This is a genomic window from Paenibacillus sp. 3LSP, from assembly GCF_032465655.1.
GTDB classification, from domain to species: Bacteria; Bacillota; Bacilli; order Paenibacillales; family Paenibacillaceae; genus Fontibacillus; species Fontibacillus barengoltzii.
Genome location: NZ_JAWDJI010000207.1, coordinates 1 through 54,855, shown reverse-complemented (window position 1 = coordinate 54,855; position 54,855 = coordinate 1). Strand labels below are relative to the sequence as shown.

Here is a 54,855-nt window from a genome sequence, read left to right as displayed (position 1 = left end):
TTACCAAGGGAGAAGCTCTTTTTCTATATCCGCTTTTTCCAATTCCTACACCCACAGAGATTTTACACTATCCCCGATTGGGGGGTTAGCAGGTATAATGGATGGAAGATGAATCGAGCAAAGGAGGAAGGAATGAATGGGAGAGGCGACGATCAAGTGGGGAATTTTAGCGGCCGGGGGAATTGCCGGATCGTTTGCGGGGGACTTGGCGCATGCGAGCAACGGCGAAGCTTATGCCATCGGTTCGAGAAATTTGGAGAAGGCCAAGGCGTTTGCTGAGAAATTTGGGATTCCTAAAGCGTATGGAAGCTATGAGGAACTGGTCGCCGACCCCGAGGTCGATGCCGTCTATGTCGCTACACCACATCCTTATCATAAGGAACATGTGATGATGGCACTGCGCGCGGGAAAGGCCGTCTTATGCGAGAAGCCGTTTACGGTTAATGCTGCCGAATTGGAAGAACTGGTTGCCTATGCCCGTGAACACAAGCTGTTCTTGATGGAAGCGATGTGGACGCGATTCCTGCCGGTCATCCGCCGGGTGCGGGAATGGCTGGCGGCTGGACGGATCGGCGAAGTTCGCATGGTGAAGGCGGACTTTGGTTTCCGCGCGGGCTGGGATCCGGCCGGAAGGCTGCTGAACCCCGAGCTTGGCGGCGGGGCGCTGCTGGACGCCGGGATCTACCCGGTTTCCTTTGCGTCGATGGTGCTGGGACCGCACCCGCAAACCATCCAAAGCACGGCGCATATCGGGGAAACTGGGGTCGATGAGCACTTCTCCGTATTGTTGACCTATGAAAATGGGGCTGTCGCTTCTTTGAACGGCGCCGTACGGTTGGCGATCGGCAACGATGCTTATATTCATGGAACGAACGGCAAGATTTACATTCCTGGGTTCCTTAATGCGACCACGGCCACGTTGTATGTCGAGGGGGAAGAGCCTGAGACCGTAACCGATGATCGGACTTTTCGAGGTTATGCCTATGAGGCGGAAGCCGTCGGTCAGGCCCTGAACGCCGGGTTGACTGAAAACAGCGACATTTCGCTCGATGAATCGCTGGCCATCCTGCGCTTGATGGATCAGATTCGCGGGCAATGGGGGCTGAAATATCCGTTTGAATGAAATGAAGAAGGAGTAGTTTTACATGACTGATCAGATGAACCAGCTGCTAGAGGAAAACAATATTAAGCATGCGATGATTGGCGAGGTGATGCATCGACTTACGGACATCTTGCCGAGCCTGACCAAGACCCGGCTGGCTGCATTGGCTGCCGTGCATAACATCTCGGGCCGCTCGAAGATGAAGAAGGAGGAGCTGGCTGCTGCCGTTCAAGCAAGCATTGAACATCCCGAATCGCTGGAGGTCGCTTTATTAAATAGCAGACCAAAGGAATGGGAGCTGTTCACCTCGGTGTTGGATGGATCCTATCAACCAAACAACGCAACACCTTTCGGATACTATTATTACTTCCTGGATCGCGGCTTGCTGTTTACGTTTTTCAGCGAGAACCAGTTGCACCTGGTGATTCCCGATGAAGTGAAGGCGGCCTTCCGGAAGCTGGCTCAACCGGCTTTCCGGCAGGCGCTGGAACGAAGCCATCGGATCTACAATTACTTGATGGCGGCGATTAATCTGTATGGAATCATCGAACCCGCGAAGCTGACGGAAATTTATAACAAGCAGAACAGCCAAGCGTCCATTACGGAAGAGGGATTGCTTCAACAGCTGAACCAATTTCTGCTACGGACGGATCAGTATTTTGAGCTTCGTCAGGGCTATATCGCCTCTTTGGACATGGAAGACAAGGAGTTTGAAGATCTTCAGGGGAAAGTGCAAGGCAAACCTTACTATGTACCGGAGGCGCAAGAGCTGCTGAAATATGCGGATCAAGACTATTTTGAAATGACTCCGCAACTGACGGCGTTGCGGGAGTTTGTGACGAAGGAGTTTCATTTGGATGCGGAAAGCGCCGAGTATTTAGTGGACGACATTCAGCTCGGTTGTTCGATGGAAGCCTCCTTGCAGGACCTGATCTATGAATTCGAGCGTCGCGACCTGAGCTTTGCGTCGCAGAAGCAGGCACAGCAAGCGGTAGCGCTCATTGGCGACGTATATGACCACACCCGGATGTGGTCCAATGCTGGACACACGTTGGACGAGCTGCGCCGGATGCAGAATCCTTCCGGAAGCTCACAAGAAACACCTTCCATTCGCGGATATGTCGTGAAGCAAGCCCGATCGAACAAGATCGGCCGTAACGAACCGTGCCCTTGCGGAAGCGGTTTGAAGTACAAGAAATGCTGCGGGAAATAAAATACAAGCTTCAATGCAAGAAGGCTGCCTGAGCACTCAAGCTCAGGCAGCCTTCTTCTCATTTCGGAAGAACCGTCCGTCTTATCCGACATCGACCGATTCTGAAATCGGTGGATCACTGGATTCCACCTGGGAGTACAGCTTGCGGTACTGACCAGGAGTTAAGCCGGTTTCCTTCTTAAACTTGCGGATGAAGTTAGGCGTATCGAGGTAGCCGACCCGCTGAATAATGTCCTTCAGTGGATCGTTGGTGGACGTCAGATCGTTCATCACCGCCATCATCCGTTTTTGCCAGATATATTGGACGAAATTGATCCCCATCTGGTCTTTGAAGGAGCGGCTGAAATGGGATACCGAAATCGAATATTTGCAGGAGATGGCCTCCAGACTTAACGAGTGATCCATATAATTGCTGTCGATGTAAGCGATAATTCGATCCATCAGAGAATGCTCTTCTTTGCGTTCGTTATGCAGCGCCAACTCGCAAATCCGTGAAGCAAGACTAAGGAAATGACGCTCTAATTCTTGCAGAGAATTAAACGCATCAGAGCTTGGAATTTCGTAGGTCCAATCGCGAATCTCCATCTCCATGCCTGTTCGCAGAATCGTATTCAGGATGTCAAAGCTGATGCAACGCTTCATCTCGACGGACAGCTCCGGATTTTGCAATACCTTCATCGACTCGCCGATCGTTTGGGCGGCCACCTCGTAGCTGCCTTGCTTTAAGCTTTGGGACAGCTTCAGCAGCTCGTTCTTTGGTACCCAAGACGTTTCTCCTGCCACATGGGACAGTTTTTCGAAGTAGGTGATGCTGCCGTGCCCGGTAAACATCCGCGATTCAAACGCCGAGCAGGCTTCAATAAACGATTGGTTCAGTTGATCGGGATCGTTGTAATAAGTACCTACACCGATAGCGGGGTCGATCCGGAACTGCTCCAGCAGATTATCGTGGATGCGGTGGACGATCCGGCGGAATTGGTCGGGACCAGACATGGATTCAAGCTTGTCAAAGCCAACGATCAAAGCGATTTGTCTAGGCTTTGGCAGCTCCACGCTGTAAAGGCACGCGCTGTATTCAGGAATTTCCGCCTTCGCCAGCCGCCCGATCATCTCCTGCCAATCGTGGCTGTTCAGACGGCTCTTCGCCGCTTCATCCCGGCCGATCACCATGGCGAAATAATGAGCTTTGTTCAGATTGATCTCCAGCGAGTTTAACAGCTCCGGCATCAGGCTGCGGGCGTTCCCGTATTTGAGAAGCATCAATAGAAAATGATTGCGTGCATACGGCTCCTGCAGATCGGCACGCGAGCTGTATTCCTGCAGCGCTGTACGGATGCGGTCCAGTTCGTTGCCCGCTTTGCGCGGTTTGGCCTCCAGTACGCCGGGCTTCGATTTGGAATCGGCAAACTTGACGAGGTCAAGAATCGGATGAAGCTGACGCCGCGCCAAGATGAGAGCCGCCAAGGTGCCGACGACGGTCAGCACAGCCAGCAGCAGGGCCATTAAGCTGCGCAAGTGCATTACGCTGTCAAGGAATTGCGAGCTTGGCATCAAGGTGACATACTCCCAGCCGTTGGTATCTGATTTGACCGAAACCACGGAATGCGATACCCCGCCTAATTCGATGCTGTGGATCCCTGTTGAAAGCGCAACCAATTGTTGCAGGTCCGATCCCTGAAGCGGCTGATCTTGATTGTTCTTGGATGCCATGACACGACCATGGTTATCAAAAATGTAGGAAGAGCCTTCATAGTTGCCAAGAATCGTATCAATCAGTCGGGTCATTTCCGTTTTTGGGATCAAGTACATTAAGGTCCCGTGCGGGTTCGGGTTGTTAGGTGTAATCGGAACGAGATAAGCCAACACCGACTGTTGGATCGTTCCGTTCTGGTTCAGCATCTCGGTGGAGTGAATGACAGGGAACTTGGTGGAATTCAATTCCTCAACCAGTGCTGGACCGTCCCAGTTCAGAAAATGATAATGATCGTGGAAAACATCCAGACTTGTCATCCCGGCGGTGGAATATATCCTCTCATCGCCATGGAAGTATAGGAACATTTCCCCGATGATTGGGCTGGTCGCCTTGTAATTTTTGAGCGCATTAATCGCCTCTAAGCTGTAATACGGGTCATGTACGCGATAACGGGCCAGTTGATCGTCATAGGCAACCCGCGACGCGATATCGCTGAGCTGCTGGACATGGCTGTCCACGATCGTCTTGGCCTGCGTCAACTGGTTCAGATGGGATTGTTCGATTTCGGAGCGGAGATTGCGGACCGCGCTGTTATAGATGAAGACCGATAACAATGCAAGTGGAACCAGCAGCATGAACAAGTAAGACCAGGTGTATTTTTGAAAAAGCTTAGACTTGAAGTAATTCAGCTTCACGTTACGTCTGCCCCCTCGCCCGCTCTATTTATTTTTTTATATAAAATGTAAAGGAGTTTGCCGGATAACGCAAGGGCAGAAAGTAGAGGGACCCGCTGATGTTAACATGTTTTTTTTGCTTGGTAATACTTGCTCTCTGGCTTTTTTCGGCGTAGATCGAGGAATGGGCCGCAAAAAAATACACATTTCCGCCATTCATTCAGGACAAGTATGTGTTAAGTTAATTTACATGAAAAGATATGAAAATCAATCAATTTGTTAAATTTGCCACGGCGATTTGTGATCGCGAAGTAAAATGACATATTTACGAATGCCCGGCGCCCCGATTACACTTCAGAAAAAAAGGAGGAGTCGCCGATGCAGAAAAGCGCACCAACCGCGATCGACACCAGGCCTATAACCCAAATCGCAACCAAAAGAAAACTCAGGACAAAAATCCTCCGGAATTGGCAATTGTACATTTTTATCGCACCTGCATTATTAAGTATCTTGATCTTTAGCTACGTGCCGATGTACGGGATTCAAATCGCTTTTAAAAACTTTATTCCCGTAAACGGAATTTTGGGCAGTCCATGGGTGGGCTTCGATCACTTTGTCCGTTTCTTTAATTCTTATTATTTCTGGGATCTGCTGTGGAACACGCTGGGGATCAGCTTGTACGGGCTGGCGGTCGGGTTCCCGCTCCCGATTATTCTAGCGTTAGCATTTAACGAAGTGAAGGACGGCTTCTTCAAAAGAACGGTTCAGACCGTAACCTATGCACCACACTTTATCTCGATGGTTGTTATGGCGGGGATGATCATTACGTTCCTGACGCCTTCCACAGGGATGATCGTGAACTTGATTGAAGCGTTTGGCATCAAGCCTCCAGACTTCTTGTCCGATCCTCGTTGGTTCAAAACTGTGTATGTGTTGTCTGACGTATGGCAAGGAACCGGCTGGGGCACGATCATTTACTTAGCCGCATTAACCGGGGTTGATCCGGGGCTTCATGAAGCGGCGATTCTGGATGGGGCATCGCGTATGCAGCGGATTCGGTACATCAATATTCCGGCGATCCTGCCCACCATTACAATCCTGATGATTCTGAACATGGGGAGTCTGCTCGGCGTTGGGTTCGAGAAAATCCTGTTGCTGCAAAACCCGCTGAATATGGAATCCTCCGACGTCATCTCGACGTTCGTCTACCGGTCAGGCTTGCTGGATGCGCAGTACAGCTTCTCCACGGCGGTTGGCTTGTTCAACTCGGTTGTTAACGCGATATTACTTGTCACCGTCAATCAGATCGTTCGGCGCGTCAGTGAAAACAGCCTATGGTAGAAGAAAGGAGTGGAACATGTGGTATCGGCAATTAAGGAAACTCGGCGAGATCGTATTTTTCTAGCATGCAACTATCTGTTTTTGTTCCTGGCGCTGATCATCGTCGCCTATCCGATCATTTATATCATCAGCGCCTCAGTCAGTACCCCGAAATACGTCTCTTCCGGGGAAATGTGGTTATGGCCGATGGGCCTTACCTTTGAAGGATATGAACGGGTGTTCCGGGATCCGCAAATCTGGACCGGCTACGGGAACACCATTCTCTATACCGTTGTAGGTACGCTGGTGAACCTGGCGGTGACCATCCCAGCCGCCTATGCGCTCAGTCGGAAAGATTTTGTTGGGCGGAATCTGTTTATGGGGATTTTTATGGTCACGATGTTCTTCAGCGGTGGTTTGGTACCGACCTATTTGCTCATTAAGGATTTGGGCATGGTCAACACGATGTGGGCTTTAATCCTACCAGGGGCCACCTCCGTTTGGAATTTGATTGTATGCCGGACGTTCTTCCAATCCAATATCCCCAAAGAGCTCCAGGAGGCCGCAGAAATCGATGGATGCAGTAACTTCCGGCTGTTCTTCCAAATTGTGTTGCCTTTGTCGACTTCGATTATTGCGGTAATGGCCCTGTTCTTCGGGGTAGGTCATTGGAACAGCTACTTTTCAGCCATGATTTACTTGAATGATGATGCAAAATATCCGCTTCAGCTTGTACTGCGGCAAATTCTGGTACTGCAGGAGATGTCGGCGCAGACCGGTTCGATTGATGCCGCTACCGCCACCGCCTTGAATAACCGGGCGGAAGTGGCCGCACTGGTTAAATACGCAGTGATTATTGTAGCGACGCTGCCAGTCATTGTCGTATATCCGTTCCTGCAACGCTATTTTGTGCAAGGTGTCATGATCGGTTCCGTTAAGGGATGATCTTGCCATACATTTAAATATTCAAAAGGAGGATTCATTCATGCAGAAGCTGAAAAGACGTGGAGCGCTAGCTTTAAGCTTGCTCCTGCTGGCCTCGTTGCTGGCAGCCTGCGGTTCGTCCGGCAATTCGGGCAACACGGCAAGTAATTCAGGGAATGGGGCGAACTCGGGAACGAACGCTGCCACTTCCGAACAATCGGAAGAAGTGAAGGGCGTTAAGAAAGAGGGATTCCCTATCGTCGATGAGCCGCTTACGCTGACGATGCTGGCTCCGGATGCCGGGATGGCGGATTGGAGCACGATGCCCGTAGTCCAAGAGATGGAAAAGCTGTCGGGGATCAAAGTGGAATTCCAAACGGCTCCTATCGATAGCTTCAGTACGAAGAAAAACCTGGTGTTCGCCAGCGGAGACCTGCCAGATGCGCTGTACGCAGCAGACATTACCCCTGCGGAACAAGTCACCTATGGCAGCCAAGGGATTCTGATTCCTCTGGAGGATCTGATCGACAACTACGCTCCTAACTTGAAGAAGATCCTCGACGAGAACCCAGACATTCGTAAGAACATTACGACGACGGATGGACATATTTATGCCCTGCCGTTCATCGATACCGCAGCAGTATGGTATCGCGGTCCGATGTGGTATAACGGTAAATTCCTGAAGGCGTTAAATGCGGAAGAGCCTAAGACCACGGAAGAGCTCTACACCTATCTGAAACGGGTGAAGGAAGAGGATCCGAACGGGAACGGCAAAGCGGATGAAATCCCGCTCTCGTCCGTAAAACTGGACGACCTGCGGATGTTCTTCTTCGGGTTCTGGGGGATGTATGACACGACCATCTATGCCGATAAGGACGGCAAAGTGCATTATGCGCCGCAAGAAGAAGGTTATAAAGGGTATTTGACCTTTATGAACCGCCTGTGGAAGGAAGAGTTGCTGGATCACGAGACGTTCTCGCAAACCGATGACCAGAAGAAGGCAAAAGGGAAAAATAACCAAATCGCCTTGTTCAGCGATTATCATCCCTATTTCACGCTCGGCGGGGAACCAAGTGATGAGCATCCGCTGATGACGCCGGTAGCGAGTGAAATTGCCGGTACGCCGGTTTACGGCAAGCATCCGGGCATGTCGGCCAACGGGACCTTCGCGATTACGAAGAGCAACCCGAATCCGGCAGCGACGATGCGTTGGATCGATTATCAATACAGCTATGAAGGTGCAACCTTGTGGACGCAAGGTCCGGAAGGACTGTTGTGGCAGTACAAGGATAAAGAGAACAAAGTGAAGGAATGGCTGCCGGTACCGGATGGCAAAGACCGTGAAGAGTATCGCGGAACGATTACACCAAACTACGGTATTATGACACCGGGCGTCAACCTGAGCGAATTGACAAATGGCCTCAAGACAGAATTTGACGAATGGATTGAACAACAAACGCAAGAGAAGCTGGCTCCGATCGGCAAACCGCCGTTCCCGAACGCCTTCCTGACGACCGATGAGCAATCCGAGGTGTCTGCGTTGCTTTCTGACTTGAATACGTATGTAACGCAAATGGAAGCGAAGTTCGTTACGGGCCAAGAATCGCTTGATAACTGGGATAAATACATCAGCCAGCTGAAGAAAATGGGCAGCGATCGCGTTGCCGAAGTATACCAAGCGGCTTATGACCGTTGGAATCAAGCCAGCTAAGCCAATGGCAGATAAGATAGCAAGTTCAAATCAATAAATCGATCGGACCGAGACAAGGAGGCATCCATGAGCGAGAAGGATATCGCGTATCAGGAGCCGTCGGCCGAGCCGCAGAAGGCGCCCTCCGAGGCGCCTTTTGCAGCTGAACCGGCAGTGGAGCAAGGTGTACACAATTACAGCAGTGAACAAAACTGGGTGAAACCAGAAGATCCGCTTCTTCTCGAGCGGCTGGAATGGTTCCAGGATCAGAAGCTGGGCCTGATGATGCACTGGGGGCCGTACTCCCAGCTTGGCCTGGTGGAGTCCTGGGCGCTCAGCGATGAGGACGGAGACTGGTCTCGCAACGACATTGACTGGATTGATGACATGGAACGGTTCAAACAAGAATATTTTGATTTGAATCGTACATTTAATCCGATCCGTTTTCAGCCCGAGTTATGGGCCAAAGCGGCAGCGGATGGCGGGTTCAAGTATTTAACGTTTACGACCAAGCATCATGACGGATTTTGCATGTGGGACACCCATACCACCAACTACCGGATCACCGGGCCGGATTGTCCGTTCCATATGCACCGTTATGCGGATATTTGCCGGGTGTTGTTCGATGCGTTCCGTGCCGAAGGATTGGCGATCTCCGCTTATTTCTCCAAAGCGGACTGGCATACGCCGTATTACTGGGCACCGGGCATGGAACGGGGCAGCAGAATGTGGCGCGGACCTTCGTATGATCCGAAGCAGTACCCTTGGCTGTGGGAGCAGTTCGTTCAGTTTACCCGTGCGCAAATCATGGAGCTGATGACACGGTACGGCCGCATCGATATGTTATGGCTGGATGCCGGGTGGGTGAATGCCCGCCGCGATCAGGACATTCGGCTTGGCGAAGTGGTGGAGAAGGCGCGGCAAATCCAACCTTGGTTGTTGACCGCGGACCGCACGGTGGGCGGGCCATACGAGAACCTGATCACCCCCGAGCAAACTGTGCCGGAGCGGCCGCTCACCGTTCCTTGGGAGAGCTGCATCACGATGGGGCATTCCTTCTCGTTCAGCTTTAACGACAGCTATAAATCTGTCCGCGAACTGGTGCATCTGCTCGTCGAAATCGTCGCCAAAGGCGGCAATCTGGCGCTTAACGTCGGGCCGCAGCCGGACGGAAGGCTGCCGAAGCCGGCGCTGGAACGAATGAAAGGGTTAGGCGAGTGGCTGAAGGTGTACGGCGAAGCCATTTACGGGACACGGATCTGTGAGCCGTATGCTTCCGGGAACATTTACTTCACTCGCAAGGGAGAGACAAGATACGCCTTGATGCTGGTGCAAGAAGGCGCGGAGATCATTCCGGAGGAAGTGCTTCTGCCGCTTTCCGCTTCCGGCATAAACCGAATTGACCTGGTCTGCAGCGCCGAAGCCTTGGACTTCCGCCCATCTGCGGAGGACGGCGTGGCGGTGCGCTTACCCGATGCCGCGCGGCAAGGGGAGACCCCGATCGCGATCGTGCTGCGCATTCGGTGATTCGCGGGGGGCTTTTTGCCTCTCTAGACGCTGCGCGCGCGAGGGAAGGAAGCCGCCTTGCGAGATTTGCGTCGTAACGGACCTGAAACACCTTATTTGCTGGAAAAGATGTAACGGACTGGAGAGCCGTTATCCGCTTGGAATGGGCTGAATTGATGGTCCAAACCGCCAAATAAGGTCGACTGGGTCCGTTAGATGCTGATAACTGGGATTTTCATCGAAATAACGGCGCTGAGGTCCGTTAGCGTAAGGAGGGAGAAAACGATGGTGAATTACAGCGAGGTGCCTGAACCTTCAATCGAATTTGCACCCAAAACCTATATCTGCAAGCGGGCCGCCGGGCCGCTTGTCCTGGACGGACGGATCGACAAGCCGTTCTGGGACGCCGCGGCATGGACGGACGACTTCGTGGATATCGAAGGCGATGTACGGCCCAAGCCAAGCAAACGGACGCGGGCGAAAATGCTGTGGGATGACGAATATTTCTACGTGGCAGCCGAAATGGAAGAGGACGAAATTTGGGCGACGCTGACGGAACGAGATTCGGTGATTTTCCATGACAACGACTTTGAAATCTTTATCGATCCAGATGGCGACAGCCACCTGTATTATGAATTTGAAATCAACGCCCTGAATACAGTATGGGATTTGCTATTGGTCAAGCCTTACCGGGACGGTGGACCGCCGGTGAACGGCTGGGACATTCATGGGCTGCGCACGGCGGTATATATCGATGGGAAGTTAAACGATCCGACGGCACAGAATCGTCGGTGGAGCGTGGAGGTAGCCCTCCCGTGGGCCGCGCTGCGCGAATGTGCGCCGGAGGGGCGTCCGCCGATGCCGGGGGAGTTCTGGCGGGTGAATTTTTCCCGGGTCGAATGGCGAGTCGAGGTGCAAGACGGCCGCTACGTCAAGCAAATCAACCCGGAGACCGGGAAGCCTTACCCCGAGGACAACTGGGTATGGTCTCCGCAGGGCATCATTAACATGCATTATCCCGAGCTGTGGGGGTATGTGGTTTTTGCGGACGAGGGAGCCGATGCGGGTGATGGATCTAAGGCTTTCCCGCTGCCGCAGGACGAATATATCAAATGGGAGCTGCGCCGGTTGTATTATCGCCAGCGAAGCTATTATGCCCGTCATGGCCGTTTTACGACGGAACTTACAGAGCTCGTAAGTGCGGAAGAAAAGGATGTGCTGCGCATTCAGCCGACGGTTGAGGCCGCGAGCAGAAGATTTGAGATTTCCGCGCCAGCATCGGACGGCAAGGGGATCTATTATATCCGGGAAGACGGAAAACTGTGGAAGGAGTGAGCATGGATGAGCGTGGAGACACCGGTGTTTTCGTTAAGTGAACAGGAGCTGGAGCAGATGGAACGCAAGTTTGCGGACATCCGAAAGCTCGCCCAGGGCCGGGAGAAGGAGTTGTTTGGCGTTTTTGACGGCCCGTTAACGGCTGAAGAGACGTGGGCATTAAAATTTCTGTATGTGCATATGCCGCTGAACGATTTGGCCGATTATGACGGCACGTTTTTCTTAACTCATGTTCGTCAGGCGCTGGCTATCCGTAAGCAGGTACCTTGGGGCGACCGGGTGCCGGACTACCTGTTCTTGCATTTCGTGCTTCCGGTCAGAGTGAACACCGAGAACCTCGAGGATTTCCGTGACGTCATTTATGCGGAACTGGGACCGCGGACGGCAGGATTATCGATGGCGGAGGCGATTCTCGAGGCGAATTATTGGTGTCATGAAAAAGCGACCTACATCGGCAGCGACTTGCGCACGTTGTCGCCGATCGGAATGATTCGCAACGCACGCGGGCGCTGTGGCGAGGAATCCACGCTGGCGGTTGCGGCGTTGCGCAGCATCGGCATTCCGGCGCGGCAGTGCTACACGCCGCGTTGGGCGCACTGCGACGATAATCACGCTTGGGTCGAGGCTTGGGCAGACGGCAAATGGCATTATATCGGCGCTTGCGAGCCGGAGGCGCGTCTGGACCAAGGTTGGTTCAGCGGTCCGGCACGACGGGCGATGCTGGTGCATACCCGCGTCCCGGCCACCTATACCGGGCCGGAGGAAATTACCGTCAAGAGCGGCCCGTATGCCGAGCTGAACCTGCTGGCGAATTACGCGCCAACCCGGACCATCGCCGTGGAGGTGCGGGAGACGGACGGCACGCCGGCGGTTGGGGCTAAGGTGCAGTTCCAACTGTACAACTATGCCGAGCTCTTCCCGCTGGCTGAGCTGATCACGGATGAGCATGGCGAAGTTCGGTTCACGACCGGTTACGGGGATCTGATCGTTCGGGCCGTGCGTGACGGGGCTTGGGGGCAGCGGAAGATCCGAATCGCGGACGGTGACCGGTTCGAGGTCGTATTAAGCAAAGCGGTTGGAGAGCAGCCGGTTGACAGCGAGGATTTCGAGCTGGTGCCTCCGCCGGAGTTGGACGGTCCGGAGTCTGAACCGCTCCCTGCGGAAAAGTTACAGCGGCATGAAGAACGCGTGGCTGAAGGGGCTGCCCTGCGCCGGGCCTATGAAGAGACGTTCTTGACAGAGGAAGATGCCAAACGACTCGCTGCCCAGCTGGGGCTGCCGGCCGACCGGGTATGGAAAGTGCTGGAGCCTGCTCGCGGTAACGGCCGGGAAATCGCTGCTTTCTTGGAGGAGCGCGTCCCGGAATATGGCGAATGGCCGTTGCTTCTGCTCGAAAGCCTGCGGGAGAAAGATTTAACCGATACGATGCGCGAGACGCTGACTGACCACTTAACCGGATCGTTGCCGTGGAAGGATTCGTACGATCGGGAGCTGTTCGTGACGTACGTGATGTGCCCGCGCGTGTTGTTTGAGATGATCACCCCTTACCGGACAGCGCTGCAGTCTCAATTTACTGAAGCAGAGATCGAAGCTTATCAAGCGGATCCTTCCCGACTTGTTCAGTTCCTGAATGAAGGCTGGAAGGTGCATATGGGGCCGGGGAACCTGCGCGGTAAAGCAGGACCTCTTGGCACATTCCAGCTGCGGATTGCGGATCAAGGCGCGCTGGACATTCTGTTCGTCTCATTATGCCGGAGCCTTGGCATTCCGGCAAGGCTGCACCCGAACGAGTTGAAGCCACAGTATTATGCGGCGGGTATTTGGGTGGATGCAGCAATCGGAAGCGTACCCGAAGAACAGGCTGCGGACGCTGATGTCCGCACCGGCCAGCTGGTGCTTCGGCGCGAAGCGGATGGCGAAACCGACGCACCAAACGCCTCTTATATGGAGAACTTCACGATCGCCCGGTTGGAAAATGGGTTCTATAAAACGCTACTGTACCCGCACGGCAAATCCGATGTGTACGATACCGCGTTTGACGTTGAGCCGGGCGATTACCGGATTACCTCGGGCGTGCGGCTGAAGGACGGCACTGTGCTGGGACGGCTGACGTACTTCCGGGTGGCGGAGCAAGAGCAGACTGAGGTGACGCTGACCTTCCCAGCCCCATCACGGCATATCCCGGTGTACGGATCGCCGGATCCCAAGACGCCGCTATGGAAAGCCGATGGGACAGAGATAACGCTGGGGGCGCTGTGCCAAGGTCCGCGCGGCGCCATGATCGCTTGGTTGGAGCCGGAGCGGGAGCCATCGAAGCATCTGCTGCGTGAAACAGGAGAACTCGCGGAAACGTTTGACGCTTTGGGAATCCCGGTTGTTTTTGTCCTTGGGCGTGAGGAGGACTCACCGGCTCCTGCCATCCCTGAAGCTGCTGCAGGATTGCCGAATCGCGCGGTGTTTGCCGGCGATCCCAGTCACAGGGCGCTGCGTCGGTTCACGGATGCCGGCATCCGGTTAGGGAGCGGAGGGTTCCCGCACCTATTTGTCCTGGACCCAGAAGGGAACGTCCGTTACGTGCAATCGGGTTATAAGCCGGGAAGCGGCAAGGAAGCACTTCAAATTTTAAGCGATTTGTAACTGTGTATGAGACGATTAACTCAGGTTGGCGCGGGCGGCCGCGCCAGCCAAGGGAGGAGCACCAAATGAGCCGGAACTATGTGGTGGCGGGCTACGTTAGCGATCGCCACCTCCCTGAACTGACGAAGGAAGAACTGAAGAAGCTGACCCATATCAACATCGCCTTTGGCCATGTACGTGAAGACCGGATTCAAACGGGACATCTGCAAAACTTAAAATTATTGCCCGAACTCAAACGGGAGAATCCTGACCTTACGATCCTGCTGTCTGTTGGCGGCTGGAGCGCCGGCGGCTTCTCGGAGGCTGCTTCAACGGAAGCCGGGCGGCAAGCCATGGCCGAGTCGGCGGTTCGCGCCGTTACGGAATATGCGCTTGACGGGGTCGACCTGGATTGGGAGTACCCTTGCTACGCCGAGGCGGGGATTGCCGCCAGCCCGGACGACAAGGCGAATTTTACGTTGCTGCTGCGGACGATGAGGGAGGCGCTCGATCGGCAAGGCGAACGGGATGGCCGCCGCTATTGGCTGACAATTGCTGCCGGAGCAGACCAATATTATATTGACGGTACGGAAATGGCCGAGGTCCAGCGTTACCTCGATTTTGTCCAGCTGATGACGTACGACATGCGCGGCGGTTTCCAGACGTTGACCGGGCATCACACCAACCTGTACACCGGAACCGGGGACCTCTTCCGCATCAGCGTTGACGCCTCGGTGAACCTGTTTGTTCGGGCCGGGGTGCCTAAGGAGAAAATCGTCATCGGCGCAGCGTTTTATTCGCGCATGTGGAAGGACGTACCGAACGTGAACCGCGGGTTGTATCAAATGTCCCCCGGATCGGGCGGGTACGGCCCAGATTTTACGGAATTAGCCGCTGAGTATATCGATCGCAACGGATTTGTCCGTTACTGGGATGAGGAAGCGAAAGCGCCGTATCTGTTCGACGGCCAAACGTTTATCTCCTATGACGATGAAATGTCGATTCGCTATAAATGCGATTACGTCAAAGCACAAGAGCTCGCCGGAGTGATGTTCTGGGAGTATGGCTGCGATCGGACGCACCGGCTGCTTGATGCCCTGTACCAAGGGTTACAATCATCTAAGGGACAATCCTGAACGTTCCCAGCCCGCAAAAAGCCTCATGCTTCGTGAACCTTGAACCAAAAGGATCGCGAGCAGCATGGGGCTTTTTGTGATGACATCAATCGTTCTAACTTTGCCGGGCCCGTCATAGATATAAATAGGGGTGTTTTTACCCGCCACTGCGGTACAACCTTAGGCCTGAGGATTTTCACAGTTTCCTAGATTCTTTACTGCTAGAGGCTCCTGAGGTCTGCCGATCTTCGCCCAGAATATCATCCAGCCGCTGTACTTCTTCGGAGAGAGCCTGCAAGGAAGCCTCGATGTTGCCCAATTTATCGCCAACGGTTTGCAGCACATATTTGATCAGGATGAAGCAAAGTGTGACAGGAAAGCCAACATTCGCAACCAACGACACAATATCTGCAACCTGCATAATGGGTACCTCCTTGAACTTTTTATTGGGCCCTTCACTATATGGGGAAAAAAAGTTCGTCTTAGTACAACCAAATTCTAGAAAAAATGTTATAATCATTACTACTTATATAATTATGGTTGTATAACCCCCTTGAAAATTTCCCTATACATAGAAGATGAAAATGAAAGGGGGAGGTAGTTTTGAAGGAACAACATACCGTGTACGAGCAATATCGGAAAGAAGTTTATCGTATTGCATGGAGGGTTCAATACAGAGCGAGAGTCGTCAGAAAACGGGAATGTTCATTCAATGGAGTCGAGCCGGCCGTAACCTGCTTCACCTCATCTTCTGATAACAAAATTGTTGTGAGACAGCTGATCAATGCGCTTCCTTCTACGACGGGAAAAACGATCATCTCCAAAATCTATTTACAGGACAAAACGGAGGGGGAAGTCGCCCGCGAGTTGAATATGAGTCAGCAAGGGGTGAACAAATGGAAACGAAAGATGATCAAAGAGTTATCCCGGATGATGAAGAGTTCCTGAGTTTGCTTCAAAAAGCAAGGGATAACGATCCCGATGCGACGTTAAAGTTAATCGAGCTGTTTAAAGGCGATATTGTGCATATAAGCAAGTATATTCATATGTCCGAAGAGGATGCCGTTTCCGACATCATTCTCGAGTTCCTGGAGATGATTAAGAGGCGGGAAGAGAAGTAATGAGTATACCTCAAAAAGTCGGTCAGGAAGTTCACTCCTGATCGACTTTTTAATTTTTTTGATATCTGGTTGTGAATGCGGCATCCGAATTTCCCTTATAGATGAGTGTGCTTAGAAGGGCTTTATCAGAGAAAAGCATTGGGAGAAGGAAGCGTTAAACCGATAGAGTCTCAGACTCATGAAACAGTTCCTGAAATGCTTGCCGCGTGTATTCCCGATCTGTCAGCTTGTTTTGCACCGCAGCTTGCCATGTGGCAGAGCTGGTGGTTAAAGAAGAAAACTGATCAACGCCGTACCAGTGCAGCAGTTCTTCACGCGTTACACGGTAGGCGGCTGAACCTTGGTTGAAAATTACAGCCTCCAGGTTATCGATATAAGCAAAAGCTGCCGTGGCGCTGTATAAATACGCGCGATCGCGATCGGCTTCCGCCATCGGCACCGATAAATCCAGATTCACTTGCACAGTGAACTCATCCGGATCAAGGGCAAAAGAACGAATGGGTCCCAGCGGGAGTGACTGAAAAAGTCCGGATACCTTAGCCGCATTTCCCATGTAAGGCGTCGCGAAAGAGGCTGTACGGGTAATGTCATGGGTTAACGGATTGTTTTGCGCTTCGTTGTAGAGCGCCTCCTGCTGATCTTGGCGGGGAAGTGCCACGCCTTCTACCACACCTAAGCATACGAATCCGGCGATGAGCAGAACGAAAATTCCGATGTTCCAACGTTTGATGCTTTGTCTTGTTGTCATGCTTCCCAATCACCTACTTCATGTTTTGTCAGTAACGAAGCGCTGAGCTGGAACGCCAGTGGAATCCAAATCGTGAGAAACGGCTTGGCGTATTGAATGCCCAGTTGTGCAAACTGATACGGACCGCCGATCTTCACTTGATAGCCATACCAGATATTGCTCCCGAACCGGAGGGCGGTAATCGCAAGCAAGGTAATCAAAATGAACTGGCCCCACAGCAGCCACACGATCCGGCTTCGCCGCCGGGCCGCCGCGAGATGTCGAGGAGCTGTTACCTCAAGCGCTCGGCCGCGCCATGCAAAATGCAGCACGAGATATAGGAGGCCAAGAACCAGAACGAAGCCCAGAAGGAAGAAACTTAAGGGTGTGCGTTCGATCAAACGTAATGGTATGGTGAAGATCCACAGAATGATGGCTAAAAACAGCACTTTTTGCATCCATTCCAACCGATAACGGTTGACATAGATCGGCGGGTGTTCGTCAATCAGCCCATCGATGCGGGTGAAGCTGGACGTTGCCGTCCGGACGGCCTGTTCGTAATCCATCCCGCCCGCCATGAGATCGGCGACTTTGGCTTCCAGATTGCTGATGATTTCCTCTTTCATTTCACGATTGCGCTGAGTCGCCGGATAACCGGCAAATAAACGATCCACGTGGTTATGCAACGAATTCATGATGGGAATCCCTCCTGTTTCTCAATCAGAACGTCGATGATTTCGCGGGACAATTTCCATGCTGCCAAATTGGCTTTGTAAACCTCGACTCCCGCAGGGGTGACATGGTAATATTTGCGCCGACCGCCCAAGCTGCGATCTTCGCCCCAATAGGACTCGATCAACCCCTGGGCCTCCAATCGCTTTAGGCTGGTGTAGAGCGACGGTTCTTTTAATTCGTAACGTCCTTGGCTGATGGAGGAAATGGATTTCATGATCTCATACCCGTAGTTATCTCCCTCCAGCAGCACCCGGAGAATAATGGTATCGATATGGCCGCGGATCAAATCCCGGCTGATGGCGCTGTCGTTCACTATGGTTCACCTCTTTCGGAACAATGTAATACATATTACCATGTGTGTCAAGGTAGTTGGTGTCAGGTTATTTGGTCACGCGATTGCGGCGTAATAGGCAGCTTTATGGATGGTAATCATCAATCTGCTTCGACGTTGCTTAAACATGACATACAGCCGGGAGAACAGATGACCTTTGGCTCGTATCCCCATTTCGCCGATGGAACAGTTCAGCCGATCGTGTGGCGGGTTCTCCAAAATACGGGCGATGAGTTGTTCTTGTTGAGTGAAGAGATATTGGACTGCAAGCGATATCACGGGAAAAGCAAGGACGTCACGTGGCGGGATGCCGTCGACATCACCTGGCGTGATTGCGATTTGCGGCAGTGGTTAAATGAGGAGTTTTTCACTATGGCCTTTAGCCCGGAGGAGCAAGCATTGATCAAGCGGACTTGTTGTACAGATAACGGGGAAGGCTGCCCGGACACGGAGGACAATGTGTTTCTGTTAGTGTTCCGGAGGTCAAGGCTTTCACCGCAAGCCTTGGCAAGGCCTGGCTGACTACCGTAGGGACGGATTATGCGAAAATGAAGAAGCCTGACGGCTGCAGCCTTTACGTCTATGACAAAGGTGAGCAAGCCAATTATGTGCTGCGAAACGGCCAGAAGCTGGGCTGTTCCTGGTGGTGGCTGCGCACGCAGGGGAATCAACCTTCGCGCGCCCATTTTATCGGCCCGGGAGCCAGCATCCGCAGCTATGCCAACGTCAGTCTGGCACGGGATGGGGTGCGGCCTGCGATTAAGCTGAGTATGTTAAAGTAAACTGGCGTTGGTTTGATCACTGGCGGCTGGCAAAAGGACTTAACGGAACGTACAGCCCTTATTTGGCATGACTGCAGTTGTTTGGAACTTCTAACGGAATCAGATGACGTTATATGGCTCGAATCGGCTAGTACGGGGGGATTTTATGTCCAATAACGGCCTCGCGTTCCGTTAGAACGGGAAATGGTGCGGGAAATGAACTTTAGCGTCATCTGGTTCCGTTAGAACACACACGAGGGAGATCCGACAGCCCTAGGAATGGAATCCCGAATACACTGCAATTGACCCATCCGTTGGGAAAACGCTCATTGGGGAGTGCTAGTGCTAACAGCACCAGCCGGACTCAACGGGATAATGGCGAGAGAAGGGCGGACGTACAGTTGGTGGATTCAACGGGATAATGGTGAGAGAAGGAGCGGACGTACAGTTGGTGGATTCAACGGGATAATGGTGAGAGAAGGAGCGGACGTACGGATGGTGGATTCAACGGGATAATGGTGAGAAGGGAGCGACGTACGGGCTGGTGACTCAACGGGATAATGGTGAAAAAGGGGCAGTACAGGCTTTGGTCCCCCTAGGCTTGTAAGCGCTTCAAAAAACTCTTGTCATCCCCAAAGTCCCTTGTTATAATCGCATTGAAAAGCTTTTCAAACCGAGGATGCCAACGATGAACAAAAACAAAAGCAAACCAACGATCCGTGATGTTGCTAAAAAGGCGGGGGTCTCCATCAGTACGGTTTCGCGCGTCATGAACGCGCCGGCTACAGTGGTGGAGAGCAAGCGAAAGCGCGTGCTGGCGGCGATCCAGGAATTGAATTACCAGCCGAACGCTTTTGCCCGCGGACTGATTTACAAGAAGTCTTTTACCTTAGGATTGTTAATTCCCGATATTGAGAACATGTATTACGCGGGAATGATCCGGGGAATGCAGGATGCCTGCAACAAACTGGGGTACAGCCTGATGATCTGCAACACGGACCGTGATAAGGAGCGGATGTTGTCGTATATCGATACGTTTCATGAGAAGCAGGTGGATGGGATCGTATTTGCGAGCGACAAAATGTTTCCGGAGTACTACGAGAAACTGCTCGGTTGCCGCATCCCTTGTGTCATGGTGTCATCCCATTCGGACGAATACGATATTCCGTGCGTCGAAGTTGACGATGAGGCTGCAGCTTATGACGCAGCCGTTTACCTTATCGAGCTTGGTCATCGCCAAATCGGTATGATTGGCTTTAATCACGACAATTCCATTTCTGGCCCGCCGCGATTCGCCGGGTTTGTTCGGGCCATGAGGGAATACGGACTGACATCGAATATTGAACACGTGAAATTTGCCAGTCACTATTTTGAGCATGCGTATCAGGCGGCACACGAGTTGTTTACTGAGCATCCTGATTTGACCGCGGTGTTCTGCGTAGCCGACGAATTTGCCATGGGGACGATTTCGTATCTTCGAGACCGACACATTCTCGTCCCGGGGCAGGTGTCCGTCATTGGCTTTGACAATCACCGAATGGCAAGCATGTATATTCCTAAGCTGACCACGATATCCCAACCTATCTATGATCTTGGCCACCGTGCCGCAGAGAAGCTGCATGAACTGCTAACTACCGGGAGTGTGGCGGTGCCCAGAGAGATTCTCCAACACAAGCTGATCGTCAGAGAATCCTCGCGGGAAAGAGCCACGATTTAACCAAGTAATTACACACACAACGCAACAAACACACAACGTTACAACATACTCACAACGCAATACAACTCACACATCGCAACACAACACACGTAATAGAAACTACTCACACATTCCAACACCATCACCATGAACAATAGTTGAACAGAATTATGAAAAGCTTTTCAAAAAAACGGAACATTCCTGCTGGGCAGGTCATACATTTATACCAAAATGAAAACGGATACATGCCTATTTTTATCGTTGATTGTTGTTGAAAGGCTTGATTAAGGGGGTGATTCGCCGAAAGCGAATAAGGGTCAGTCAGACCTAAGATGGTTGTTCCTAAATCATATCGAAGGGGATGAAAGGGTCAATGAAAAAAAGATCAAAATGGAGTTCTTTATTGCTCGTGAGCGGGTTATCGTTCACACTTCTCCTCAGCGCCTGCGGCGGAGGGAACAATGCGGCAAACAATGAACCGACAGCTCCGGCGAATACGGGGACCACGGAACAGAATACAAATGATACTGCCGCAACCAATGACACATCTTCCACTGGCTCTCCACTCGAGCTGGCGTTGAAAGGTGAATATAAAGGGACGAAAGTGACGATGTTTGGCCCGTTCGTAGATGCTGACCAAGTGAAGTTCGAGACCAGCATCAAAGAGTTTGAAGAGAAAACAGGGATCGATATTCAATACGAGGGCTCCAAAGAGTTCGAAGCGACCATTAACGTCCGTGTAGACGGCGGCAACGCCCCTGACATCGCGGACTTCCCGCAACCGGGTCTGCTGGCTGCCGTGGCCAAGACCGGTAAGGTCATCGATCTGAACAACATTCTCGACCAGGAGAAGCTGAAGGCGAACTACAACCAAAGCTGGCTCGACATGGCGACGATGGAAGATAAGGATGGCAAGCAAATCATGGCGGGCGTTTGGAACCGCAGTAATGTAAAGAGCCTGGTATGGTATCCGAAGAAGCAATTTGAGGAAGCGGGCTATACGATTCCGCAAACTTGGGATGAGCTGATGGCACTAACGGAGCAAATCGCTAAGGATGGCGACACCGCTTGGGGGATTGGTATTGAAAGTGGTGCGGCAACAGGCTGGCCGGCTACCGACTGGGTAGAAGACATCATGCTCCGTACGACTTCGCCGGAAAACTATGATAAATGGGTTAGCGGCGAACTGCCGTTCACTTCCCCTGAAGTGAAGCATGCTGTTGAAGTGATGTCAGAAATCTGGATGAATCCAGATTACGTATACGGCGGCACGAAGTCGATCGTCACGACCGCATTTGGGGATTCGGCGTTGCCGATGTTCGACAACCCGCCGAAAATTTGGCTGCATCGTCAAGCGAACTTTATCACCAGCTTCTTCCCGGAAACGGCGAAGATCGATGAAGACTACGACTGGTTCTACCTGCCGCCGATCGACGAGCAATACGGGAAGCCGGTGCTGGTAGCTGGCGATATCTACGCGATGTTCAACGATCGTCCTGAGGTTCGTGCGGTGATGGAATTCTTTACAACGGGTGAATCGATCAAATCGTGGGTACAATCCGGCGGCGTCATCGCTCCGATGAACGATGCTTCGCTTGACTGGTATACTTCCGAGGCCGATCGTCGTATGGCTCAACTTGTGCAAGAAGCGACAACGCTGCGTTTTGACGGCTCTGACCTGATGCCGGGTAAAGTAGGTGCCGGTACCTTCTGGAAAGGCATGACCGACTACGTGAGCGGTACGTCCACACTGGATGAAGCGTTGGCGCAAATTCAGGAAGGCTGGAACAACTAAGTCAATTCTGAACTGCGATCTAAACGATAACTGAAGCACCGCGGAGGGGCGCGCGAGCCGAAACGTGGGTTCCGGCACACACGCCCCTTCCTTTTTCATCCATTAAGCTGGTTCAAGATGTAACGCTCACAAACCATTTAGGAGGGGTCATGATGAGTTCAGAGGCCAAGCGAATCGTCAGCCTGAGGGCCGTGCTCTTCACCCTGATTGTCCTGGTTGCGAATGCTGCCGGACACGGCCTGATCTTCCGCTTCTTCCGCGACTCGACGCTGAATCCGCTGCTGACCGCGATCTTCGCTGTTTTATGGGGCGTGCTCGGCGTGTATTTGCTATTTTATACCTTTAACTGGGCGGTGGAGCAGTATCCGGAGCAAGTGCGGCGGAAGGTGTTGCCGTATATTTTCATCGGTCCGGCCGTAATTTTGCTGGGATGGCTGTTGGTGCTGCCCGCCGTACGGACGTTGTATTTGAGCTTCTTTAACGCTTCGTCGGAGAAATTCGTTGGGCTCGCCAACTATGCGGCGATCTTCACCGATAAGCTGATGGGGACGGCGCTGCGCAACAACCTGTTGTGGGTATTCCTCGGCACGCTTGCTTGCGTCACGCTTGGGCTGTTGATTGCCATCCTTGCCGACCGCAGCAGCTACGAGAAGATTGCCAAGTCGATTATTTTTATGCCGATGGCGATCTCGTTTGTGGCAGCGGGCGTCATCTGGAAGTTCGTTTATTATTATCAGCCCGGTGACCAGCAAATTGGTCTGCTTAACGCTATCGTCACTGCTTTCGGAGGAGAAGCACAAGCCTGGACCAGCATGCTGCAGCCGTGGAACAACCTGTTTCTTATTCTGATCCTGATCTGGATGCAAACCGGGTTCGCCATGGTGATTTTCTCTGCGGCGATCAAAGGCGTTCCGGAGGATATTTTGGAAGCGGCGCGAGTAGACGGGGCCGGTGAGATTAAAATCTTTTTCCAAATCATCATCCCGTATATCTCAGTGACGATCTTGACGGTGACGACAACCATCATCGTGTTTACGCTCAAAATTTTCGACGTAGTCATGGTCATGACGGGCGGACAATACGGGACTGAAGTGGTGGCCACGCAGTTCTATCGGCAATTCTTCATGTACCGTAACTTCGGGTACGGGTCCACGCTGGCGATCGTCTTGCTGATTGCTGTCACACCGGTCATCTTCTTTAATCTGCGGCAGATCCGCAAGCAGGGGGGATTCTAATGGCGGGTACGAAATTGCGTAAGCGCAAACGCGGTAAAACGATCGTTAATCTCGTTCTCGGCCTCATCTGCTTGGTGTGGCTCATCCCGACGCTGGGATTGCTGATCTCATCTTTCCGTCCGGCGGCAGACATCTTGCAAACCGGTTGGTGGAACGTATTCCCGCACAAGGCATGGACGAACGCGGAGACGATTCAGCTTTCCAAAGATATCGATTTGCGTGAACCGATTGAAGTGAACGGGGAAACCTACAGCGACGATGAACTGAAAGCCGGGGTTGTGAAAGACGGACAACGGATGATCTGGGAAAATCGCCGGGCCCGTACGATTAACGTCCAGGAGCAGGGCTGGGAGTTCAAACCGGCGTTGACGTTGGAGAACTATAAAAACGTGCTGTCCGGTAAGGAATACAAGCTGAAGCTCGCCGACGGCAGCGAATCGATTCAGAGAGGGACCGGATTGTCCCAGGCATTCTGGAACACGCTGACGATTGCCGTTCCGGCCACGGTGATTCCGGTGCTAATCGCTTCATTTGCCGCCTATGCGTTTGCTTGGCTGAGATTCCCTGGCCGCAAAACCCTGTTTGTGGTGATCATCGCGATGCTGGTCATTCCGCTGCAGGTTGCGCTGATCCCGGTGCTGAAGGATTATACTGCGCTGGGCTTAAACGGCAGCTATTTGGGGATCTGGCTGGCACATACCGCCTTTGGTTTACCGCTTGTCACGTACTTTATGTATAACTTTATCAGCCAGTTGCCCAAAGATTTGTTTGAGTCGGCCTTTATCGATGGGGCGAGTCATTTTACGATCTTCTCCCGGCTCATCCTGCCGTTGTCGGTGCCGGCGCTCGCTTCGATCGGGATCTTCCAGTTCCTGTGGGTCTGGAACGACTATCTGGTATCGCTGATCTTTATCGGCAACCAGCCGAGCGTACAGGTGATGTCGATGAAGATCGCCGATCTCGTAGGTTCAAGAGGCAACGATTGGCATTTGCTGACGTCCGCCGCATTTATTTCAATGCTGATGCCGCTCGCGATCTTCTTCCTCCTGCAGAAGTACTTTGTTAGAGGGCTGATGGGAGGCTCGGTGAAAGGATGAACGAGCAGTCAAATGAGCTTACGGAGAATCTGTCTCCCGATCCGGAGTGGAATCTGGTCGAGGAGGCTTACGACGAGAAAGACAATCAGCGCATGGAGAGCTTGTTTTCCTTAGGCAATGGATATTTTGGAATGCGCGGCTATTTTGAGGAGGGGTACCACGGTAAGAAAGGAGCCTCGGTGCGGGGCAACTATGTGAACGGATTTTATGATACCGCACCGATCCATTATCCGGAGGGGGCGTACGGGTATCCGACCGAAGGCCAGGCAATGCTGAATGTGACGGACGCCGGGATTATCCGGCTGACTGTGGAAGGCGAATCTTTTCATCTGAACCGGGGACAGGTGCAGGTTTACCGAAGAGCGTTGGATATGCAAAACGGTGTGTTGCACAGGCTGGTGGAATGGGAATCCCCAGCCGGACACCGCGTGCGGATTGAGATCCACCGCCTGGTGTCGTTAACTCATCGGCACCTGGCGGCGATCCACTATGAGGTGACGGCGCTAAACTTCGCCGGCACCGTCTCGATCTGCTCGGCGATGGACGGAGACATCGCCGAGGCGGAAGGGGCGGCGGACCGGGGCGGGGACCCCCGCCTGGGGGCGCGCCGCACGGAGCCCAGCCTCCTGTTCGAGGAGGCGGGGAGCGACGGGCGCGGCGGCGGCTGGCTGAAGCAGCGCACGCGGCGCAGCCGCTTCGCGCTGCTGACGGCGGTGAGCCACCAGCTGGAGCTGCCGCCGTCAGCCGCGTTCGGCCTGTCGGAGCAGCAAGACGGGCCGTGGTTTTCGGTGCAGTACGACGTGTCGCTGCGCCAAGGGGAGAAGGTGTCGCTGAGCAAGTTCATCAGCGTTCATACGTCCCGGGATACCCGGGAGGAAGAACTGCGGATGCGAAGCGCGGAAGAGCTGCGCTTGGCCGTCAGCCGCGGCTTTGACGGACTGGCCAAGGAGCAGCGCGCTTACCTGGACGCGTTCTGGCACCGCGCCGACGTGGAAATTGCCGGCGATCCCGCGCTCCAGCAGGGGCTGCGGTTTAACGCGTTTGGCCTGCTGCAGTCGGCCGGTCGCGACGGCAGAACCAGCATGGCCGCGAAGGGGCTCACCGGCGAAGGGTACGAAGGGCATTATTTCTGGGATACTGAAATGTACGTGTTGCCCTTCTTCACCTTCACGACGCCGGAGATCGGCCGGGCCTTGCTGGAGTTCCGCTACCGCACGCTGGAGCAAGCGCGGCAGCGGGCGCAGGTGATGTCGCAGCGGGGCGCGCTGTATCCGTGGCGAACAATCGGCGGCGAAGAGAACTCCGCCTATTTCCCGGCGGGCACCGCCCAGGCGCATATTAACGCCGATATCGCGTACGGCATCCGCCAATACGTCCAGGCGACGGGGGACGAGGATTTTCTCGTGCGCCAAGGCGCAGAAATCCTGTTCGAGACGTCGCGGTTCTGGGTGGATCTGGGCCATTATAACCCGGTCCGTGGCGGCGCCTTCTGCATCGACGGCGTGACCGGGCCGGATGAGTATACCGCGTTGGTGAACAACAACGCCTATACAAATCTCATGGCCCGCGAGCACCTGCGGTATGCCTGTGAGACGGCGAAGCTGCTGCGCGAGCGATACCCTATGGAATACGCCCGGCTGGCGCGGAAGATCGGTCTTACCGAGGAGGAACTCCGCGAGTGGCAGCGGGCGGCGGACAAGATGTACGTCCCGTATGATTCGGAATTGGGGATATACGCGCAGGATGATACATTTTTGTCCAAGCAGAAATGGGATTTCGCTGGCACGCCACCCGAAAAATATCCATTGCTGCTCCACTATCACCCGCTTGTGATTTACCGCCATCAGGTGCTGAAGCAGGCGGATCTGGTGATGGTGTTGTTTTTGCTGAGCGAGCAGTTTTCGACTGAGGAGAAAATCCGCAACTATCGGTATTACGAACCGCTGACCACGCATGATTCGTCGCTGTCGCCATGCATCCATAGCATCGTTGCCGCCGAGATTGGCGATCTGAAGGCGGCTTACGACTACTTCAGCCGGACGGTGCGGATGGATCTCGATGACGTGAACGGCAATGCCAAAGACGGCTTGCATACCGCAGCGATGGCGGGTTCATGGATGGCGGTGGTGAACGGGTTTGGCGGGATGCGGTTAGTTAGCGGCGAGCTCAGCTTTAAGCCGGTGTTGCCACCGCCATGGAGCAGCTGCCGGTTTAAAGTGATGTATCGGGGGCAGCTGTTGGAAGTATTCTTCGACCGGGAACAGGTCGTGTACACGCTGCGCGAAGGAGAGGGGCTTGTGATTCGGCACGAAGGAGAACCGATGTCGATTCACTCCGGAGAAGCTGTTCGACGTACGTTGGCGGCGAATCATCCCTCCTCTGGCGGCCACCTGGTCAGTTAACGGAGCGTCAAATCTACCGATTGAATTCGGCATTTAGCTCAATAAAATCGCTGGCGTGTGGAAACGCCGTGAACATAAGCGACCCCTTTGCATAAAACAAAGGTGGCCGCTTTTATTTTGCATGGCAGAAGGGAGGAAAAAAGAACTTAAGGTGTTTTGTACCCTGACGCAGCGATAACTGCGGCGTTATGATAGGGAAGGATCAAGAAGGAAAGGTTACCAATGATGGAGATCTTTAACTCATGATGAAAAGGAGGTGGAGCACGATGTATCTCAACAATTTAGACATTGCGAAGCAGCATATTCGAGACCTTAGTCAGGAGTTGGATCGTTGCTTGCTGGCTGAGCAAATCCGGCGCAGGGAGCGGGAGAAGCCCAAAAATGAGCGGACCAAAGTCCCCATAGGTTTCAACTCGGTACTGGTTACCATCCTCACCAGGATGAGAAAGCGGCTGTAACCTCGAACCCTCCCTCCGACAAGTCCCCCATTTTAGAAAAGGCCGCCCCTCGTAAGGAACGGTCCTTCGCTTCGCAACGTTTTTATCTAATTATCCGTTGGTGTATGTCGTAAGTTCCCGGTTCTGACGTTACTAGTGTTCATCTGGATTTCCGCGTCCGAGAGGACTGATATAGCTCTGTGATGAGCCGCAGCGACTTGAGGCCTTCTTCGCCGTCAATCGCAAAGCGAGTTCCTGTTCGGACGCGGTCGTAAAAGTCGGCAATTAACAACCGATGGCTGGAGCCCCAGTAGGATTTACCGATGATTTGTCCTGCGTCATTCAGGTTCGTCGGCGGTTCGCACACCAGGCTCTCCCGACCGCCCTGGGTTAAATACAGGCAATCGTCCCGCTGCCGCAGCGTGCCGCCTTCAAACACCAGCTCCAGTTCAACCGGGGAATTGGTGAGATACGCGTTGGTGGCGTAAAACAACCCGCGAACACCGTTCGCAAACAGGAGTCGGGCATGCGCCGTATCCTCCACTTCGATCACATCCCCAAGGGCGTCGGCGGTGACGCTGCCCTGGATGGAGAGAACTTCACCGCCGAACCATTGGAGCAGGTCAAGCGTATGGATCGCCTGGTTGATCAACACACCGCCGCCTTCCGTCGACCAGCGGCCTCGCCATGGGCTGTCGGTGTAATAGGCTTCGTCCCGCTGCCAGGTGACGATGCCCTTCAGACAGATGAGCCGGCCCAGCGTGTTTGATTCCAGGAATTCGCGGATTTTTTGGGACGAGGCATTATAACGATTCTGAAAAACAACGCCCAGCTGCGCCTCGCTGCGCCGAGCTTCTGCCACCAGGTTCTCCGCCGCTTGCAAAGCATGGGCGAGCGGTTTTTCCGTCAGCACATGTTTGCCGGCGCGGAGCAGCTGCGTCGCCATTTCCGCATGCAGGTGGTGAGGTGTACAGAGGTGGACGACTTGAATATCGTCACGTTCCAGCAAGGTCAGGTAATCACTTGCAGCTTCACAGGAAAATGTCGCTGCGGCCTGCTCTGCCTTGGCGGGATCGCGGTCGACAACCATTTTCAGCTTCACGCCGTCAAGTTGCTGTAACGCCTCGGCATGCAGCGGGAAAATCGCACCGCAGCCAATAATCGCCGCGCCGATCGGTTCTTGCATCGTCATGTATGGTCCCTTCCTGTCCTAGTATGTTGGGGTGACACGAAGTGCCTGCTGTTGAGCTTTCAGACACAGCTCTGCGGCTTTGAAGGCGTGCTCCTGGGTCATGGCATTTTCTGTGCGGTTCAGGCAATCCAGAATCAGCTCGCCAAAGAACGGATAGCCGACTTGCCCGCGGACGGCAAAATGCTGCTCCCCGTCCTGATTCACCAGGTAGACATGGTCGCCTTCCGCATCCCGGGCCAGGTCGACGTATTTGCGCAGCTCGATATATCCTTCGGTGCCCAAGATGAACGTCCGCCCGTCTCCCCAGGTGCTGAGGCCGTCCGGGGTAAACCAGTCCACGCGAAAATATTGCGTCGCCCCGTTATCCCCAACCAATGTCGCGTCGCCGAAATCCTCCAGCTCGGGGTATTCGGGATGGTGGTAGTTGGCTACCTTGCTGTGTAACACTTGGGCATCCTTGCACCCGGTGTAGAACAGAAACTGCTCGATTTGATGGCTGCCGATGTCGCAAAGGATTCCTCCATATTTTTCCTTCTGAAAAAACCACTCCGGCCGCGAGCCCGCATTCAGCCGGTGCGGACCAAACCCGGTTACCTGCAGTACGCGCCCAATTGCCCCTTGCTGTACGAGCTGACCGGCATACACGGCGGATTCCACGTGGAGGCGTTCGCTGTAATAGACCATATATTTGCGTCCGGTTTCGCGTACCTTCTGACGCGCCGCTTCCAGCTGGTCCAGGCGGGTGAACGGGGTCTTATCGGTAAAATAATCCTTCCCGGCGTCCATCACCCTGAGCCCGAGCGGACCACGTTCCGACGGCACCGCTGCTGCAGCGACGAGCCGCACTTCGGGATCGGAGAGGATCTGCTCTAGACTGTCTGCCCGGGCAGCTTGCGGGTACTGCTCCACGAACGCTTGGACTTTGGCCGGGTCGGGATCGTACACCCACTTTAAGGTCGCACCGGCTTCGATCAAGCCGCCGGTCATGCCGTAAATATGCCCGTGATCGAGGTGCACCGCAGCAAAGATGAATTCACCGGGTTTCACGACGGCATTGGGACGTCCCTTTGGCGCATAGTTCATTCCGTCTTTCGCTTGAAAAGAAGGTTTCTGCTGTCGTGCATTCATCGTTAGCCTTACATCCTTTCGTGGATAAACTCGGCAAACTGGCGGAGCATTTCCTTCGACTCGTAGTGACCGCTGAAATCCTCGATTCCGAGGTAGCCGTCGTAGCCAACGGATTTCAGGTCTTGGAGCAGGCGGCGGTAATCGACCACGCCGCCCGCCAGAGGTGACCACTCGCAGCGCCATGCTGCAGTGCCGTCTTCGCGTTTGCCGGTCTGTGACCAGGCGGCGTTTTTGACGTGAACATGGGCGAGATAGGGACCCAGCAGCTCCAGTCCCATTTTGAACTGCTCATACCCTTCGTGTACCATGTTGCCCGGATCGTACAGGACGCCGATCTGATCGGGATTGCAATGGCTGACCAGACGATAGGCCAGACTGGCGCTCGGTGCGATCGTCAGATGATGCGTTTCCACAACCCCTTTGACACCGTATTGCTTAGCTAGGCGCTCCGCTTCCTTCAGGTAGCGCACGGTTTTTTCGTACAACTCGGGATAGGGGGTGGTGCCGTCATATCCGGCCGCACCAACGCGGATCATTTTGGCGCCGAGCAGACGGGCGACAGAGAACACCCGCTCCGTCTCCTCCAGATCCAGCGAGTTTAAATAAGGTGTGATGCTGGCGACCTCCAGTCCTTCCGCTTCGGTGATCCGTTTGAAACGGAGCAGCTGCTCTTCGGAGGAAGACGGATCGATCGAGCACAAATTGTTGCGCCAGTACGAGGGTTTTTCGCCAGCGACTTCGGCGGGAACCTCCTTGAAACGCCACTCTACGCCGTGGAGCCCGGCTTCGCGCGCGGCCTGCACCAGCTCCTCCGGCGTCAAATCCGGGGTGGATACGGTAAATACGGACAATTTCATGGGTATCGCTCCTCCTTGAAATTCCTGATTGCTTGTTCGCTCCAGCGCCAGATTACAGCGCCCCGATACGTCCCATGGCGCTGACATGCAGCCTCAGAGCGTTCCGGAAACGTGCCGATGTAACTCCGCACCGCCTTAGTGCGTACCCGACACGTCCAGCACCTTGCCGCTGCCGCCTTCCTTGCGGAACGAGGAGGTGCGGATCTTCTCCTGGAGCTTGGTGTAGAACAGATCCTCGTCCAGCGGCAGCTCCACCCAGTCATCCGTCCAGGCCGACAGGTGCATGGCGTTGGAGAGCGTCAGGCCGAGGATGCCATCCTCACCAGGGGCAAGCAACTTCTCACCGTACAGCAACGCGTTCGTGAAGTTCTGCAAAATCCCCCTATGCTGCAGGCCATCGCCGCCGCTCACCGGGATTTCGCATTTCCAGCATTCCGGCTGGCCGAAACCGCTGGTATATTCCGCGTTAAACTTCGGCTCAGGCACGCGCAACCGCCAGAACGTGAGCTTGCCATCCTCCACGACGATTTTGCCGTTGTCGCCGGTCAGCTCGAAGCGGTTCGTCCCCGGGGCTTCGCCGGTTGTGGTGACGAACAGGCCGGTGGCGCCGTTTTCGTATTCTACATAAGCGGTCACATCGTCCTCGACTTCGATATTGCGGTATTTGCCGAAGTGGCAAAACGCACGTACCCGCTTCGGCATCATCCCGGTCGTCCACTGCCAAAGATCAAGCTGGTGCGGGTCCTGATTCAGCAGCACGCCGCCGCCTTCTCCAGCCCAAGTGGCGCGCCAACCGCCGGAGTCGTAATAGCTTTGCGAGCGGTACCAGTTCGTGATGATCCAGTTCGTGCGGCGGATCGTCCCCAGCTCCCCGGACAATACAAGGTCCCGCAGCTTTGCGTACAGCGGATTCGTACGCTGATTGTACATAATGCCGAACTGCTTCCCAGACTTCGCCGCCGCTTCATTCATCTCGCGAACCGCTTTGGTATACACGCCGGCGGGCTTCTCCACCAGCACATGGTAACCGCTCTCAAAAGCTTGCACCGCCAGTGTCGGATGATCATAATGCGGCGTAGCGATCAGCACGGTATCCATCGCGCCCGAAGCCAACAGCGCTTCCGGGGTATCGAAGTTCAGTACCGTCTCCGGCAGATGCTCCTTCGCCCACTTCAAGCGGTCGGGGTTCGTGTCGCAAACGGCGGTCAGTTCCGCTCCCCGGATCTCGCCGCTGCTGAGGTTGAGTGCATGGGACGTTCCCATATTGCCGATGCCAATGATCGCGAAACGTACTTTGTCCATGTAATCCTCCCTTTTTACCTTCATTAAACTCCTGTTCTGTCAGCTTCTAGGTAGTCCTGTCGCTCTTAGCTTAGCTTGAATCGGAAGGGTTGAGAATGGCACGAATTAAGGCGGTTTTGCACAAAATTAAGGTGTATTCGATAAATAACGCTGATACAATAGGATAAGAATCTTTCGAATTGAAAAGGCTTACAGTGAGACGGAGGGGAGGAGGAAGAAGGCGATGAATGAAATAGACCAGTTGGCCGGGCGTTTGCCCGAGAGCTTAACCGTCACCGTGACGCATGCGCAGCTGAGAAGCGGCTTTCCTGGTTGGAACCGGACGGAGCTGGCCCCCAGCTTTAATCGGCTGTATTTTATCGCCGAGGGGGAAGGGTCAGTCATCATCAACGGGGAGACGTATTATCCCCGGCCAGGGCAGCTGATGATCATGCCGGCGGGAAGCAGTCAAACGACGTTTACGAACCCGGAAAATCCTTATACCCGATATTTCTGTCACTTCGATGCTCAGGTGGGGGAATGGCCGCTGTTTCATGCCAGCAGCAAGTTGTATATCAGCGATGCCGGCAATCCCGAGGAGGTCCAAGCGACCTTCGAGGAGCTCATTCACCAGTTTCAGTCCGGAGGGCCCTTTGCCGGGTTGCGAATGCAAGCTTGTCTGCTGAATCTGCTGGCCTGCTGCCTGGAGGAAGGCGGTTATCATGATTATTTGAAGGACTATATGCAGTTTACAGAACGAAACAAGCTGAACGACGTGTTGAGATACATCCAGGAGCATCTGCACGAGCCGATCGAAATCGAGACTTTGGCTGACCTGGTGCATTTGCATCCGAACTATTTTATTCCTTATTTCAAAAAAATCATGGGAGTCACCCCGATGCACTATGTGCAGCGCAAACGGATGGAGGAAGCCAAACGGCTGTTGACCTATACGGATGACAGCATCGCCGACATCGCTGACCGGCTGGGCATGCAGCTGGCGCACTTTTCCCGCCAGTTTAAGAGTCATGCCGGGATATCACCCACGGCTTATCGGGCTTGCACGCGGTAATTTGCTCCATTGAACGGCTTCGACAACCAGATCCCCTGCAAAGTTGGTGCACGGAAAGTCGGAAGGGGCCAGAGAACTCTTAGTATGATGGGAACCAGAGGAGGTGCAAACGATGGATACGCTTAAAAACATGAACGATGCGCTAGGCTACATCGAGCGGAATTTAACGGAGGAGATCGATTATGGAGAGGTTGCCCGGATCGCGGTTTGTTCGGAGTACCATTTTAAACGGATGTTCTCGTTCCTGGCCGGGATTCCGCTGACGGAATATATCCGCCGCCGTCGATTAACGCTGGCTGCTTTCGAGCTGCAGCAAGGGCCGGTGCGGGTCATTGACCTCGCGGTGAAGTATGGCTACGGTTCCGCGGATGCTTTTACCCGAGCGTTTCAAGCCATGCATGGCATCACGCCATCGGAGGCCAGAGATCCGGGAGCGCCGCTAAAAGCTTATCCTCGGATGTCCTTCCAACTCACCATACAAGGAGGAAACGAAATGAATTATCGGATCGTAGATAAGGATGCGTTTCGGATCGTTGGTCTGCATAAGCGGGTGCCGATCCAATTTCACGGGGTGAACCCGCATATCGCAGAAATGGCACAGCAGTTAACCCCGGAGAAAATCGCTGAGTTGAAAGGGTTGTCCAATATCGAACCAACCGGGATCGTCAACGCATCGATCAATTTCTCGGATGGACGCATGGAGGAGCAAGGGGAGCTGGATCATTACTTGGGTGTGGCGACAACGCAGCCTGGCCCGGACGGTTATGCTTCGCTGGAGGTGGCTGCTTCGACGTGGGCGGTATTCACTGCCGTCGGCCCGTTCCCGGAGACGCTGCAGAACGTTTGGGGACAGATTTATTCCGAGTGGTTCCCGTCTGCTCATTATGAGTTGGCCGAAGGACCGGAGCTTCTATGGAACGAGAGCCCGGACACGTCGCTGTCCAATTACCGAAGCGAAATCTGGATTCCCGTGGTACGCAAAGGCTGAAGCTTCGACCTAGCTACGGTTGTCCTTCAGCTTAACCTATAGTACTATCTGCTAAGAGAGTGTTGAACAGATAGGCTATACAGGAAGGAAGAAGGAGAACCATGGATAACGAGAAAAGCAAAGTGGGAGTGTTGTTTGTATGCCTGGGGAACATTTGCCGTTCGCCCATGGCGGAAGCCGTCTTTCGGCATCTGGTGAACGAAGCCGGATACGGCGAACGATTTGTGATCGATTCGGCGGGAACCGGTAACTGGCATACAGGCAATCCTCCGCATCACGGCACGCGCCGCATTTTGGATCAGTACGGCATTTCCTATGAAGGGCTGAAAGCGCGGCAGGTGGCGCAGGACGATTTTGCCAAATTCGACTATATCATTGCGATGGATAACCAGAACGAACGCGATTTGAAGGCGCTGGCCCGTAAGGCCGATGCCCGGATCGTGAAGCTCCTGGATCTGGTGCCGGACTCGCAGTTGAAGGAGGTTCCCGATCCGTATTACACCGGGAACTTTGAAGAGGTTTATGGCCTAGTGCAGAAGGGCTGCCGTGCTTTGCTGGAGTTGATCCGGCAGGAGCACGCCCTCGGTTAAACCGGCCGAGGCAGGCCCAGATTAACCTAAACTTCAGAGCCCATCCCAAGACACATAACCCGTCCGGCAAACCGCCGCGACGGGTTTCTTCATTAAATATAGTTAGCTTTTGATCGCGCCCATCATAATCCCTTTGACGAAATATTTTTGCACGAACGGGTACACCATGATGATCGGCAGCGTCGCTACCATCGTAACCGCCATCCGGATGCTTTCACTGGAGACCGGGATGCGTTTGGCGTTTTGCGCCAGTTGCTGGGCATCGGTCATCATCGCGCCGGTCTGGAACTGGTTCAGGATCTTGACCAGAACCGCCTGCAGCGTCTTGAGCTCCGGTTTATACGTATAGATGTAGGAATCGTACCAAGCGTTCCAGTGGCCGATGGCCAGGAACAAGCCGATGGTCGCCAGCACCGGGACGCACAGCGGGAGCACGATGCGGACGAACACCTGCAAATCGTTGGCGCCGTCGATTTTGGCGGATTCCTCGATTTCACCGGGCAGCTGCTCGATGAAGGTACGTACGAGGATCATCAGGAACACCCCGATCAGCCCCGGGAAAATAAACACCCAAAACGAATCAATTAACCCCAACGCCTTGATCACCATATACGTTGGAATCAAGCCGCCTCCAAAGTACATCGTAAACACAAAGAAGAACGAAAAATACTTCCAGCCAAGCAAATACCGTTTACTTAAAGAGTAAGCCAGCATGGAGATGCAAATGATCGACATCGCGGTCCCGATTACCGTTCGCAGCGCCGTCACCTGCAGCGCACTCCAGATTTCAGGGTTGCGGAAGATCGTAATATAGCTGGCGGTCGTAAACTCCCGCGGCCAGAAATACAGGTTGCCGCGCAGCGAGTCCGTTGCGTCATTCAGCGAGATGATGAGAATGTTCCAGAACGGATAGAACGTGACGAGAAAAATGCACGTCAGGAACAGGTACAAGGCCGCGTCAAACAGATGCTCGGTCAGCGTTTTTTGGTTTTTCATGCAGTTCCCTCCATGCCAGGTTCAGAATAAGGACTGGCCGTTGATTTTTTTCGCGATTTGGTTGACGATCACCACGATAATAAAAGCGACCACCGAGCTGAACATGCCGACAGCGGAAGCGTAAGAGAACATCCCGTTCTGGATCCCATAGCGGAATGAGTAGCCAGAATCAGCAGGATGACAATCGTCGGCTTCAGATGCGGGAACGTGATATAGCGGATTTGCTTAAACCGGTTGGCCCCATCCACCTTGGCCGCTTCGTACAATTCCGGGTTGATCGAAGAGATCGCTGCTAAATACATGATCGAGCTGTAGCCCATATCCTTCCACGTATTGCCCAAGGCTACAATCCACCAGAAATACTTCCCGTTCTGCAGGAACAGGATGCTCTCATTGGTGAGATGGAAGAACTTCAGCAACGCGTTCACGGCACCATCCGAAGACAGCAGCGTTACGATAATGTTGGCCGCGATAACCCAGGAGATGAAATACGCATAGAAAGACAAACGAAGGGGGCTTGCGGACATGTACAGCATTTTTCTGGTGGACGACGAGGAATTGGAATTGGAAATGATGCGGGACATCATCCGTTGGGAAGAGATGGGGATTTACGTCGCTGGCGTCGGCATCAATGGGAAGGACGCTCAGGAGAAAATCCAAGCCATTCAGCCCGACATCGTGCTGACAGACGTTCAGATGCCCTTCATGGACGGCCTGAAGTTGGCCAAGTGGGTCAGGGAGCAGTATGACTGGATGCAGATCGTGTTTCTGACCGGTCATGACGAGTTTAGTTACGTGAAATCAGCCTTGCACGTCGGAGCAGTAGGTTATTTGCTGAAGCCGCTGGATCTGGAGGAAATTTCCGGTGTGATTGCGCAGGTGAAGCAAAAGTGCGAAGAGGTGCGTTTAAAATATAAATCGGTCCAGATGACCAAAGCCAAGTTGTTGAAGGAGCTGCTTCACGAAAAATCTCTAGTTCGGCAAGAGCAACTCACCGTCGAGCTAGGAAAGTTGGAACGGGGGAGGGGAGCATCCGCTCCTTCCTACACATTGGCGCTCTGCAGTGTGGACCGCTGCGCAAGCGGAAGTATCAACCGCGGGGAGACCGACGTCAGAGGGGAGGCGGGGTCGTTGGAAACGGCGATCTCCCGTCTGCCGGAAGTGTTGGAGGATTATTTTCACGCGATTCGTAAAGACGCGATGGTGGCTACGCTGCAGGAAGGGGAGCTGGCGATCTTTATCGCGGCTGAACCTGAGAGCGGAAGCCAACCCGCTACGACACGAGAGCAGTGGGGGACGCTGCAACAGACGGTCCGAGGATTGCTGGGGCTGTCAGTCACGCTCGCCATCAGCAACGAAGCAGCCGAACTTGCCGGTATCGCTCAGCTGTATGAACGGGTGCGCAGCTTAAGGGACGGACGCTTCTTCCTTGGGCCGGGGCAGATTTTATTTGTCAGTGACGTCAAACCGGGATACCGCTATGGAGAGCTGCCGCCCTTCTCAGAGCAGGCGTGGATGGAGGCGTTGCAGCAACAGCGCAGTGAAGAGGCAGAAGCGATCTTGCGTGATTATCTCATGAACGTTCGCCAGCTGCGGATCGATAAATCGCTTGTGTACGAGTGGGCGATCGATTTGTTAGACCGCTTGGAGGAACAGATTCACACTCCGAGCCTAAATTGCCAAGCTGAGCCGGTCAAACGTGCCGCCTTGTATCAATCGGTGTACGACTGCCAGACGTTGCAGGAGATTGAAGCGGCGATTTGGCGGGCGGCAGCCCATTACTTGGAGCTGCTGATGGAGCGGTCCACGGACAAGAACGCCAAGCTGGTACATCAGGTCTGCCAGATCATCGACAATACGTATCATGAGCCGATCACAATTCAAAGCTTGTCCAGCCAAGTGTATTTGTCACCGAACTATCTGCGCTCGATTTTCCGGGACAAAACCGGGATGACGATTCATGACTATCTGACTCGCATCCGCCTGGAGAAAGCCAAGGAGATGCTGGTAGATCCATCGCTGAAGGTACAGGATATCGCCCAGAAAATCGGTTACGAGAGCACGTCCTACTTCATTTCCTTATTCGTGAAAAACCAAGGAGTCACGCCAAATGAATATCGAAAAAATCTCTAAAAGGACGAAAGGCATGAACCCGATCACTCGGCGATTGTTCCCGTTCAGGCACCATTGGTTTACTAACCTTCGGCTGCGCAATAAGCTGTTTATTATTTTCCTTCTCGTGTCCTTTATCCCGTGCTCCGTGCTGATTTATTATTCCTACACTTCTACGCGGGACGCGATTACGGAGCAGACGTACGCTTCGTTAAGCGGGACGTTAAATCAGATCAATACGAACTTGGAGAACCGGCTGGGGTATTACGAGCAGCTGACCAATATTTTGTATATGGATGCGCAGCTGCGGAATTACCTGTCCAATGATTATGAGCAGGCCTTTTATTATATTGATGCCTTCCGCTATATCAATCGGACGATGTCCTCCATGATGATTTCCAATTCTAATCTTCAGGGCATCACCATTTACATCGATAACAAGACGCTCTATTCCGATAAGCAGTACATCCGCTACACCGAGGAGCTCCCGGAAAGGGTGAAGCAGCAGGCGCTGGACGCGGCCGGAAGTCCGGTCTACACCCATATCGAAGATCCGCAGACCGGGTCGTCCTATGTCACACTGGCCCGTTCGCTGAGCTACTTCAGCTTATCGCAACCGTATGGCATTCTAACGATCAATATCGACGACAAGGAAATCTACTCCCTGATCGAAAAAGAGAACGTCAACAAGAGCGTCTACATCATCGACGAGAACGGCCGCGTGATCAGTTCCGGTGATGCGGCGATGAAGGGCAATCAGCTGTTCGACCTCTATCCGATTCAAGGGGATATAACGTTGTCCAGCGGGAAGTTCGATAAGCGGATTGACGGACAGGAATTGTTTTTTACCTACAAAAAGTTACGTAACGGATGGACGACGGTCATCACCGTTCCCTATGACGAGCTGCTCGCCAATACGAATAAGGCGACCAAACGAATTGTCTGGGTATCGGTCACTGTGATTGCGGTTGCCGCCCTGCTTATTTTTGTGACAGCCAAGGTGATTACGAAACGGATCGAGGGACTGCTGCAGCAAATCCGCAAGGTAGAGCGGGGGAACTTTCAGGTGCAACGCATGCCGATGGGCAACGATGAAATCGGGCAGCTGTCGTACGCGTTCCAGAAGATGGCGGCGCGTATTCAGGAACTGATTAATGAGGTATACGTGAAGGAAATCGCCGTCAAAGATTCGGAGCTAACGACGCTGCAGGCGCAGATTAATCCGCATTTTTTATACAATACGTTGTCCTCGATCTCTTCGCTGGCATTGAAGGAAGGCAGCATGCAGGTGTACCAGATGGTTAACCATTTATCGAAATATTATCGAATCTCGTTGAACAAGGGCAAACGGGTGGTGTTGCTGGAACAAGAAATCCAGTTGGTCAAAAACTACGTTTCCATCCAGGCGATTCGGTTCCGCGGGATGCTGCATATGCACTACGATTTGGACGAGTCGTTGTTTAACCGCACGGTGATCAAGTTGATTTTGCAGCCATTTATCGAGAACTGCATCAATCACGCGATTTGGAGTGAGTCCGGCATCAACATTATCGTCAAGCTCAAGGCGGAAGGAGAAGATCTTCTGCTGCAGGTCATCGACGACGGACAAGGCATGACCCGCCAGCGGCTGGAGGAGGCGTTTAACAAAGCGAGCAATCAATCCGGCTATGGGATCAAAAATGTAGATGACCGGATCAAACTGGCTTATGGGGAGCGATACGGGGTGGAAATTTTCAGCCGGCTTGGCATCGGGACGAATGTGACGATTCGCCTGCCGTTAAATCCGAATGCGTCCGAGCTGGAAACGCGGCTGATTATAGGCTGATATAGGGGTTCTAACGGAGGGAAGTCGATGAAAGTCGTTTTCCATTATGAATAGTAACTTTACGTTATAGATATCCCGGGGGGCGCTTTTTACAATTGAGGTGAGCTTGAGGTCCAAGCGCAAAAGTTCAAGAGAGGGGTTTACGCGAATGAAGAAAAAGCTGCTATTCATGGTATCCTCTATGTTGGTCCTGGCCTTGCTCGCAGGCTGCGGGTCCGGGAACACCCCGTCGGCGGGAGGCAATTCTCCTGCGGCGAGCGGAACAACCGGAGAGGCACCGGCGGATGACAAGTCGCCGATCACGCTGACGTTGTTTGACCAGAACACCGGGGATCCATTTACAAACCCTGTAGCGAAAGCGATTACAGAAAAAACGGGCGTGACGGTAGAAATCCAGCAGCCCACCGGGAATCCAGCGGAGAAGCTGAACCTGATGCTGGCAAGTAACGATTTGCCGGACATCGTGCTGATGAGCCGCGGAAGCGACATCATGAACAAGTATATCTCCTCGGGAGCCGTGATCCCGCTGGACGATCTGATCGAGCAATACGGCCCGAACATCAAGAAGATGTATGGGGATACGCTGAAGAAGACGCGCAGTGCGGACGGGAAGAACTACTATCTGGCTAACTGGTACGGTCTGGAGCAGTATCCGGTATTCGGCTTCCTGATGCGGATGGATTTGATGAAGGAGCTGGGTGTTGGGGATAAGGTGAACAACGGCGAGCCGTTTACCGCCGAAGAGTTCGAGAACCTGCTAAAGGCGTTTAAGGAGAAGTACCCAACAATCGATGGCAAGGAAACCATTCCGATGACGTTAAATGGCGACAACATGAGCGGGGTCACCGGTACGTTTAAAGGAATGTATGGCATTATGCCGTATTACGAGAAAGACGGCAAGCTGCTGAAGGATATCCGCGATCCGCGGTATTTGGAAATGATGAAATATATGAACTCATTGTATCGCCAACGTCTACTCGACAAAGAGTGGGTACGATGAAGACGAAGCAGTATGAACAGAAGCTGGCAGCTGGGAACGTTTTTGCTACCGCGGATGCAGGTTGGAACGTAGGCGGAGCCAACGGTCTGTTGAAGGCAGATGCTCCGGACCCCGCGAAGGCGGAGGAAAGACAGTTCTATCAATATAAAGTGCTGGCACCGGGCATCGGACCAGACCAAACGACGTACGGGCCAAAGAGCTCGCTTGGTTGGGACGGCATCTCCATCACCAAGACGAACAAGGACCCGGTTCGCACGATCAAGTTCCTGGATTTCCTCGCCAGCGAGGAAGGGCAGTATTTGATGATGTGGGGCGTGGAAGGCGAGCATTGGGATATGAAGGACGGCAAGCACGTGCCGCGTCAAGAAGTACTGGACGCCTTCAAGAAGGATTGGGCAGAAGCCTCCCGCACGACCGGGATCCGCAAATGGACTTGGACGATCAAGAACGGACCGGGCTCTGACGGCACGCCATATGACTTGATTGGCCGTGGGATGAGCGATCCGACGACGGATCTGGCGATCAAGAACTTGGCGGATACGTCGTTTGATACGGCGCCTTACGATAGCCTTGGCCCGGACGGTGGCACACCGGAAGCCATTATGGAGACGAAGGTGAACGAGACGATTAACGAGTACTTCCTGAAGATGGCCTTGGCTCCTAGCGAGCAAGACGTGGTGACGTTGTACGACACCATGATGAAGCAAGTGGAGGCTGCTGGCCTATCGAAACTGGAAGATGTGTATAACAAGAAGTATCAAGAACGTATGGAACTGTGGAAATAAGACGATGTGACTGAAGCGGCGGGGGAATGGGTTCCTCCGCTGCTTTGTTTTTGAACGAAGCTGCTAATCAAAAAAGGCATATCCCGCTATCAATCGGAACATCGTTGCATGGAACCTCATAAGGTTCGACCTTATAATGGGGGCGAATAAGCGGAGAAAGGGTGGGGTTGAATGACGATTAACGGAACGATCACGGAAAAAGTCCGCTTCTGGGTGGAATCAGATACGCTTAAATTTTTGGATAACGGGCTTGGTCGCTTAAGCTTTGATTTGGCTGGCGGCACCTTTGCCTGGACCTGCCGCGAAGCGCTGGTGTGGCACGAGATTCGCAGCGCGTTTCGGTGGCAGGGGAGGGAATACCATACCGGCCTGTATGAGCGCCATGAAGTGATCGGGGAGCCGAAGGAGCTTAGCGATGCGTTTGGATGCGGCCTGCAGGTGGGGATTCGTCACGAAAAACCGGGGTTGCCGATCGTGGAGCAGTATTTTTCCCTTTATGAGCAGCAACCTTTCTTCTTGATCCGGGTTGTTGTGGCAGCTGAAGGCGGACTAAAGTTAAACAGGATTGTGGTGCTGCAGTCCGCCAAGCTGAGTATCGAAAACGCTCCCTCGCGTCACGAGGCGTCTGGGGAGGATCAACTGCATGCTCTTCGCCTCCCTTACGACAACGATAAATGGGTGCGTTACATTGCACAGCCGTTGCCTTGGGAGACAGAAAGCTATGAAGCGGCCGCGTTGTTTTATCCGGGCAGCCGGCGGGGCTTTGTGACGGGCTCGGTGTCCCACGACGTTTGGAAGACGGGCATCCGCATCCGAAGTGAACGAGCTGGCAGGCTGGATGAGTTCGAGCTGTATGCCGGGGCAGCCGGCGTGATGACACGGGATACGCAGCCGCACGGGTATGTGCACGGGCCGCGGGTCGAATCCCCGCTGGTGTTCGCGGGATATTATGACGATTACCGCGAGGGGCTGGAGGCATATGGCCAAGCCAACGCGGCGGTTGAGCCACCGCTGAAGTGGGAAGGCGGCGTACCGTTTGGCTGGAACAGCTGGTCGGCGGCAATGAGCACGTTGGATTACGAGCTGTATACGTCAACCAGTGATTTTCTGAGAGGTGAAGTGCAGCCGCTGGGATTTGAGAGCGGAGAGACACTCTACATCAACTTCGATGCCTTCTGGGATCGGCTGACGGCAGAAGAGATGGCGGATGCACTGCGCCGGGTGCGGGAGAATGGACATAAGCCGGGAACGTATTGGACGCCGTTTGCCTTCTGGGGCAGTCCTGAGCAATTCAGCCGGGAAGTGGAGGGCACGGGCGGCAAGTATACGTACGGTGAGATCTTGCTTCGCGATGCGGAAGGGGAAATCGTGGCCGATATCGCCGGCGGTCTGGCGATTGATCCCACACATCCGGGGGCGTTGCAGCGGATCGATTGGTTTACGGAGAAGATCATTCGCGAAGGCTTCGAATACGTGAAGCTCGACTTCATGGCGCACGGGGCGCTGGAAGGGAAGCATTATGACCCTGCGATCACGACCGGCATCGCGGCTTACCGCCACGGCTTATCCTACTTGGCATCAAAGCTGTCACCGGAGGCGGTTGGACGGCCATTTTTTATCAATCTGTCGATTGCGCCGCTGTTTCCGTACGCTTTTGCCAATAGCCGCCGCATTTCCTGCGATGTGTTTGGACAGATCGGAGATACGGAATATTTGCTCAACTCGTTGACTTACGGCTGGTGGATGAATGACTGCCTGTATCGATATAACGATCCAGACCACACGGTACTCTACAAAAGCTTCAATCAGGACGAGACCGGATGGCATGAAGGGCGGAGCCGCCTGACGGCATCGGTCATTGCTGGAACACTGTTGTTGCTTGGCGATGACTTCCGCAAGGAAGGCGCCGCAGAACGTGCCAAGGCTTGGCTGGGCAATCGCGCGGTGATGGACGTCGCCCGATTGGGGCAAACTTTCCGGCCGTTGGAGTGGGGCTTTGGTGATCGGTCGGCTGATGTATTTGTGTTGGAGGTTCCTGCTTCAAATCCTGAGGGCGGAGATGCGTGGTATATGGCCGTGTTTAACTTTGATGGGACGAAGGGGGCTCGGAAGACGGTATCTCTATCGCGTGCAGGGCTGAATCCGAAGGTGCTGTACCGGGTTGATGATTTGTGGGAAGGTACGGAACAGGAAACTGCGGGCGAGCTGGTTGTCGACCTGAAGCCGGCGGAAGCCAAACTATTTAAACTCACTCAGCGGACGGTGATCTGAACATGGCAATTTGGGTGGATGAACAACATCAGATTTTTGCATTGCAAACGAACGGCAGCTCTTATGTATTTGGCTTGAATGAGAAAGGCAGACTACAGCATCTGTATTGGGGAGCGCCGATCGATCCGATCGAGGCGTTGCCGCTGCTGGGGACGCGGGGGCATAGCTCCTTCGACGCGGAGATTGAACGGGAAACGGAGGAGTACAGCTTCTGGGGCGGTGTAGGATATGTTGAACCGTCGCTAAAAGTGACTTGGCCGGATGGGGTGCGGGATTTTTGCCCGAAGTATGCGGGGTACCGGGTCGATCAGCAAAACGGGAAAGATACGCTGACGCTTACCTTTCAAGATGAGGTGTATCCGTTTGAGGTTCGCTTGAGCTATGCGGTGATTCCTGAGCACGATGTGCTGGAGCGGTCCGCCAGCTTCGTGAATTTGGGCGGTGAACCGGTGCTGTTGGAGACGATGCAATCGGCTGCTTGGACGATGCCGGTGTTGCGGGACTATCGGTTGACGCATGTCACAGGGAAGTGGGCGGGCGAGTTCCAACTGCGACGTACCTTCTTATCCGAAGGCAAAAAAGTCCTGGAATCGCGCCGCGGCTTCACCGACGGCCATGCGAATCCGTGGTTTGCCGTTGATGACGGGACGGCGGCGGAGGATCGCGGCGATGTATGGTTCGGGGCGCTGGCATGGAGCGGCAACTGGAAAATCGTCGCCGAACAAACCGCGTTTCATCATGTTCGCGTAACCTGCGGCATCCACGATTTCGACAGTACGTGGTTACTTGGCCCCGGCGAGACGTTTGCCGCACCGATGTTTGTCGGCGGGTATAGCGCCGCCGGGTTCGGCGAGATGAGCCGCAAGCTGCATCGCTATCAACACGATTACGTGCTGCCGAGCCGAGAGCCGCGCAAGGTGCTGTACAATTCGTGGGAAGCGACGTACTTCGATGTGAACGTGCAGGACCAAATGGCTTTAGCGGAGCGCGCGGCCAAGCTTGGTGTAGAGCTGTTCGTCGTTGACGACGGCTGGTTTGGGGCGCGCAACCATGATCGCGCCGGGCTGGGCGACTGGGTCGTCAACCGGGAGAAGTTCCCGAACGGGCTGAGCGAGCTGATCGATCGGGTACATGAGCTGGGCATGGACTTCGGGATCTGGGTGGAGCCGGAAGCGGTGAACCCGGACAGCGACCTGTACCGGAGTCATCCGGATTGGGTGTACCATTTTCCGACTCGGGGAGGGACGGAGCTGCGCAACCAGCTGCTCTTAAACATCTCCAAGCCGGAGGTCAAAAACTACATCCTGGAGTTCATGACTGATCTGCTTAGCCAACACCAAATCAAGTTCATTAAATGGGACATGAACCGGACGGTGACGGAGCCAGGGATGAAGGATCATCCGCTGAATCGCCAGAAGGAGATTTGGATTCGGCACGTGCAAAGCCTATATGAGATCTGGGCCGAGCTGCGCCGGCGGTTCCCGCACGTGGAGTTTGAGACTTGTGCGGGCGGGGGCTCGCGGATTGATCTTGGCATTTTCCAATATGCGGATCAGTCTTGGCCCAGCGATAATACAGATGCCTTCGACCGGCTGAGCATCCAGGAGGGTTTCTCCTATGTGTATGCGCCGAAGATGATGACCTGCTGGGTGACGGAGTCCCCTACCGGGATGAACCGCCGCGTGCTGTCGTTGCCGTACCGGTTCCACAGCGCGATGATGGGAACGCTGGGCATCGGCGCGAACCTCAACCATTGGAGCGAAGCGGAGCTGCAGGAGGCCGCCGGATTTGTCCAGCTTTACAAAACGATCCGCCCACTGGTGCAGTTCGGCGACCAGTACCGGCTGAATGCGCTGAGCCACCTGGGGGTGACGGCAGTTCAGTACGTGGACGCCGCTCGCGGGGATAGCGTGCTGCTGGCGTTCCTGCATTCGCAACGGCTGGGCGACCGCCTGCCTCGCTTACGTCTGCAAGGCCTCGCGCCGGACAAAACCTACGCCATCGAAGGGGTGTCCGGCGCCTGGAGTGGCCGCAGCCTGATGCAAATCGGCATCGAGCTCCCGCTGCGTGGCGACTTCGACAGCGTGCTGTACCGGATTTGCGAAGCGTAGTGCGCGACCGAAACCCCAGCCGATAGAGGTTGGGGGTTCTTTACGTTGCCTATTTAGCGGTAAAAATGTCCCTTATTTTCCACTCCACCTTGGAAATCGAGGAAATAAGGGACTTTTATGGTGCTATTTTGCAGAGAGAGCGACGAAATGGCGGAATTTCGACCAGCATCCGGAGAATAACGCCCTTTTTGGTCGTTATTTTCTGATATCTAGCCGATGAAGCCGCAATAACGGTAAAAAATTCCGCTATTCCCGCTGAAAGGAAAATTTTTCTTGCCATACTCCCCAATTTAAGCCGGCGTTCGAAGAGATGATCCGCAGCTTCTCGGCTTCATAAACTGATGTGGTTGTTTTTTTGAAGCACGATAAGCTATTTTAGAGGTAACTTATCAGATGAATCGGTGAACAAGGAGGGATGGATGATGCGGCAGGTGGATCTATCGGAAATGATTCGCCCGGCAAGCCGACGGAAGCAAAATGAGATCATCCGTACTTCGGTATCTTTAAAGCCTGCGCGATCGGAGGCCGAAATCAAGCTGTTAGCACGAAGCGTGAGAAGCCGATTTTTGAAGAGTCTTTCGGAAGGACGCATTCAAATCAACAGCGAGCGAGAATGGACCTTACGCTAAAAACCGGGGAGGGACGTCAGTGTCTACCATATGGGAAAGTGAAGGGTTTCGGGAAAAATTGATCGAGGTAAAAAAATCAGCCCCAAGCGGCATAAACCACTTGGGGCCGATCTTTTTTTCGGATCGTGTCCGAGACTTATCGGATCACGATTTTGTGAACCACGCTGTTCACCGCGCCGGCGTCATCGGTCACCGTCAAGGTGACGGTGTACGATCCAGCAGCGGAGAAGCGGTGTTTGACTTTGGGGCCGAGCTCGGTGCCGCCGTCGCTGAATGACCAGCTGTAGCGGACGATGCGGCCGTCGGCATCCGAGGAGGCGGAACCGTCAAAGTCAATTTGCTTATTCTTGGCCGCACGCTCCACGGCATGAATGACGGCTACCGGCAGGACGTTTGGCGTATTTCCGGGATCCTCGCCCGGATTTTCACCCGACGCGCTGACGAACAAACGGCCCGGCGCTTGGAAATCGCCGCTGTTTCCAGCCGCATCGCGAACTGTAACCACGATCACGCCGCCTTCCAAGACAAGCGAGGCAGGTGTCGTGTACGTTCCTTCATAGTGCCCTGGTTCAGTTTCCGTCATCGAAATTCCGTTGCTCGAACCGCCCGATAACGATAACGGCAGTTCGATGCGGAACGAAGCCGTCAGCCCTGGAACGCTGTCAAAGGATACCGTCACCGCTTCACCTGCTGTTAAATGAACATCCTCTGCCGGTGTCAGATTAGTGATCTCCGGCAGCTCGGTATCCACGTAGACCGTCCGAGTGACCGTGGTTTCGTTTCCGGCGTGGTCCGTCGCGGTTACGGTGATCAGATTCTCACCGGCATTAATCAACATACGGTACGCGAACGCGCCGCTGCCTTCCAGCGGAACTTCTTGTCCGTTTACGGTCAGCTTGTTGATGAACTCATCAAGCGCAGAACCCGTCACGTTCAGCACTTCCGAATTGGTTCGGAAGCCGTCCACCGGTGAAACTATTTCGAGTTCCGGAGCGGTGGTGTCCAGTGTAATTGTGACTGGCAGTGAACGATCTGTTGCTTTTCCGTTCACGATGACTTCGGCGGACAACGCGTTGGCTCCGTCATGAAGCTCGATCGGCAGACTGAATTGTCCGTTTTCAACCGTAGTTTCACCCGCCAGCTCGGTGCCGTTGTACACCTTCACCTCAGCGTCGTTGGCTGGAGAGGTTCCGGTCACGGTAAAGGTAGATTGATTCGTATAAGAGCCGTCCTCCGGCAACGTAATGACCGGCGCGTCCACCGGATAACGCACGATGGCACGAATCATGAAGTTGCCTTGTGCTTGTTCCGCCAAGCTCCACGCCCCATTGATTCGATTCCAGCTGCGACGGGCGTTCGGGCTGGATTCGTCGGCTGCAAGCCCCGGAGCGTTTGTTCCGGCCAAGGTTTGAATGTACACGATGTAGAAGTCGCCTTCGACAGTGACCGGTTCTGGCAGCTCGAGCACGGTCCATTGGTCATTACGCAATGCGGTACCGTCAAAAGGACCGGCTACTTGCCGACCTGGCGCTCCGTCAGGGCCGGATGCGTCGTAAACGGCGTATTGGAACTCGGTTCCGCCCGGAACAGGCCATTCGGTATTCCAGAATCGGATCGATGCGCCGGTGACTTGCACCGCGCCGGCTTCCGGCGTCATGCGTACCGCCCAGGCGTTGTTTGCCGCGTTGAAGGCCCAAGCATTTTCCGGCGTGCCATCATCGTAGGCGATTTCGCCCGGCAAGCCCACAAACGGCCTGAGCGCCAACGAGCCGTCGGCTGTACCGTTCGGCGGTACCGTAACGGTTAACGTATTCGCGTAATAATCGGCCGCTCTTGCCGACAAGGTATAGGTGCCTTCCAGAAGCTCTAATGAGAAGCTGCCATCAGCCCCGGTGATTTGCGGTGCAACCATCGCATCTTCATGCACCATCACCGTTGCGCCTTCAATCGGCTCCCCAGTACGTTCATCGGTAATCGTTCCGGTGAGCGTACCTTTCGGAATCGGCTGCAGGGTGAAGTTGACCTTGGCGTTTACCTGATCGGCGATGGTCACATTGGCCGTTTGCGGATAATAGCCGTAGGCTTCCGCTTTCAGCGTGTAATCCCCAGCAACATGATTCAAGCTGTAGCGTCCGGTGGCTGGATCGGTTTTTACAGAGCGCCCGGTTTCCACCACCGTCACGGTTGCGCTGGCCGGCAGGCTGCTGATGCCGATGTCACCGGCTGGCTTCGCTTGTTTCACCTGCTGCTCGAATTCGGCCTTGCTTGTGCGGGTCAGCTTGTAGGCCGGCCCGGATTTTACGGCCTTGTCCGTTTTTGCTCCGGCTTCGCCAAGCACGTTTTGCGTCACCTGATCTTCCGGTGTATTTACGCTAAGCACCTGAACGTTGTCGATGTACCAGCCGGCTTTCACAACGCTGCCGTCCGTCGTTAAACGGAACCGCACCTGAACTTGCTCTCCGACATAATCTTCGAGATCGTAATAAGCGGTGCTCCAAACCTTGCCATTGGTGCTATGTGAAAATTTGCCCAGCTCGTTCCATGTCGTTCCGCCGTCGGAGCTGATTTCCACATAACCGTTATCATAATTGGTTTCAATTTCAAACCAATGATCAAACACAAGGGTAGCATTATCGACGGTGCTCAAATCGATCGTCGGGGAGATGAGCGAAGCATTTGTTCCATTCTCATAGTTGCTGTCGAGATCGGTTCCCCATACGTTTGGCTCGGAGACAGCGCTAGCCGGACCGGGTTCCACCGGGGTGCCGCGTTCCCATTCGTCCCGCGTGCCGCTGTGCGTCCAGCCGTTATCGCTGCTGCCGTCAAAGTTATCACTGAATACCGTCACCGGACGTACAACTGTCAGCTCCAGCTCATTGGATTTAGGGCCTTCGTTGTCACTGTAATCCGTAGCGGTGACCGCATAATAATAGGTATGATCCGTTTCAGTTGTTGTGTCGGTAAATTCCGTTTGGCCGCTTGTACCGATCACCTCATAGCCGGAGCCCGAAGTGGTCGAGCGGTACACCGTGTACAATTTCACGTCCTCATCGGCGGACGGAGACCAGGACAACTCGGCACTGCCGGCAAAGTTCACGGAGCCGGTCAGATCGGCAGGTGCTTCAGGTGCGGTGGCGTCAGGTACTTGCAGGGACAGATCGTCCAGGTACCAACCGGCCTTATGCACGGAGCCGTCGCTGGTCAGTCCAAACTGCAGGTAAACTTGCTCACCGGCATAGTCGCGCAGGTCCAGGTATTGTGTTTTCCAGCCGTCGCTTGTGCCAGTGAATTCCGCTACCGGTACGAACGCGTAATCGGTGTCTAAAGAAGCGATATACACCGTGCCGATATCGTAGCCCTCCTCAAGGTCATACCAATGCTTAAAAGAGAGCAATGCCCCTTGCGGACTATCGGTCAAATTGATCGGCGGCATAAGCAGATACGAATTGCTGTTGGGTGCGTAGGTGCCGGTCAGATTGCTGGCGTACACCTTCTCACCGGAGTAGGCGCTGCCCGGTCCGCTGACTGGCGTTCCCCAAGCCCAAGTGTTGCCGGCTCCGCCAGACTGGAATCCGATGGGTTCCGACTCGAAATCTTGCAAATATCCGGGCTCGATCCCGGCTGACACCGTCACAGAATAGTGCTCGCTGTCAAATCCGTTATTGCCGTAATCATTCACGTGGATATAATATTCAAGGCCGGCTGTTCCGATCAGGAAAGCGGGGATGGTGGCTTCATATACGCCATCCTTCTCGTTTCCGGATACCCGTGTGGCCGGAATATATAAATAATGGCTGGTTCCAGCTTCTTTCGCATAAAAATCGACCGATGTGACCGCCACCTCGTCGCTGACACGGGCGGATAATGTCAAATCAAAGCCTTCATATATTAAGGTAGGCGGCGTATGCTCTAGGACCGGTTCGTCCAAGTCTTCTCCGCCGGTCACCACGCGACCGGAGACGCTGCCGATCCCTTGGAGGACAGAGCCTACGGCGTTCAACGCATTTACAATGCCGTATCCATATCCGTTATTAGGGACTGTCTCATACTCGGCGTCTGTCCGCGGTGTGGCCGTGCTGGTCAGGATTTCCTCCAGCTGGTCTACCGTGAGGGAATGGTTGGCCTGCAGCAGCAAGGCCGCGATGGCTGTCGTATGCGGGCCTGCCATCGAGGTGCCGTCCCAGCCGCCTTCATAGGCACCACCGGGAACGGAGGACCGAATGTTGACCCCAGGTGCGGAAACTTCCGGTTTAATTTCACCGTAAGGCGAAGGTCCACGCAAAGAGAAATCCGCCAAATTCCCGTTGATGTCCGTAGCACCGGTGGCAAACGCTTCAGGATAGTTAGCTGGCGCAGCTACCGAACCGGGACCGCCGGGGTTGAAGATATCGGTGTTGCCCGCCGAGAACTCAGGGAAGATTTGCGCGCTTCTCCAAGCTTGTACGATCGGGCGGAACCATTCATCAATACCGGGGCCTCCTCCCCAGGAATTGTTCACCACGTCCGGAGCCAGCTCCGGATGCAGATTCCCTTCGGCATCCACCGGGGCGAGCAACCATTGGCCGCCGTCCAGAATGATGGCATCCGTGGTGGAGGGGTTAAAGATACGGACTGCGATCCATTTCGCCCCAGGCGCGACGCCGATCTGGTTCGAGCCGTCCGGCTCCGAACCAACCATCGTTCCCATGGTGTGCGTGCCGTGGCCGTGGCTATCGGTAGGCAGCGAAGCATGGCTGTGCGGATCATACCAGCTGAGTTCGGGATTCACGATATTGCCCGAAGCATCAAGGGCCCGCCATTTGCTCCGTAGAGCCGGGTGGTTGTAATCTACCCCGGTATCGAGGTTAGCTACAACGATGCCGGTGCCGTCGATGCCCATATTCCACACCTCGGGGGCATTGACCTGGGCGATGTTCCACTCGACGCTGCTTGGAGTAACGTCGGAGGGAGCTTGACTTGTACCGCCCAGCGAAGAAGAAATTTCGTCGGCCGGTTTCACGGCAGGCTCTGCAGCCGCATCTTTGTGGATTTCAACCTTTTGCAGATGTCGTTCTTCATTCGGCAGAATTTTCTCCACTTCGGGGAAAAGGGCGATTTGCTCCAGTACTTCTTTCGAGCTTGTCACCGCCATGGCATTTACGATAAAGTAGCTTTTGTAGTCTTTCACCTCTCCGGATTGCTGGGCTTTCCGCAAGTATTCCTCCAGCGCATATTGGGTGCGGGAGGCCGTTTCGCGCAGGGCGCTGACAACGGAAGTCCGTACGGACAGCTTCGCGGCGGAAGGAGTGGATTTCTCCAGCTGGGCTTTCTGAAGAGCCAGCTTGGCGACCGAAGTTGTATCGGTCTGCTCCTTGAGTTTGACCAGGTAGGTGACGAAGTCGTCTTGCTTAAACTGGGTCTGCAATTTAGCGTCGATCTTGGCTTCGGCCACTTGGGGCGCGGTCGATCTCAGGCTGCTTTGTCCCGATACGCTGCTGCTGCTGGCGGAGGCGACGGGAACGAGAGTTAACGCAAGAAGGATCGACATGCCAAGCGAGAAAGGTTTGCGAAATCTCTTGAGACTTATCAACTTCTTCACTCCCTTTGATTAAGTTTTAAGCCCAACATCCATCCTGTGACGGCCGCCCGGAGAAACGAATAGCTGAGTCCGGACGCATTACGCCTGACAAAAATTGAAGCAAGTGCCTCTTGGGTACATCACCTCCTTCGTGTAAAATAGTGGAAGCGGGTGTAAGTAAGTCATGGTGGATGTGGATGTGAGTTGAAGCCAATGCTGTGGAGAGAATCGTTTTAGTTTAGCAGGGGTCATAGAGTGAAGATAAGTTAACACGGAGCGCACCTTATTTTTCAACAATTCATAAAATAAGGTAAAATCTGGGGTTGTTACGGACAGTATATATCTGTAAAATCAGGTATACAAGTGGGTGGATGAGTAAAATATACATATTTTCTTATAAAAATAGGAAAAAATAACTAGAATTCAACGTGAACCACCGGAATTTATGTAAGATATCTTGACATCTTGCTGGCTTCGGTTTACATTAAGCACAAATTCATATCGGCGAATGAGGATGATGGGAGAGTCCGCGGGCTGATCCGAAAAGGGACGCCAGCTTAGCGGCACCGAAGGAGCAAGGGCCGGTCCTGCAGCCGGCAGCCGAATCTCTCAGGTACAAGGACCATGATCGGACGCCACTCTGGAGAGAGCGAACAGCCACCCAAGAGGTACATGGACCCGGATGTTAAGTTGAACCGGGAACATTAAACTTTCAGGTAACGGGGACAGAGCGAAAGGCAGCAGCCTTTTTGCTCTGTCTCTTTTTCGTCATAGAAAAAATGAGGGGAAGATGTAGCGATGCGATTTAAAAGCGTATTTTCTATTATCGGTCCGGCGATGATTGGGCCTTCCAGCTCACATACGGCCGGGGCTGTACGGATTGGACGATTTGCCCGTCAGCTGCTCGGAACCGCGCCGGTCAAGGCGGAGATTTGTTTCTACGGCTCCTTTGCCGAAACGTACAGCGGGCACGGTACCGATCTGGCCATCGTTGGCGGCATTCTGGATTACCGTACGGACGACGAGCGAATCCGCCAGTCGATGCAGGACGCTGAAAAGCAGGGGATTGAGGTGGTGTTTGCCACCGGAGTCCTGCCTGGGGCCCATCCGAATACGGTAAAAATAAAACTAACCCGCCAAGACGGAAGTCATATCGAGGTCATGGGGGCATCCATTGGCGGAGGGACGATCGTCATTCGCAACATCGACGGTTTTGAGGTGAAATGCTCAGGCGAGCTGCCGACGCTGGTCATCTCCCACGCAGACCGGCAAGGGGTACTGGCAGGGATTACGGCCTTGTTCAGCCGGGAGAACGTCAATATCGGCTACATTATTACCGATCGGAAAGGGCGGACCTCTGAGGCACTGACTGTTGTGGAAGCCGATTCGTCCATTCCGCCGGAATTAGTGGAGGCGATCCGTGCGTTGGAGCATGTCAGCCAAGTGTCCTATATTGATCTGACGAAGTAAAGCGAGGAGGGAGCACGATGCGTTTTAAAAATTTACGTGAGCTGGCCCAGCTCTGTGAGCGGGAATCTCGCACGATTTCCAGCATTATGATTCAGGACCAGGTGGAAGAGAGCGGGCAATCGGAGGAAGAAATTTTGGCCGCCATGAACGAATACTACCAAATCATGAAAACGGCGGTGCATAAGGGGCTGACGGAGGATATCGTCTCCACAAGCGGGCTGACCGGCGGCGATGCCAAAAGGGTGGAGGCTTACCGCAATCGCAGTGAGACCTCGGTTGGTGACATCGCATGTCAGGCCATGGCTTATGCGCTGGCCGTGTCCGAGGTGAACGCTTCGATGGGCCGGATCGTCGCCACGCCGACGGCGGGCTCGTGCGGCATCATCCCCGGCGTGTTCGTCAGCGCCCAAGAGCGCTTCGGCTGGGAGGATGAGCATCTTGTGCGCGGGTTGTTTTGCGCGGGGGCCATCGGGTACGTGATCGCCAACAACTCGTTTATTTCCGGTGCAGAAGGGGGCTGCCAAGCAGAAATCGGATCGGCGATTGGGATGGCGGCCGGTGCAATGGTTGAGCTACGCGGCGGGACGCCGGAGCAGGCGGTGCACGCCGTTGGCCTCGCGTTAAAGAACACGCTGGGGTTGATCTGTGATCCCGTTGGCGGTCTCGTCGAAATTCCTTGTATCGTGCGTAACGGCTTTGGGGCGGTGAATGCGCTGGCTGCCGCCGATATGGCCTTGGCCGGTGTGCGCAGTGCGATCCCGTCGGACGAAGTCATCGACGTGATGCTGGAGGTGGGCTCGGCGATGCCCAGCCGCCATCGCGAAACCGCGCAGGGCGGGCTGGCACAAACGCCTACCGGCCGCAAAATCATGAAGGAGCTGCGAAGCCGGAAGAAGTAGAAGGAGTTGCTCCAAAGGTTTTCTTTTTTCAGAGGTAGGGTATGGATTTTGACGGTCGATGACCGAACCCACTTTGCGGGAAGCGACCATCGCGAGGATCGAGCCCGGGAAGATGACCAGTCCGGCATGGCTGGCGGTTAATCCGAAGCGATGCACTAAAATTTGCGGCAGCAAAAACAAGGTGGCAAAGCTGCCAGCGATACGGCCGACATGATCAAGGCCATCGCTTTGCCGCGCCGCTGGATCGGAACGTAACGGGATAACGTAACCATCGACAACGAAACGACCGCTCCGGCACCGGATGCTTGCACGATGCGAACGGCGAGCAGAATCCAGAAGCTCGGGCTAAACAACCCGGCGACGGCGGCGAGGCCCAGTGTTGTTCGAAAATTATCGAATGATTGAAATATATCATGCCTTACCTTATGATATAAATAGGGGAGAATGAATTCATCACGAAATTTAGATATAAAGTCCAGCGGTATGATGTCAAGCTGTTGATTTAATCGAACTGGAAATTTCCCGTGCCTGTTGAGCGCGGAGTCACGAAAAAAGGGCGCATCAAAC

General features: G+C 54.1%; 41 protein-coding genes, 2 pseudogenes and 1 riboswitch. Of the genes and pseudogenes, 30 read left to right on the top strand and 13 right to left on the bottom strand.

Annotated features, from left to right (window positions below):
- Positions 1 to 136: 136 nt before the first annotated feature.
- Together RW092_RS17810 and RW092_RS17805 are read left to right on the top strand one after the other, a co-directional pair.
- Positions 137 to 1,123 (top strand): Gfo/Idh/MocA family protein, encoded by a 987-nt coding sequence (locus RW092_RS17810; protein WP_316010847.1) that lies wholly within the window; start codon positions 137 to 139, stop codon positions 1,121 to 1,123.
- A gap of 22 nt (positions 1,124 to 1,145) precedes the next feature.
- Complete coding sequence (locus RW092_RS17805; RefSeq protein ID WP_316010846.1) at positions 1,146 to 2,315, top strand: SEC-C metal-binding domain-containing protein; 1,170 nt, start codon at positions 1,146 to 1,148, stop codon at positions 2,313 to 2,315.
- 81 nt (positions 2,316 to 2,396) lie between these two features.
- Here the strand turns inward: RW092_RS17805 and RW092_RS17800 are convergent, their stop codons facing one another.
- On the bottom strand, positions 2,397 to 4,703 hold the full coding sequence (locus RW092_RS17800) for a helix-turn-helix domain-containing protein (protein WP_316010845.1): 2,307 nt from the start codon (positions 4,701 to 4,703) through the stop codon (positions 2,397 to 2,399).
- A 357-nt stretch (positions 4,704 to 5,060) separates the two neighbouring features.
- Between RW092_RS17800 and RW092_RS17795 the strand changes: the two genes are divergently transcribed.
- The 7 genes from RW092_RS17795 to RW092_RS17765 all read left to right on the top strand — a co-directional run bounded on the left by RW092_RS17795 (position 5,061) and on the right by RW092_RS17765 (position 15,209).
- A complete protein-coding gene (locus RW092_RS17795) occupies positions 5,061 to 6,023 on the top strand; it encodes an ABC transporter permease (RefSeq protein ID WP_016313289.1) in 963 nt (320 codons plus the stop codon).
- A gap of 18 nt (positions 6,024 to 6,041) precedes the next feature.
- Entirely contained in the window at positions 6,042 to 6,947 is a 906-nt protein-coding gene (locus tag RW092_RS17790) for a carbohydrate ABC transporter permease (protein ID WP_316010848.1), read from the top strand.
- 40 nt (positions 6,948 to 6,987) lie between these two features.
- Entirely contained in the window at positions 6,988 to 8,637 is a 1,650-nt protein-coding gene (locus RW092_RS17785) for an extracellular solute-binding protein (RefSeq protein ID WP_316010844.1), read from the top strand.
- Between the two features lie 66 nt (positions 8,638 to 8,703).
- Positions 8,704 to 10,143, top strand: coding sequence for an alpha-L-fucosidase (locus tag RW092_RS17780; protein ID WP_316010843.1), 1,440 nt, complete (start codon positions 8,704 to 8,706; stop codon positions 10,141 to 10,143).
- A 267-nt stretch (positions 10,144 to 10,410) separates the two neighbouring features.
- A complete protein-coding gene (locus RW092_RS17775) occupies positions 10,411 to 11,457 on the top strand; it encodes a carbohydrate-binding family 9-like protein (RefSeq protein ID WP_157274728.1) in 1,047 nt (348 codons plus the stop codon).
- 6 nt (positions 11,458 to 11,463) lie between these two features.
- The gene (locus RW092_RS17770) at positions 11,464 to 14,094 is read left to right on the top strand and encodes a transglutaminase domain-containing protein (RefSeq protein WP_316010842.1); all 2,631 of its coding nucleotides are present in this window, start codon (positions 11,464 to 11,466) and stop codon (positions 14,092 to 14,094) included.
- A 65-nt stretch (positions 14,095 to 14,159) separates the two neighbouring features.
- Complete coding sequence (locus RW092_RS17765; protein WP_316010841.1) at positions 14,160 to 15,209, top strand: glycoside hydrolase family 18 protein; 1,050 nt, start codon at positions 14,160 to 14,162, stop codon at positions 15,207 to 15,209.
- A gap of 175 nt (positions 15,210 to 15,384) precedes the next feature.
- Here the strand turns inward: RW092_RS17765 and RW092_RS17760 are convergent, their stop codons facing one another.
- Positions 15,385 to 15,609: a hypothetical protein gene (locus tag RW092_RS17760; RefSeq protein ID WP_016313282.1), complete on the bottom strand. Its 225-nt coding sequence runs from the start codon at positions 15,607 to 15,609 to the stop codon at positions 15,385 to 15,387.
- Positions 15,610 to 15,791: 182 nt separating this feature from the next.
- Between RW092_RS17760 and RW092_RS17755 the strand changes: the two genes are divergently transcribed.
- Positions 15,792 to 16,136, top strand: a complete 345-nt coding sequence (locus tag RW092_RS17755; protein WP_009224658.1) for a DUF1492 domain-containing protein — start codon at positions 15,792 to 15,794, stop codon at positions 16,134 to 16,136.
- Positions 16,085 to 16,309: a hypothetical protein gene (locus RW092_RS17750; RefSeq protein ID WP_016313281.1), complete on the top strand. Its 225-nt coding sequence runs from the start codon at positions 16,085 to 16,087 to the stop codon at positions 16,307 to 16,309. The genes RW092_RS17755 and RW092_RS17750 overlap by 52 nt, the downstream gene beginning before the upstream one ends.
- 154 nt (positions 16,310 to 16,463) lie before the next feature.
- On the opposite strand, the gene RW092_RS17745 is transcribed toward RW092_RS17750, so the two are convergent.
- From RW092_RS17745 to RW092_RS17735, 3 genes are read right to left on the bottom strand one after another with little or no spacing between them, the layout of a single operon-like run.
- Positions 16,464 to 17,057, bottom strand: coding sequence for a DUF4825 domain-containing protein (locus RW092_RS17745; RefSeq protein WP_028539619.1), 594 nt, complete (start codon positions 17,055 to 17,057; stop codon positions 16,464 to 16,466).
- Positions 17,054 to 17,731 (bottom strand): permease prefix domain 1-containing protein, encoded by a 678-nt coding sequence (locus RW092_RS17740; protein WP_085278464.1) that lies wholly within the window; start codon positions 17,729 to 17,731, stop codon positions 17,054 to 17,056. Before RW092_RS17740 ends, RW092_RS17745 begins: the two co-directional genes overlap by 4 nt.
- Positions 17,728 to 18,084, bottom strand: a complete 357-nt coding sequence (locus tag RW092_RS17735; RefSeq protein ID WP_016313278.1) for a PadR family transcriptional regulator — start codon at positions 18,082 to 18,084, stop codon at positions 17,728 to 17,730. The genes RW092_RS17740 and RW092_RS17735 overlap by 4 nt, the downstream gene beginning before the upstream one ends.
- 105 nt (positions 18,085 to 18,189) lie before the next feature.
- Here RW092_RS17735 and RW092_RS17730 point away from each other — a divergent pair, with 105 nt between their 5' ends.
- From RW092_RS17730 to RW092_RS17695, 8 genes are all read left to right on the top strand, one after another.
- Entirely contained in the window at positions 18,190 to 18,624 is a 435-nt protein-coding gene (locus RW092_RS17730) for a DUF6273 domain-containing protein (protein ID WP_316010840.1), read from the top strand.
- A 26-nt stretch (positions 18,625 to 18,650) separates the two neighbouring features.
- Positions 18,651 to 18,884 carry a DUF6273 domain-containing protein gene (locus RW092_RS17725; RefSeq protein WP_258956114.1) on the top strand — a complete coding sequence of 78 codons (234 nt, stop codon included), beginning with the start codon at positions 18,651 to 18,653 and terminating at the stop codon, positions 18,882 to 18,884.
- A 667-nt stretch (positions 18,885 to 19,551) separates the two neighbouring features.
- Positions 19,552 to 20,580, top strand: a complete 1,029-nt coding sequence (locus RW092_RS17720) for a LacI family DNA-binding transcriptional regulator (protein WP_028539250.1) — start codon at positions 19,552 to 19,554, stop codon at positions 20,578 to 20,580.
- Positions 20,581 to 20,932: 352 nt separating this feature from the next.
- Positions 20,933 to 22,354, top strand: coding sequence for an ABC transporter substrate-binding protein (locus RW092_RS17715; RefSeq protein WP_316010839.1), 1,422 nt, complete (start codon positions 20,933 to 20,935; stop codon positions 22,352 to 22,354).
- Positions 22,355 to 22,503: 149 nt separating this feature from the next.
- Complete coding sequence (locus RW092_RS17710; protein ID WP_371859495.1) at positions 22,504 to 23,589, top strand: carbohydrate ABC transporter permease; 1,086 nt, start codon at positions 22,504 to 22,506, stop codon at positions 23,587 to 23,589.
- On the top strand, positions 23,589 to 24,686 hold the full coding sequence (locus RW092_RS17705; protein ID WP_028539247.1) for a carbohydrate ABC transporter permease: 1,098 nt from the start codon (positions 23,589 to 23,591) through the stop codon (positions 24,684 to 24,686). The genes RW092_RS17710 and RW092_RS17705 overlap by 1 nt, the downstream gene beginning before the upstream one ends.
- On the top strand, positions 24,683 to 27,088 hold the full coding sequence (locus RW092_RS17700; protein WP_316010838.1) for a glycoside hydrolase family 65 protein: 2,406 nt from the start codon (positions 24,683 to 24,685) through the stop codon (positions 27,086 to 27,088). Before RW092_RS17705 ends, RW092_RS17700 begins: the two co-directional genes overlap by 4 nt.
- 266 nt (positions 27,089 to 27,354) lie before the next feature.
- Entirely contained in the window at positions 27,355 to 27,546 is a 192-nt protein-coding gene (locus RW092_RS17695) for a hypothetical protein (protein WP_016313270.1), read from the top strand.
- 139 nt (positions 27,547 to 27,685) lie between these two features.
- Here the strand turns inward: RW092_RS17695 and RW092_RS17690 are convergent, their stop codons facing one another.
- The 4 genes from RW092_RS17690 to RW092_RS17675 form a co-directional block, all read right to left on the bottom strand.
- Positions 27,686 to 28,717 (bottom strand): Gfo/Idh/MocA family protein, encoded by a 1,032-nt coding sequence (locus RW092_RS17690; protein WP_127575381.1) that lies wholly within the window; start codon positions 28,715 to 28,717, stop codon positions 27,686 to 27,688.
- Positions 28,718 to 28,735: 18 nt separating this feature from the next.
- Positions 28,736 to 29,845 (bottom strand): Gfo/Idh/MocA family protein, encoded by a 1,110-nt coding sequence (locus RW092_RS17685; protein WP_316010837.1) that lies wholly within the window; start codon positions 29,843 to 29,845, stop codon positions 28,736 to 28,738.
- A gap of 8 nt (positions 29,846 to 29,853) precedes the next feature.
- Entirely contained in the window at positions 29,854 to 30,702 is an 849-nt protein-coding gene (locus tag RW092_RS17680; RefSeq protein WP_316010836.1) for a sugar phosphate isomerase/epimerase family protein, read from the bottom strand.
- Positions 30,703 to 30,837: 135 nt separating this feature from the next.
- Positions 30,838 to 32,004 (bottom strand): Gfo/Idh/MocA family protein, encoded by a 1,167-nt coding sequence (locus tag RW092_RS17675; RefSeq protein ID WP_316010835.1) that lies wholly within the window; start codon positions 32,002 to 32,004, stop codon positions 30,838 to 30,840.
- Between the two features lie 223 nt (positions 32,005 to 32,227).
- Between RW092_RS17675 and RW092_RS17670 the strand changes: the two genes are divergently transcribed.
- The 3 genes from RW092_RS17670 to RW092_RS17660 all read left to right on the top strand — a co-directional run bounded on the left by RW092_RS17670 (position 32,228) and on the right by RW092_RS17660 (position 34,633).
- Positions 32,228 to 33,055 carry an AraC family transcriptional regulator gene (locus RW092_RS17670; RefSeq protein WP_016313265.1) on the top strand — a complete coding sequence of 276 codons (828 nt, stop codon included), beginning with the start codon at positions 32,228 to 32,230 and terminating at the stop codon, positions 33,053 to 33,055.
- A 112-nt stretch (positions 33,056 to 33,167) separates the two neighbouring features.
- Positions 33,168 to 34,043, top strand: coding sequence for an AraC family transcriptional regulator (locus RW092_RS17665; RefSeq protein ID WP_028539242.1), 876 nt, complete (start codon positions 33,168 to 33,170; stop codon positions 34,041 to 34,043).
- Positions 34,044 to 34,144: 101 nt separating this feature from the next.
- The gene (locus tag RW092_RS17660) at positions 34,145 to 34,633 is read left to right on the top strand and encodes a low molecular weight protein-tyrosine-phosphatase (RefSeq protein WP_316010834.1); all 489 of its coding nucleotides are present in this window, start codon (positions 34,145 to 34,147) and stop codon (positions 34,631 to 34,633) included.
- A gap of 102 nt (positions 34,634 to 34,735) precedes the next feature.
- On the opposite strand, the gene RW092_RS17655 is transcribed toward RW092_RS17660, so the two are convergent.
- Together RW092_RS17655 and RW092_RS17650 are read right to left on the bottom strand one after the other, a co-directional pair.
- Positions 34,736 to 35,629: a carbohydrate ABC transporter permease gene (locus tag RW092_RS17655; protein WP_085278458.1), complete on the bottom strand. Its 894-nt coding sequence runs from the start codon at positions 35,627 to 35,629 to the stop codon at positions 34,736 to 34,738.
- A gap of 21 nt (positions 35,630 to 35,650) precedes the next feature.
- Positions 35,651 to 36,132: pseudogene (locus tag RW092_RS17650) on the bottom strand (ABC transporter permease subunit); the annotation flags it as partial.
- A 22-nt stretch (positions 36,133 to 36,154) separates the two neighbouring features.
- On the opposite strand from RW092_RS17650, the gene RW092_RS17645 reads away from it, so the two are divergent.
- The 6 genes and pseudogenes from RW092_RS17645 to RW092_RS17615 all read left to right on the top strand — a co-directional run bounded on the left by RW092_RS17645 (position 36,155) and on the right by RW092_RS17615 (position 46,362).
- Positions 36,155 to 37,762, top strand: a complete 1,608-nt coding sequence (locus tag RW092_RS17645; RefSeq protein WP_316010833.1) for a response regulator transcription factor — start codon at positions 36,155 to 36,157, stop codon at positions 37,760 to 37,762.
- The gene (locus tag RW092_RS17640; RefSeq protein ID WP_316010832.1) at positions 37,740 to 39,566 is read left to right on the top strand and encodes a cache domain-containing sensor histidine kinase; all 1,827 of its coding nucleotides are present in this window, start codon (positions 37,740 to 37,742) and stop codon (positions 39,564 to 39,566) included. Before RW092_RS17645 ends, RW092_RS17640 begins: the two co-directional genes overlap by 23 nt.
- Before the next feature lie 148 nt (positions 39,567 to 39,714).
- Positions 39,715 to 41,351 (top strand): annotated as a pseudogene (locus tag RW092_RS23855) (extracellular solute-binding protein).
- A 171-nt stretch (positions 41,352 to 41,522) separates the two neighbouring features.
- Positions 41,523 to 43,622 (top strand): alpha-galactosidase, encoded by a 2,100-nt coding sequence (locus RW092_RS17625; RefSeq protein ID WP_316010829.1) that lies wholly within the window; start codon positions 41,523 to 41,525, stop codon positions 43,620 to 43,622.
- A gap of 2 nt (positions 43,623 to 43,624) precedes the next feature.
- The gene (locus RW092_RS17620) at positions 43,625 to 45,733 is read left to right on the top strand and encodes an alpha-galactosidase (protein WP_316010828.1); all 2,109 of its coding nucleotides are present in this window, start codon (positions 43,625 to 43,627) and stop codon (positions 45,731 to 45,733) included.
- A 422-nt stretch (positions 45,734 to 46,155) separates the two neighbouring features.
- Entirely contained in the window at positions 46,156 to 46,362 is a 207-nt protein-coding gene (locus tag RW092_RS17615) for a hypothetical protein (protein WP_316010827.1), read from the top strand.
- Positions 46,363 to 46,498: 136 nt separating this feature from the next.
- Here RW092_RS17615 and RW092_RS17610 read toward each other — a convergent pair whose 3' ends face one another.
- Positions 46,499 to 51,931 (bottom strand): S8 family serine peptidase, encoded by a 5,433-nt coding sequence (locus tag RW092_RS17610; RefSeq protein WP_316010826.1) that lies wholly within the window; start codon positions 51,929 to 51,931, stop codon positions 46,499 to 46,501.
- Between the two features lie 496 nt (positions 51,932 to 52,427).
- A riboswitch (glycine riboswitch) is annotated at positions 52,428 to 52,554 on the top strand.
- A gap of 163 nt (positions 52,555 to 52,717) precedes the next feature.
- Here RW092_RS17610 and sdaAB point away from each other — a divergent pair.
- Both sdaAB and sdaAA read left to right on the top strand, forming a co-directional pair.
- On the top strand, positions 52,718 to 53,389 hold the full coding sequence (gene sdaAB / locus RW092_RS17605) for an L-serine ammonia-lyase, iron-sulfur-dependent subunit beta (protein WP_316010825.1): 672 nt from the start codon (positions 52,718 to 52,720) through the stop codon (positions 53,387 to 53,389).
- A 17-nt stretch (positions 53,390 to 53,406) separates the two neighbouring features.
- Complete coding sequence (gene sdaAA / locus RW092_RS17600; protein ID WP_009226215.1) at positions 53,407 to 54,288, top strand: L-serine ammonia-lyase, iron-sulfur-dependent, subunit alpha; 882 nt, start codon at positions 53,407 to 53,409, stop codon at positions 54,286 to 54,288.
- A gap of 155 nt (positions 54,289 to 54,443) precedes the next feature.
- Here sdaAA and RW092_RS17595 read toward each other — a convergent pair.
- Positions 54,444 to 54,855, bottom strand: a 412-nt coding sequence (locus RW092_RS17595) for an MFS transporter (protein ID WP_410055550.1), incomplete at its 5' end; no start/stop codon positions are given.

What these genes read in the sequence shown, in the direction of transcription:
- RW092_RS17715 (WP_316010839.1), top strand. Translation starts at nt 20,933, where the DNA reads ATGAAAAAAAGATCAAAATGGAGTTCTTTATTGCTCGTGAGCGGGTTA.
- RW092_RS17785 (WP_316010844.1), top strand. Translation starts at nt 6,988, where the DNA reads ATGCAGAAGCTGAAAAGACGTGGAGCGCTAGCTTTAAGCTTGCTCCTG.
- RW092_RS17615 (WP_316010827.1), top strand. Translation starts at nt 46,156, where the DNA reads ATGCGGCAGGTGGATCTATCGGAAATGATTCGCCCGGCAAGCCGACGG.
- RW092_RS17725 (WP_258956114.1), top strand. Translation starts at nt 18,651, where the DNA reads ATGAAGAAGCCTGACGGCTGCAGCCTTTACGTCTATGACAAAGGTGAG.
- RW092_RS17745 (WP_028539619.1), bottom strand. Translation starts at nt 17,057, where the DNA reads ATGACAACAAGACAAAGCATCAAACGTTGGAACATCGGAATTTTCGTT.
- RW092_RS17685 (WP_316010837.1), bottom strand. Translation starts at nt 29,845, where the DNA reads ATGAATGCACGACAGCAGAAACCTTCTTTTCAAGCGAAAGACGGAATG.
- RW092_RS17780 (WP_316010843.1), top strand. Translation starts at nt 8,704, where the DNA reads ATGAGCGAGAAGGATATCGCGTATCAGGAGCCGTCGGCCGAGCCGCAG.
- RW092_RS17655 (WP_085278458.1), bottom strand. Translation starts at nt 35,629, where the DNA reads ATGAAAAACCAAAAAACGCTGACCGAGCATCTGTTTGACGCGGCCTTG.
- sdaAA (WP_009226215.1), top strand. Translation starts at nt 53,407, where the DNA reads ATGCGTTTTAAAAATTTACGTGAGCTGGCCCAGCTCTGTGAGCGGGAA.
- RW092_RS17810 (WP_316010847.1), top strand. Translation starts at nt 137, where the DNA reads ATGGGAGAGGCGACGATCAAGTGGGGAATTTTAGCGGCCGGGGGAATT.
- sdaAB (WP_316010825.1), top strand. Translation starts at nt 52,718, where the DNA reads ATGCGATTTAAAAGCGTATTTTCTATTATCGGTCCGGCGATGATTGGG.
- RW092_RS17710 (WP_371859495.1), top strand. Translation starts at nt 22,504, where the DNA reads ATGATGAGTTCAGAGGCCAAGCGAATCGTCAGCCTGAGGGCCGTGCTC.
- RW092_RS17670 (WP_016313265.1), top strand. Translation starts at nt 32,228, where the DNA reads ATGAATGAAATAGACCAGTTGGCCGGGCGTTTGCCCGAGAGCTTAACC.
- RW092_RS17805 (WP_316010846.1), top strand. Translation starts at nt 1,146, where the DNA reads ATGACTGATCAGATGAACCAGCTGCTAGAGGAAAACAATATTAAGCAT.
- RW092_RS17750 (WP_016313281.1), top strand. Translation starts at nt 16,085, where the DNA reads ATGGAAACGAAAGATGATCAAAGAGTTATCCCGGATGATGAAGAGTTC.
- RW092_RS17675 (WP_316010835.1), bottom strand. Translation starts at nt 32,004, where the DNA reads ATGGACAAAGTACGTTTCGCGATCATTGGCATCGGCAATATGGGAACG.
- RW092_RS17760 (WP_016313282.1), bottom strand. Translation starts at nt 15,609, where the DNA reads ATGCAGGTTGCAGATATTGTGTCGTTGGTTGCGAATGTTGGCTTTCCT.
- RW092_RS17795 (WP_016313289.1), top strand. Translation starts at nt 5,061, where the DNA reads ATGCAGAAAAGCGCACCAACCGCGATCGACACCAGGCCTATAACCCAA.
- RW092_RS17680 (WP_316010836.1), bottom strand. Translation starts at nt 30,702, where the DNA reads ATGAAATTGTCCGTATTTACCGTATCCACCCCGGATTTGACGCCGGAG.
- RW092_RS17625 (WP_316010829.1), top strand. Translation starts at nt 41,523, where the DNA reads ATGACGATTAACGGAACGATCACGGAAAAAGTCCGCTTCTGGGTGGAA.
- RW092_RS17640 (WP_316010832.1), top strand. Translation starts at nt 37,740, where the DNA reads ATGAATATCGAAAAAATCTCTAAAAGGACGAAAGGCATGAACCCGATC.
- RW092_RS17645 (WP_316010833.1), top strand. Translation starts at nt 36,155, where the DNA reads ATGTACAGCATTTTTCTGGTGGACGACGAGGAATTGGAATTGGAAATG.
- RW092_RS17660 (WP_316010834.1), top strand. Translation starts at nt 34,145, where the DNA reads ATGGATAACGAGAAAAGCAAAGTGGGAGTGTTGTTTGTATGCCTGGGG.
- RW092_RS17695 (WP_016313270.1), top strand. Translation starts at nt 27,355, where the DNA reads ATGTATCTCAACAATTTAGACATTGCGAAGCAGCATATTCGAGACCTT.
- RW092_RS17690 (WP_127575381.1), bottom strand. Translation starts at nt 28,717, where the DNA reads ATGACGATGCAAGAACCGATCGGCGCGGCGATTATTGGCTGCGGTGCG.
- RW092_RS17665 (WP_028539242.1), top strand. Translation starts at nt 33,168, where the DNA reads ATGGATACGCTTAAAAACATGAACGATGCGCTAGGCTACATCGAGCGG.
- RW092_RS17620 (WP_316010828.1), top strand. Translation starts at nt 43,625, where the DNA reads ATGGCAATTTGGGTGGATGAACAACATCAGATTTTTGCATTGCAAACG.
- RW092_RS17700 (WP_316010838.1), top strand. Translation starts at nt 24,683, where the DNA reads ATGAACGAGCAGTCAAATGAGCTTACGGAGAATCTGTCTCCCGATCCG.
- RW092_RS17730 (WP_316010840.1), top strand. Translation starts at nt 18,190, where the DNA reads ATGGATGGTAATCATCAATCTGCTTCGACGTTGCTTAAACATGACATA.
- RW092_RS17720 (WP_028539250.1), top strand. Translation starts at nt 19,552, where the DNA reads ATGAACAAAAACAAAAGCAAACCAACGATCCGTGATGTTGCTAAAAAG.
- RW092_RS17770 (WP_316010842.1), top strand. Translation starts at nt 11,464, where the DNA reads ATGAGCGTGGAGACACCGGTGTTTTCGTTAAGTGAACAGGAGCTGGAG.
- RW092_RS17740 (WP_085278464.1), bottom strand. Translation starts at nt 17,731, where the DNA reads ATGAATTCGTTGCATAACCACGTGGATCGTTTATTTGCCGGTTATCCG.
- RW092_RS17765 (WP_316010841.1), top strand. Translation starts at nt 14,160, where the DNA reads ATGAGCCGGAACTATGTGGTGGCGGGCTACGTTAGCGATCGCCACCTC.
- RW092_RS17705 (WP_028539247.1), top strand. Translation starts at nt 23,589, where the DNA reads ATGGCGGGTACGAAATTGCGTAAGCGCAAACGCGGTAAAACGATCGTT.